Consider the following 55,811-nt stretch of genomic DNA (forward strand, 5'->3'; position numbering starts at 1 on the left):
CGTCGACCAGCTCGATCGCGCCGCCGTGCGAGCGCACGTAGTCCCCGACGTCGCCCGCGAGGAGCCGGTGCACGGCCTCGATCAGGTCCCGGTCGTCCGGGGCGTCGCCGGCCTCGGTGCGCCAGCGACCCGGATCGGCGAGGGCGGCGGCGACGGCCTGTCGCACCCGCGGGCCGCACCGCCGCCACTCGCCGGCCGACGCGGCGCGGGTGGCGATGCAGCCCGGAAGGACCTGCACCTCCACCAGGGTCCCGTCGGCGATCAGCGACCCGAGCTCGGCCGGCACCTCGGCGGCGCGGCCGGGCGCCGGCAGGGGAGCGTCGGGGACCACCCAGCGCACCTCGTCGGGGGTCGCGCCCGGCTCGGGGTGCAGGGCGATCAGGTCGACCGTGGGGGCGGCGAGGCTCATGCGAAGGCCCCCACCACGGTGCGGGCCAGCAGCGCCATCGTCCAGGCGAGCGCGAAGTACGCCCCGAACACCGTCAGCGGCCACTGCCAACCGCCGGTCTCCCGGCGCAGGGTGGCGATCGTCGCCATGCACTGCAGGGCGTAGACGAAGAACACCAGCAGCGCGGCCAGGGTCGCGGAGGTGAAGACGGGCTGCCCGGCCTTCGGACCGCTGTCGAAGGTGGTGTCGCGCAGCGCCTGCGCCGGCTGGTCCGGGTCGCCGGCCGCGGTGATCTGGCCCATCGTCGCGACGAACGTCTCCCGCGCCGCGAGCGAGGAGATCACCGCGACGTTCGTGCGCCAGTCCAAGCCGAGCGGGTCGAAGACCGGGGCCGCCGCACGCCCGATCCCGGCCGCCACGCTGTGCTCCATCGTGTACGCCGCGACCGCCGTACCGTCGGCCGGGTCGACGCCGTCCGCGCGCAGCTCGGCGGCCGAGTGCACCGGCAGGTTCAGCAGCGCCCAGAGCACGATCGTCGAGACCACGATGACCGTGCCCATCTTGCGCAGGAAGCCCTTGACCGGCAGCCAGACCGCGACGACCACCGAGCGCAGGGCGGGCAGCCGGTACGGCGGCATCTCCATCGTGAACGGCATCACCGGGTGCCGGCCGCCGCCGACGAGGGTCGCGACCCGGGCGGCGAGCATCATCGAGACCGCGCCCAGCAGGTAGAGGCCGAACATCGTGGTGCCGCGGGCGCTCACGCCCCACCAGCTCGCCTGCGCCGGGATCAGCATCGAGATCAGCAGCGTGTAGACCGGCAGCCGCGCCGAGCAGGTCACCAGCGGCACCGAGAGCATCGTCGCCAACCGCTCGCGCGCCGAGGGCATCGTGCGGGTGGCCATGATGCCGGGGATCGCGCACGCGAACGACGACAGCAGCGCGACGAACGCCCGGCCCTCCAGGCCGGCCAGGGCCATCACCCGGTCCATCAGGAACGCCGCCCGGGAGAGGTAGCCGACCTGCTCGAGCGCGGCGATCAGCACGAACAGCAGCGCGATCTGCGGCACGAAGACCAGCACGCCGCCCACGCCGCCGAGCAGACCGTCGGTCACCAGCCGGACGGGCGCGGAGTCGCCGAAGGTGTCGCGCACCGTCGCCGCGAGCGCCGCGATGCCGGTGCCGATCGCGTCCTGGGCGGGCGCGGCCAGCGCGAAGATCGTCTGGAAGAACCCGAACATCACCGCGAAGAACACCGCGACGCCCGCCACCGGGTGCAGCAGCACCCGGTCGATCCGGGCGGTCAGCGCGCTCTCCTGGGCCGAGCGGTACGCCGCGGTCGTCAGCACCGAGCTGATCCATGCGGTGCACTCGTCGGTGTCGGTCGGGGGCGGTACGACGGGCGCCGGCCACGCCGGCCGGTCGCGCAGCAGGTCGACCAGCTCCGCGGCCCCGGCACGCCGACGGCCGTCCGCGACGACCACGGGCACGCCGAGCGCCCGGGTCAGCCGGTCCAGGTCGACCCGCCCACCGCGGGCGACCAGCTCGTCGTGCATGGTCAGCACCAGCGCGGTCGGGCGGCCGAGCGCGAGCACCCCGGCCAGCAGCCGCAGCGAGCTGCGCAGGGTCGTCGCGTCGGCGACCACCAGCACCGCGTCCGGCTCGCCGACGCCGTCGAGCCGACCGTGCAGCAGGTCGACCACGATCCGCTCGTCGATGCTGATCGGCTCCAGGCTGTAGGTGCCGGGCAGGTCCTCCACCTCGACCGCCGTGCCGTCGGTCAGCGCGCAGGTGCCCTGGGAGCGCCCCACGGTGACGCCGGGATAGTTGCCGGTCTTGACCCGCAGCCCGGTCAGCGCGTTGAAGATCGTCGACTTGCCGGCGTTCGGCGCGCCGACCAGCGCGACCATGGCGCGGCCGGTGTCGGTGCTGGTGGCCGGCCCGGGCGCGCAGTGCGCGCTCATGCGGGGGCGACGGTCACGAGCCGGGCCTGCGCGGCGCGCAGGCACATCGAGGTGTCCGCGAACCGGTAGAGCGTGGGGTCGCGCAGCGGCGCCCGGCGTACGACGGTCACCTCGGTGCCCGGCACCAGCCCGAGGTCCACCAGCCGGCGCGCGACGTGCGGCTCGGCATCGGCGGCGACGCCGACGATCGTCCCGCTCGCTCCCGCGGGCAGCTCGACCAGCGACCGCGTCCCACCAGACAACCCAGCCCCCCATCGACGAAGGTAAGGCTCAACTTACTCAAGCGTCGCCGGGGTCGCGTAGGGACCTAGGTCCCTCGGTTCTGGGGCTGTGCCGGCGGGGTCGGTTTCCCCGGTGAACCGGGGAAACCGGAACTGTTGGGCCGAAACTTCGGGCCAGAGGTTCCAACTTCCCCGGTGAACCGGGGAATCCAACCGGCGGCAGAGCGCTCAGCCGGCCGCGGGCGGGACGTCGAGGACGACCTCGAACTCCAGGAGGTCGGCGCCGGTGGAGACCGGGTCGCGGCGCTCGCCGGCCTGGGAGGCATGGGCGGCGCGGGCGTCGCCGTCGCGCCAGGCCGCGAACGACTCCTCGTCGGCCCACTGCGTGACGACGAAGTACCGGTCCTCTCCGCGTACCGGGCGCAGCAGCTGGAAGCCGAGGAAGCCGGGCGTCGCGTCGACGGTGTGGGCGCGGCCGGCGAACCGCTTCTCGAGTTCCTCGTGCGCCTGCGGCGGGACGGAGATGGCGTTGATCTTCACGACGGGCATGGGTCGAGGGTAGGCGGGCCCCGGACCCGCGCGGGCCACTAGCCTGGCGCCATGCCCGCGCTCGAGGACGTCGTCGACCTGCTGCACGGGTGGTACCCACCCCACACCGCCGACTCGTGGGACGCCGTCGGGCTCGTGTACGGCGACCCCGCGGCGCCGGTGCGCAAGATCCTGTTCGCGGTCGACCCGGTGCTGCCGGTGGCCCAGGAGGCAGCCGAGTGGGGCGCCGACCTGCTGGTCACCCACCACCCGCTGTTCCTCAAGGCCGTGCACGGATTCCCCGCCACGACCCCCAAGGGCCGCACCCTGGCCGCCCTCGCCGGCGCCGGCTGCGCCCTGCTCGCGGCCCACACCAACGCCGACCAAGCCGTCGGCGGCGTCTCCGAGGCGCTGGCCAGGACCCTGGGCCTGAGCGACCCCGAGCCGATCGTGCCGGCGTCCGCCGGCCTGCTCGACAAGCTCACCGTGTACGTGCCCGCGGCCGACGCCGACCGGCTCCGCGAGGTGCTGGCGCAGGCGGGAGCGGGGCGGATCGGCGACTACGACCACGCCTCGTTCTCGAGCCCGGGCGAGGGCCGGTTCCGACCGCTGGAGGGCGCCCACCCCGCGATCGGGTCGGTCGGCGAGGTCGAGGTGGTCGACGAGGTCCGCGTCGAGGTCGTCGTCCCGCGGGACCGCCGAGCCGCGGTGGTGCGCGCGCTGCTCACGGCCCACCCCTACGAGGAGCCGGCGTACGACGTCGTCGAGCTGGCCGACCCCGGCCTCGCGACGACCGGCACCGGGCGGATCGGCACCGTGCCGGAGACGACCCTGGAGGGGTTCGCCGCCCACGTGGCCGGCGCGCTGCCGGCCACCGCCCAGGGAGTACGCGTCGCCGGCGACCCGCAGCGGCCGGTGCGCCGGGTGGCGCTGTGCGGCGGCGCAGGGGACTTCCTGCTCGACGCGGTGGCGCGCACCGACGCCGACGTGTACGTGACCAGCGACCTGCGGCACCACCCTGCCAGCGAGTTCGCCGAGCGCGGCGGGCCGGCGCTGGTCGACGTCGCCCACTGGGCGGCGGAGTGGACCTGGCTGCCGGTGGTGGCGGCGCGGGTGGCCGAGGCGCTGGTGGCCGAGGGGACGGGCGATACGGTGGAGACCCGCGTCAGCACCATCCGGACCGACCCCTGGCGGTTCCGGGTCTGACCTACCTGAACATCCGCATCCGAGGAGCCCACGCTGAAAGCCGACCCCTCCGCCCAACTGCAGCTGCTGGACGTGCAGGCGCTCGACGCCCGGGCCGACCTGCTGCGGCACCAGCGCACGAGCCTGCCGGAGCTGGCCGAGATCGCCACGCTGCGGACGAGCCGCACCGAGCTCGACAACCGGGCCCGCGACGCCCGGATCGCCGTCGACGACCTGACCGTCGAGCAGGAGAAGGTCGACGCGGACGCCGAGGCGGTCAAGGCCCGGCGCCGCCGCGACCGCGACCGGATGGACCAGGGCCTGGTCACCAACCCCAAGGACCTGGAGCGGATGCAGCACGAGCTGGAGTCCCTCGAGCGCCGGATCGCCTCCCTCGAGGACGAGGAGCTGGAGGTGATGGCCCGGCTCGAGGACGCCCAGCGCGACCTCGACGGGCTGACCGCCCAGGTCGCCGAGGCCGACCAGCGGCTGGCCGAGCTCGCCGCCGCCCGCGACGAGCGGTTGGCGGCGATCGACGCCGAGCTCGGCTCGGTGCTGGCCGAGCGCGCGCCGGCCGTCGAGGGCGTCCCCGCCGACCTGCTGGCCCTCTACGACCGGCTGCGCGAGCAGAAGGGCGGGGTCGGCGCCGCCGAGCTGCGCCAACGCCGCTGCACCGGGTGCCAGCTCGGCATCGACAACGCCGAGCTCGCGGTGATCAAGGCGGCACCGGCCGACGAGGTGATCCGCTGCGAGGAGTGCCAGCGGATTCTGGTGCGGACGCCCGAGTCCGGCCTGTGACCAGAAGCGTCGTCGTCGAGGCGGACGGCGGATCGCGCGGCAACCCCGGCCCGGCGGCGTACGGCGCCGTCCTCCGTGACGCCGAGACCGGCGCGGTGATCGCCGAGGACGCCACCGCGATCGGGATCGCCTCGAACAACGTCGCGGAGTACTCCGGGCTGATCGCCGGGCTGCGGCTCGCCGAGCGGTTCGCGCCGGACGCCGACATCGAGGTCCGGATGGACTCCAAGCTCGTGGTCGAGCAGATGTCCGGGCGCTGGAAGATCAAGCACCCCGACATGCGGCCGCTGGCGACCGAGGCGAGCCGGCTGGCCCCGTTCGGGACGACGTACACCTGGGTGCCGCGCGAGCAGAACAAGCACGCCGACCGGCTCGCCAACGAGGCGCTCGACGGCTTGCGCAGCGGTGTCTCGGTGCCCGCCGAGGCGGCCGAACCCGACTCGCTGATCGAGGAGGTCGAGTCACCGGAGGAGCGGGCGGAGGCCGGTCAGGAGCAGCCCGCGTCGATCCAGAGCCAGGCCCGAGGGTGGGGCGGCGGGGGGACGCCGACGACGGTGGTGCTGGTCCGCCACGGGGTCACCCCGCACACGACCGAGAAGCGCTTCTCGGGCGGCCTCGCCAGCGCCAACCCGGGCCTGAGCGAGGAAGGCCGGGCGCAGGTGCGCGCCGTCGCCGACTGGCTCGCCCCGCTCGCCGAGCGGGTGGACGTCGTGCTCTCCTCCCCGGTGCGGCGCACCCGGGAGTCCGCGGAGCTCGTCGCCGAGCGGCTCGGTCAGGAGGTCCGGGTCGAGCCCGGGTTCGCCGAGATGGAGTTCGGCGCCTGGGACGGGCTGACCTTCGCCGAGGTGGGGGAGCGGCACCCCGAGGATCTCACGGCGTGGCTGGGCTCCCTCGACGTCGCGCCCGGTGGCCCGCAGGGCGGTGGGGAGTCGTTCCGCGTGGTGCAGGAGCGGGTCCTCGCGGGTCTGAGCCGACTGCTCGACGAGCACGCCGGCCGCACCGTCGTGGTCGTCAGCCACGTCACGCCGATCAAGACCCTGGTCGCCCACGCCCTCGACGCCCCGCTGGAGGCGGTGTTCCGGATGGAGCTCACCCCCGCGTCGGTGACCGTCGTGTCCTACTACGACGACCGCCCGTCGCTGCGGATGTACAACGCGCTGCCGCCCGGCAACGACGTCTTCGGCGCCGCCAGCACCTGGTAGCCGCCGACGCAGTCGCCCGGACTTCTCAGGCAGAACCGGAACTGTTGGGCCGAAGTTTCGGGCCAACAGTTCCGGTTTCCCCGGTGAACCGGGGAAACCGACCCCCCGGCCCGGCAACCCCTCAGAGCTCGCCGACGACCACGTCCAGGCGCGGGCCGTCCTCCTCGACGACCCAGCCCAGGTCACGCAGGGCCTCGGCCAGGCGGGCGGGGGTGCGCGGGTCCGCCCCCGCCTCCAGCAGGGCCCGCACGATCCGGCCCTTGGTGGCCTTGTTGAAGTGGCTGACGACCTTCCGGGTGCCACCGGACTCGTGCAGCACCCGCACGGTCGCGGTGCGCACCCCGGCCGGTCGCCAGAACGCGACGTACGTGCCGCTGCGCAGGTCGACCAGCAGGCCGTTGCCGACCGCCTCGGTGACGACCGGGCCGAGCTGCTCGCGCCACACGCCGGCGACCGCGCCGAGGCCGGGGAGGGTGGTGTCGCCAGAGAGGCGGTACGCCGGGATCCGGTCCGCGGTGCGCAGCAGCCCGAACAGGCTCGAGGTCACGGCGACCCGGCTCGCCGCGCGCCGCTTGGCCGCGGCGGAGAGGGTGTTGACGTCGAGGGCGTCGTACAGGACGCCGGTGTAGACCTGGTCGGCCCGCGCCGTCGGCGCGGTCCGGAGCCGGGCGTTGAGGTCGACCAGGTCGAGCTGGGTGCCGCCGAGCCCCAGGGTCTTCGCGGCGACCGCGGGGTCGCCGGCGCACAGCTCCTCGAGGGTGGCCAGCACCCGCTCGCGCGCCGGGTTCAGCGCGGGGAACGCGAGCGTCCCGAGGTCCAGGGGCTTGCCGCGGCGCGCGGCCGCCTTGCCCTCGCTGGGCGGCAGCAGGATCAGCACGGTGGTTATGGTGCCGGTATGCCGTCCAGCCGCGTCGTCCGGGTCCGCTCCGTCCGCGACGAGGTGGCCGCGGCCGCGCTGCGCGACGGGATCGCCCGGATCCAGGCCGACCTCGAGGTCACGCCGGACTTCCCGGCGGAGGTCGAGCAGGCCGCGGCCGCGGCGGCCGGCGCGCCCCGGCTGCCGGACCTGGACCGCACCGACCTGCCGTTCGTCACCATCGACCCGCCGGGGTCCATGGACCTCGACCAGGCGCTGCACCTCGAGCGGGACGGCGAGGGGTACGTCGTCCACTACGCGATCGCCGACGTCGCCGCGTTCGTGGCGCCCGGCGACCCGATCGACGTCGAGGCGCACCGGCGCGGCGAGACGCTGTACGGCGCGGACTCGAAGATCCCCCTGCACCCGCCGGCGCTCAGCGAGGACGCCGCCTCGCTGCTGCCCGACCAGGTCCGTCCGGCGCTGCTGTGGACGATCCGGGTCGACGCCGACGGTGGTCGCACCGCCGTGCACGTCGAGCGGGCGCGGGTACGCTCGACCGCCCGGTTGTCCTACGAGGAGGCGCAGCGGGCGATCGACGCCGGCACCGGCCCGGAGTCGCTCGCGCTGCTGCGCGAGGTCGGCGAGCTGCGGCTGGCCCGGGAGGCGGCGCGCGGCGGCGTCTCGCTGCCGCTGCCCGAGCAGGACGTCGACGTCGAGGGCGACCACTGGCGGCTGGAGTTCCGCGAGCAGCTGCCCGTGGAGCAGTGGAACGCCCAGATCTCCTTGCTCACCGGATTCGCGGCCGCCGCGCTGATGGTCTACGCCCGGGTCGGGCTCCTGCGCACCCTCCCGCCGCCGGATCCGCGCGACGTGCAGCGGCTGCACCGCACGGCCCGGGCGCTGGGCATCGAGTGGCCGGCCGAGCAGCTCTACCCGGACTTCATCCGCTCCCTGGACCCCTCCCGCCCCAGCCACGCCGCGATGGTCAACGCCTCCGCCCGGCTGCTGCGGGGGAGCGGGTACGTCGCCTTCGACGGCGAGACGCCCGCCGACCCCCAGCATGCCGCGCTGGCCTCGGAGTACGCCCATGTCACCGCGCCGCTGCGGCGCCTCGGCGACCGGTACGCCGGGGAGGTCTGCCTCGCGCTGTGCGCCGGCACCGACGTCCCCGACTGGGTGCTGGCCGCGTTGCCCGGCCTGCCGAAGACCCTCCAGTCCTCGGGCGCCCGGGCCCGCTCGTACGAGCGGCAGATCGTCGACCTGGTGGAGGCCGGGGTGCTGCGCGACCGGGTCGGCGAGGTCTTCGACGGGGTGGTCGTCGACGTGGACGAGAAGGACCCGGGCCGTGGTGTCGTCGTGATCCAGGACCCCGCCGTCGAGTCCCGGCTGGTCGGCCCCGCGCCGCTGCCGCTCGGCACCGACGTCCGCGCCCGGCTGACCACCGCCGACCTCACGACCCGGACCGTCGAGCTCACCGTGGAGTGAGTCGCCCCGGATCGGTTGCTGGCACACCGCCGGCCGACCGACCCCACGGATGGGGACATTAGGCCCCGGGCCGCCGGGCCATGGGGCTCTGTCTCGTACGTCACTCCCCGGGTGAACGTGGAGGGGACAGAACGGAGGTGTCCACGAGATGTTCCTCGACCGGATCGACGGTGGCCGGCGGCTCGCTGCCCTGCTCTCGCACTTCACGGGCACCAACGTCGTGGTCGTCGGCCTGCCCCGCGGCGGGGTGCCGGTGGCCGCGGAGGTCGCCTACCAGCTGCGCGCGCCGCTGGACGTGATCGTGGTCCGCAAGCCCGGCCTGCCGGGGGAGCCGGAGCTCACCGACCCCGAGCGCGCCGCCCTGCGCGAGCGCGCCACCCAGCTGCGCAGCGGCCGGTCCGGCCTGGATCTCTCCGGCCGGGTGGCGCTGATCGTCGACGACGGCATCGCCACCGGTGCCACCGCCGCGGCCGCCTGCCGGGTGGCGCGCGAGGTGGGCGCGTCGTACGTCGTGGTCGCCGCGCCGGTCGTCGCGCCCGGCATCGACGCCCGCGACCTGGACGCCGACGAGATCGTGTACGTCGAGATGCCCGCCCGGTTCACCAGCGTGGCGGCCCACTACCAGGACTTCCGGCCGACCACCGACGAGCAGGTCGTCCGGCTCCTCGACGGCGGCCGCGGGGACGGCGTCGACCCGAGCGGCCAGACGGTGCGGATCCCCGCCGGCGGCGCGATCCTCGCGGGCACCCTGCGGATCCCGGACCACCCGCGAGGGGTCGTGCTGTTCGCCCACGGCAGCGGCTCCAGCCGGCACAGCCTGCGCAACGTCAAGGTCGCGCGGCGGCTGACGAACGCCGGCTTCGCCACCCTGCTGCTGGACCTGCTGAGCCCGGCCGAGGAGTCGTCGTGCGACCGCGTCTTCGACGTGGACGGCCTGGCGCACCGGCTGATCACGGCCACCAACTGGCTGGCCGGCGTCCCGGCGCTCGAGGGCCTGCCGATCGGCTACTTCGGCGCGAGCACGGGCGCCGCGGCGGCGCTGCGCGCGGCCGCCGCCCTGGACGGCCGGATCACCGCCGTCGTCGCCCGCGGTGGCCGCCCCGACCTGGCCGGCGACGCGCTGGGCCGGGTCGCTGCACCGACCCTGCTGGTGGTCGGCGGCGCCGACCCCACGGTGCTCGAGCTCAACCGCTGGGCGGCGGCCCGGATGCACTGCCCGAGCCAGGTCACCATCGTCCCCGGCGCCACCCACCTGTTCTCCGAGCCGCACTCGCTGGAGCGGGTGGCCGAGCTCGCGACCGAGTGGTTCAGCCGGCACCTCACCACCCAGGCGGCGGCCGGCACCGTCAGCCTCGGCGTCTCCTGCTGAGCCGCGGCCGCACCGCCCGCTCCAGCCGGGTGTAGGCGCAGCAGCACGCCACGCCCACCGCCAGCGAGGCGCCGATCGCGAGCGCGGGCCGCCCGGCCGCCTCGAGCCCGGGGTAGACCTGCCACTGCGTCAGGTAGATCCACAGCGACGCGCCCGCGACCACGCGCAGCGGCGCGGCCAGGACCGTGGGGACCGGCACGGGTCGGGCCCACAGCAGCAGGAGCACGCCGATGCCGACGATCGCCGTACGACTCGGCTCGCCGGGGAAGAACCCCACCAGCCCGAGCGCCGCGACCGCCGCGACCACCAGCCGCTGGGTCCGGGTGCGCGCCTCCGCGACCGCCCACCCGAGCGCGATCAGCCACAGGCTGCCGGCCACGGTGTACTTCTCGGTCAGGTCCGCGCTCACCCCGACGGTGGCGTAGCGCAGCCCCAGGGCGGCCACGAGCGCCACCAGCGCGACGGCGTACGGCGAGCGCCGCTGGCGGCGGTCCACCCACGGCACCGCGAGCGCCAGGGCGACCGCGAGCGTGCCCCAGACCAGCACGTCGAGGAACCAGAACTGCCAGTCGTCGCTCCACCGGCTCTCGCCGACCACGCCGTTGAGGTACAGCGCCGTGGCCGGGCGGTACTCCCCGGTGAGGAGGGCGGCGCCGCCGATCCACAGCGAGGCAGGAACGGCGACCCCGGCCAGGCCGACGAGCAGCCGCCGGGTCCGGGTCCGCCGCCCGTCGACGGCCAGGCCGAACCGGGCCAGGTGGTAGCCGACCAGCGCGAGCAGCACGTGCGCCCCGCCGAGCAGGTGCACGACGTCGACGTGCGTGACGACGATCAGGATGATCGCCACGGCCCGCAGCACGACGCCGAGCTCGACCGGCGTCGTGAACCGGCGGGCCGGCCGGGACTCCAGGGCCAGTGACTCGATCGACCGGTGCGGCCAGTCCGCGGGCAGGTGTCCGATCCGGGCCGCGAGCCGGGTCGAGAGCTCGACGAAGGACAGCGAGTCGCCGCCGAGCCCGACGAAGGTGTCCTGCGCGGTGGCGTCCGGGCGGCCGAGGAGGACGGCGTACAGGTCGCGCAGGCCGGTGACGTCGCCGTACGCCGGCGCCGCCTCGGATCCGGCGTCCGGCTCGGCCAGCGCGAGCGCGGCCTCGGCCTGGCGGCGCAGCGCGGCGTAGTCGCACTTGCCGGACGCGGTCGTCGGCACGGTCTCGACCACGTGGGCGGTCACGGTGCCGGCCGGGATGCCGGCGATCCGCGCCAGGTGGGTGGGCAGCACGCGCCGGTCGCGGGGCCGGGTCGTGAACAGGTGCAGGCCCTCGCCGACGACCACTGCCCGCGCCGGGGCACCCGCGGTGGCCAGCCGGCGCTCGATCCGGTCGAGGTCGAGCCGCAGGCCGAACACCTTGGCGGTGCGGTTCAGCCGGCCGACGACCTCCCACAGCCCGTCCGGACCGCGCCGGGCCAGGTCGCCGGTGCGCAGCTCGGTCAGCTCGGCGCCCCGGGCCAGGTCCGCGGGCCCGTGGGCGTAGCCCATCATCACGTTCGGGCCGCCGTAGACGAGCTCGCCGACGTCCGCGGGCAGGCCCTCGCGGCCGGGCCCGTCCAGGTCCACCCGCAGCGTCCCCCCCGGTACGGCGACCCCGATCGCCTCCGGCCGGGTCGGCGCCAGCGTGGGCGGCAGGTACGCCATCCGGGCGGTGGCCTCGGTCTGGCCGTACATCACGAACAGGTCCCAGCCGCGGCGCTGCCCGAGCTCGGCGTACCGCACCACCGTCTCGGGCGCGAGCCGGCCGCCGGCCTGGGTGACGTAGCGCAGGTGCGGCAGGTCGCGGTCGGCGAAGCCGGTCGCGTCCAGCAGGTCGAACGTGTAGGGGACGCCGGCGAACGTCGTCGCCCGGTGGGTGCGGGCCAGGTCCCAGAAGCACTCGTCGGCCACCGACAGGTCGGTCAGCACCACCGCGGCCCCGGCGACCAGGTGGCTGTTGAGCACCGAGAGGCCGTAGCAGTAGTGCAGGGGGAGCGAGGTGAGCGCCCGGTCGGAGCGGCGGATGCCGAGGTAGTCGGCGATGCTCCGCGCGTTGGCGACCACGTTGGCGCGGGAGAGCCGGACCAGCTTGGGTGAGCCAGTGGAGCCCGAGGTCGACAGCAGCACGGCCAGGTCGGGGTGCAGCGGCGGCGGGGCGTCGGCGTCCAGCGCCGGCCGGTAGGTCCGGGCGATGTCGTCGTGCGCGCCGGGGGTGGCGATCACCACGGGGCGGTGGAGCGCGAGGGCGGCCAGGTAGGTCACGACGCTGGGCAGGTCGTTGGCCATCTCGAGCAGCAGCAGCCGGCCCGGGTCGTCGAGCTCGAGCGCGCGGCGCTGCACGAGCGCGGCCAGCTCGGCGTAGGTCACCGTGCGGTCGCCGGTGACGAGCGCGGGGTCGTCGGGGTGGCCGCCGAGGAGGGTCAGGTCCAGCTCGCGAGCGGGTACGGCGACCCGGGCGAACTGGTCCGTGGTCACGCGCCCGCCCCTGGGGCGAAGCAGCGCACCTCGCCGGTGACGACGAGGCGCACGTGGTCGCCGGGCCGGGGCAGCGTGTCGGCCGGGGTGCGGGCGATGACCAGGTCGGGGTGGCCGTCCAGCCGGGCCCGGACGGTGGCGTCGTGGCCGAAGAAGCTCACGTCGATCACCTCGGCGGCGACGCCCTCACCGCTCTCGGCGGGCCGCACCTGCACCTGCTCGGGCCGCAGCGCCAGGGTGACCGGTCCCGGCGCCGGGTGGCCGGTGACCCGCACGGACCCGAGGACGCAGGTCGCCCGGGACGGCTCGCCGGGCGCGACCTCGCCGCGGATCAGCGCGGCGTGCCCGAGGAAGGAGGCGACGGCCTCGTTGGCGGGGGAGAGGTAGATGGTGCGCGGCGCCGCGGCCTGGAGGAAGTGCCCGCCGGACATGATCGCGACCTGGTCGGCCAGCGACAGCGCCTCGCCCTGGTCGTGGGTGACCAGCAGCGCCGCGGACCCGGTGGCGCGCAGCGCGTCGACGACCGCCCGCCCGGTCTCCTCGCGCAGCCCGGCGTCCAGGGACGAGAACGGCTCGTCGAGCAGGACCAGGGACGGCCGGGCCGCGAGCGCGCGGGCCAGTGCGACCCGCTGCTGCTGGCCCCCGGAGAGGTGGTGCGGGTAGCGGGTGGCGAGCCCGGCCGGCAGGTCGACCAGCTCGAGCATCTCCGCGACCCGCTCCCGGGGGCGCCGGCGCTGCCCGCGCGGCAGCCCGAAGGCGATGTTGTGCGCCACGTCCAGGTGCGGGAACAATGCCCCCTCCTGGGGCACGTAGCCGATGTTGCGACCGCGGGGCGCCACGGACCGGGTCGGCGAGGACACCTCCGTGCCGGCCAGCCGGATGGTGCCCGCGCGGGGGCGGAGGAAGCCGGCGACGGTGCGCAGCAGGGTCGACTTGCCGCAGCCGGAGACCCCGAGCACCGCCGTGATGCCGTCCTCGACGACGAGGTCGACCGCGTGCAGGACCGTGTGGTCCCCGTAGCCGACGGTGAGGCCGCTGACCTCCAGCGCCTTGGTCATCGCGCACCCACCGTGACTCGGCTGAGCAGCCAGGTCGCCGGGACCGAGAGCACCACGAGCGCCAGGGCGTACGGCGCGGCCGCGCCGTACGCGACGGAGGAGGCCTTGGACCAGAACTCCGTGGAGAGCGTGTCGGTGCCGATCGGGGCGAGCAGCAGAGTGGCGGTCAGCTCGGTCGACACGGCCAGGGACACGAGCGCGAAGCCGGCCGCGAGGCCGGGCGCGATGAGTGGCGCGGTCACCCGGAGGCCGACGCCGGTGCGGCCGCAGCCCAGCGAGCGCGCCACGTCCTCGAGCACCGGCGGCGCGAGCTCCATGGTCGGCCGGAGGCTCACGACCGCGCGCGGCAGGAACAGGATGACGTAGCCGATCACCAGCAGCGGCACGGTCTGGTAGAGCGCGGGGACGGCACGGATCGACACCGTGACCAGGGCGAGCGCGACCACGATGCCGGGCATCGCGCTGGCGGTGTAGGTGGCCCGCTCCAGCGTCGTGGTCAGCCCGCCGCGGTGCCGCACCGAGAGCCACGCGACCGGTGTCGCCGCGGCCGTGGCGACCAGACCGGCGAGCACGGCGAGGCCGACGGAGGTCGCGATGGCCGAGGTCAGGTCGGGCAGGTCCCACCGGGTCGAGGAGCCGCGCACCAGCCACCGGGCCAGGTTGAGCAGCGGCACGCCGAGGGCGAGTACGACGAGCGCGGCGAGCCCACCCGCCGCCGGGAGCCGCCCGCGGCCGAGGCGGTGCGGGTCGGCGGCGCGGGCGGCGCCCGAGCCGACCCGGGCCCGGCGGCCGCGGCCACGCAGCAGCAGCTCGACGGCCAGCAGCGCCAGGCAGAACACGACGAGGACGAGCGCGAGCAGGCTGGCGGCCGGGCCGTTGAAGGAGGTGCCGTACTGCTGCAGGATCGCCGTGGTCAGGGTGGGGTAGTTGAGCAGCTGCAGGGCGCCGTACTCCGCCAGCAGGTGCAGGCCGACCAGCAGCGCGCCGCCGAGCACGGCGGGGCTGATCGCGGGCAGCACCACCCGCAGGAACGTCGCGAGCGGCCGCTGTCCCAGGGAGGCGCTGACCTCCTCCAGGCTCGGGTCGAGGCGGCGCAGGGCCGCGACGGTGGGCAGGTAGACGAACGGGAAGTACGACAGGCTGACGACGAGCGCGGCGCCGCCGTAGCTCTGCACCGCGTGCGTCATCGAGACCCAGCCGTAGCCGTTGACGAAGGCGGGTACGGCGAGCGGCGCGCACATCAAGCCGTGCCACCAGCCCCGGCCGGGGACGTCGGTGCGCTCGACCAGCCAGGCACCCCCGACGCCGAGCACGACGCTGAGGGCCACGCCGCCGACCAGCAGCCGGGAGGTGTTCCACAGCAGCTCGCCGATCCGGGGCCGGAACAGGTAGTCGCGGGCCTCGGCCAGGCCGACGTCGGCGACCGACCACACGACGTACCCGAGCGGGATCAGGCAGGCGACGGTGACCAGCGCGCCCAGCGCCAGGAGGAATGGCGGAGCGGGCTCGGGACGCTGCGGGTGCGTGCGGGCTGCCGGCTCCGTCCCGGGCAGCGGCAGCTGCACCAGGTCGCTCAGAGGAACCCGACCTCGGTCATCAGGTCCACCACGGCCTTGCCGTCGAGGTCCGAGACGTTGACCTGGGGCGGATCGAGCTCGGCGAACGGCTTGACCGGTGGGTCGAGCTGGACGTCGGGGTTGAGCGGGTACTCCAGCGCGTAGCTGTCGGCGAGCACCTGCTGGCCGGCGGTGCTGGTCAGGTAGGACACGAACTTCTCCGCGTCCGCCTGGTGGTCGCTGGAGGCGAGGATGCCGGCGCCGGAGACGCTCACGAACGCGCCGGGGTCCTGGTGGCCGAAGAAGTACAGGGCGCTGTGGTCGGAGACGTCGCCCGACTCGGCCTGGTCGCGGTACCAGTAGTAGTGGTAGATGATCCCGACCTCGGACTCGCCGGAGTTGACCGACTCGAGGACGACGTTGTTGCCGTCGTACACGGTGCCGTTGGCCTTGATGCCCTCCAGCCAGGCGCGGGTCTTCTGCTCGCCCTCGAGGTCGAGGACCGCGGCGACGATCGCCTGGAAGTCCGCGCCGGTGGGGGAGAAGGAGATCCGGCCCTTCCACTCGGGGTCGGCGAGGTCGAGGATCGAGTCGGGCAGCTCGTCCGCGGAGACCTGGTCGGTGTTGTAGACGAGCACGGTCGAGCGGGCCACGAAGCCGGTCCACAGCCCGCTGCGTGGCCGGTACATCGCCGGGATCGGGGCGACCGCGTCCTGCGGGAGCTCGGTGAACAGGCCGGCGTTCTCGACCTGCGCCATGGCGGGGGAGTTCTCGGTCAGGAACACGTCGGCGGGCGAGGCCTTGCCCTCGGCGACCAGCTGGGCGGACATCTCCAGGTCCTTGCCGTTGCGCAGCTCGACGTCGATGCCGGTCTCGTCGGTGAAGGCCTTGGCGACGTCGGTCATCAGCTCCTCGTGCTGGGCGTTGTAGATGACCAGGGCGTCGCTGTCGCTGCCGCAGCCGGTGGCGAGCAGCGTGGCTGCGAGGGACAGGGCGAGGAGGGCCGGTACGCGCTTCATGGTTCCTTCAGAAGATTAGGGTTGGCTAACCATACTCAATGGCGTACGGCGGGCCCAACCGCGGTCCGCCCAGAGGACCGGCGCGAACCGGCCAGGGTGGTGCGGCCCACGCGCCGGAGCGGCGATGATCTACATTCGGCGAACGTGAGTGCCCAAGCCCCGTCCGCCGTCATCCTGGTCCGCGCCGAGCGGTTCGTCCCCAACCCCGCGACGGCGGCCGACAACGCCTTCCAGCGCGACATCCCGGCCGGCCAGTCCGAGGATGCGACGTCGAGCAAGGCACTGGCCGAGATGGACGCGCTGGCCCAGGCGCTGCGCGACGTCGGCGTACGCGTGCACGTCTTCCGCGACGAGGACCACACCCGCCCGGACAGCGTGTTCCCGAACAACTGGCTCTCCACCCATGCGGGCGGCTACGTCGCCGTCTACCCGATGTACGCCTCGAACCGGCGCCACGAGCGCCGCGCGGACGTGCTGGAGATGCTGAAGTCGGACTACCGGACCCAGACGATCGTCGACTACTCCGGGCTCGAGCCGGACGGCATCTTCCTCGAGGGCACCGGCGCGATGGTGCTCGACCACGTGTCCCGGGTCGCGTACATGGCGGTCAGCCACCGCGCCGACACCCACGTCCTGGAGCGGTTCTGCAGCGACTTCAACTACGAGCCGATGGCCTTCGAGGCGGTCGACTCCGAGGGCGTGCCGGTCTACCACACCAACGTGCTCGCCTGCGTCGGCACCGACATCGCGATGATCGCGCTGGGGATGATCCCGGACGAGCAGCGCCGCGAGCAGGTCCGCGAGCGGCTCACCGTCAACGGCCGCACGGTGATCGAGCTGACCGAGCAGCAGATCCGCGACTTCGCCGGCAACGCCGTCGAGCTCTGCGGCCGGACGGAGACCGGCAAGCGCCGTTACGTCATGGCGATGTCCGGCCGCGCCCGCCGCAGCCTCCGCCCCGACCAGATCGCGGCGATCGAGGAGTCCTGCGAGATCGTCTCCGTCGACATCCCCACCATCGAGCTCGCCGGCGGCTCGGTGCGCTGCATGATCGCCGGCGTCCACCTCGACCGCCGCCCCAAGCCCGCCGACCCCGAGCTCACCGAGGCCGTCGAGGCGATCAACGAGGAGCACCCCACCACGCCCGACGGGCAGGACGTGGCCGCGGCGGACGTCGAGGGCTGATGCTCGGGGCTTGGTTGCGCGGCGACGCCGGGCCCCGGCACTTCAATCGTTGAGGTCGACCTGTCGTAGAGCGGTCCGAGAAACGGCGAAGAGCGCCGCGCCGGCTCCGGCAGCCTGATCCCAGATCGCCGACCGGTGGCCGATGAAGAGCTCGGCCATCTCGCGGCCCGTCAGGTTGCCCGAGGTCAGGCAGAAAGCCCGCACGCCGTGCTCCAGGAGCGCAGCGCGCTCCGCGGAGCGGTATCGGATCCGCTCATCCTTCATGAGCACAGGCCAAGCGTGCTGACCAGCGAGCCGGAGCCATTCGACGTCGGTGACGTCTTCGTCGGCGGGGATGCCGTAGTGCTCCGCGAGCGTGGCAAGGTCCCAGCCATCGGCCCGGAGCAGATCCGGCACCTGACGTCGGCCCAGGCTTCGGTCGACGAAGAAGTGCAGACCGGTCATCGTGGCCGCTGAGTCAGGCGGTCCTGATCAGGACGGCCAGCACGTCTTCGAGCTCGTCGCGCGGGATGCCGTACTCCTCGGAGACGACGTTGATGTCTCGCTCCGCCTTGAACAGGGAGACCGCGTCCTCGAGGCGGACACCGCCGCGTCGGAACACAGGCTGGCCGAAAGCTCGCCGAACGTCGGCGACGAGCTCTGCCTTCCTGAATCCGGGCAGTGGAACTGCCGTTGCGAACCCGTCGGCGCCGAACTCGATGCGATGCAGGTAGTCCTCGACGACCTCGGCGAACACCCGCTGGTTGTTCCTGACGACCACCAGTTCGCGGACGGCGTCACGCTCGTCTCCGCCGGTCCTCTCGGCGTAGTCGAAAAGCACTTCGGCGCCGTCCGTGTAGAGCTTCTTCGACGCCAGGGCGTGCGTGAGCCCGAACTCCGTGTTCAGCTGCTCGAGAGCTGGCCGGATCCGCTGCAGCGGGACGCCGGACTTGCGGATCGCCGTCAGGGCATAGCCCTCGGCGAGGCCGACGAACGGGATGCTCGCCCCCCGGTGTCCGTTGTTCAGGGCCGTGAGGATGGGAGCGCCCATCACCTCACGACCCCGGACGATGCTGTGGTAGCCGCGTGCCCAGTTGCGGAAGGTCGACTCAGGGAGGCCGAGGAAGCGGGATGCTTCGGCCTGGGTGTAGAGCGGTGCGTTGAACTTGTCGACCGCCGCCTCGGCATCGAGAACCGTCATCGTCGACCCTCCTTTCTGACCTCGCGAACTGACCCCATCATGGCGCACGACGCCGACAACCGCGCCAAGCCGCGACGGTCGTCGACGGCACCACAACGGAGCCTGGCGCCGTCTTCGAGCGTGCTGTCGGTGGAGTGGGGCAAGATTCGGCCCGTGCCCATCGACACCGACGCCTGGAACGAGCTCGTCTACTTCTCGCCGGGGAAGTGTCGAGCAGGTTGCGCAGCAACCGTGTCGAGACCCCGGAACCGTAGGCACGGCCTGATACTGATACGCCCCTGACCTGGGCAAACACTGTGTCGGACCCGCTGTCGGTGGGCTCTGCTTGACTGGTCCTCATGAGCACAGCACGCGAGTTGGCCGACCTGTCGGAGGAGCGGATCCTCGACCTGGCCGGCGCGTGCTCGGAGACCATCCGCGACGCCGAGACCGAGCTGCTCCGGCTGGCGTATCAGTGGGCGATCGTGCACCCGGCGAACCGGCTCGACCCGGTCGAGGCCGACCAGCCTGGTCGCGAACGCGCTCGCCAGCTCGGCGGTGAGGGCACCCCGCGGGTCGCCGAGTTCGCGGCGGCGGAGTTCGGGGCCCGGATCGGCCGCTCGCCGTATGCGGCGGCGTCTCTGATCGGGGACGCGCTGGACTTGGAGCACCGGTTCCCGCGCCTGTGGGCGCGGGTCGAGGCCGGTGAGGTGCGCGCCTCCTATGCCCGCTACGTCACCACCAAGACCCGGACCCTCACCGCCGAGCAGGCGGCCTACGTCGATGCTCGCGTCTTCGAGTCCGCGGACGGGCGGCTGCCCTGGTCCCGGTTCGAGGAGCTGGTGGCCGGCACGGTCGCCCAGGCCGCCCCCGAGGCGGCCCGGGAGAAGGAGGAGCGCGCCGCCAAGGCGAGGTTCGCCAAGAAGGTCCGCCGCACCGTCGCCGACGAGACCCACGGGATGGCCTCGTTCCTGGTGCACGCCGACCTGCCCACCATCGAGGCCATCGACGACTACGTCACCCAACGAGCCAAGCAGCTCGCCGACACCCTGCCCGACGCCCCCCACCTGGCCACCGAGGATGACCGGCGGGTGCACGCGTTCCTGCTGCTGGTCTCCGGCGCGCCGGCCGACACCGACCTGGCGGATCTGTTGCCGCAGGTGTGCCTGTACGTGCACACCTACGCCGACCCCGGCGCCGACCGCACCCAGAGTTCCGAGGGGATCGTCCGGGTCGAGGGCCATGGTCCGGTCACCCAGGAGTGGGTCCGCCGGTTCCTCGGCCCGCACGCCCGGTTCACGATCCGTCCGGTCCTCGACCTCGCCGGCCAAGCCCCGGTGGATTCCTGGGAGATCCCCGACCGACATAGGCGGGCCGTGCATCTGATGACGCCGGCCGACACCTTCCCCTTCGCCTCCTGCACCTCACCGGGCATGCAGGTCGACCACACCATCCCCTATCACCAGGGTGGTGTCAGCGGGGTGGGCAACTACGGGCCGATGACCACCCTGCACCACCGGATCAAGACGCATGGCGCGGGTTGGCAGGTCAAGCAGCCGTTCCCCGGCATCTATATGTGGCGTGACCCCCACGGCGGCTTCTACCTCGTCGACCACACCGGCACCCGCCGACTCCCCGGAACCCGACGCCCCCTGGTCGTCGAGCTCTGGCACCCACCCGCCGGCATCGAGATCGCTCTTGCCGACGACTACACGCCCGCCGCCTAACGGCGGCGCCCTCAGATACTGACCGGTGCCCGGGTGAGAGAGGATCCCGCCCCTGTGAGTCGTTGGCCAGCCTCCGCTGGGGTCGGCCTTGCGGTGGACAGTGTCGACGCACTCGACACGCCGACGTACGTCGTCGAGGTCGACCTGGACGGACCTATCCACTGGTCGGCCGGGGGGAGCGGGGACTCCTCGAGCCTGGTCCCGAGCGATGAGCTGGACCTGTTGGCGACCGACCTGATCAGCACACCCTCCAACGAATGCTCCGACGGGAAGCACAACTTGAGCAGCGGCGTGCCCCGCTGGACAGCGACCCCGACGTGGTACATCGATCTGGGGCGCTTCACATGCGTGGGATGGAGGTTCATTACTGATGTGGGGTAACCGAGTCATCCGATCGACGGCACCGCTGCTGTGCGCCACGACTCTTGCGGGCGCTGCTGTGGTCGGTCACCTCGATCGCTCGTCGGACGCGACCACCGTGACCCGCGGTGAAGCGCCGGCTTTCGAAGGTCACCCGTTCCGCGCCGACGCCGGATGCGTCGACGGGGAGCTGGTGACGGTGCGGATCCGGCCGGTGACCGTACGCGGTGACGACCTGATGCGGGTGTCGTTCGGGATAGGCTCGGCGACTCCCGGGTCGCACTGGACCTTCGGCCTGGAGGCGGAGGGCGGCGGATCGGGTGAGGCCGCCGACGGTGAGTTCACCGTTCGTGCGTACGGCACCGCAACCATCACCCGAGCCGCGCGGGCTGCCCACGTGCGCCAGACCTTCCGTCTGCTCGCGCAGGAGGACGCTGCCGTACCGTCGGCGGGATCGAAATGCGAGCTCCGGACTCGCGTGAGGTACTAGCCGCTCGAACCGGATTGGGCTTGCCAGCAGCGCCGGCCCGACCCACCGTCGCGGCATCAGCGGGTGGCCCCTGCGAAACCATTGGTGAACCGACTTGCTCCGCTGATGTACTGATCTGCCACCGTAGTCAGCCGGGTGACGGAGGTAGTTGTTGTGAGCGGTTACGACGCGCTTGCCGAGGTGTACGAGTGGCTCATCTCGGATGCAAGGCTGGCTCCGGCCGACTTCGCTGCGTCGTTCGATGACGTCCTCCGGCTCCTGCCGTCGAACGCTCACGTCCTCGACTGCTCGTGCGGAACGGGACAGTTGGCGGTTGGCCTCGCCGGTCGTGGCATGCGGGTTGTCGCAACTGAAGCGCCTCAGGTTCTGTGCCGCTCCTATGCGGGTTGCGGCTCTCGGTTGAGAGTCGCGTAGTGGGCCTGCTCGAACTCCACTGGGGTCATCATCCCAAGCGAGCCGTGCAGGCGCCTGTTGTTGTACCAGTCGACCCAGCCGGCGGTGGCGTACTCGACGTCGCCGATGGTCCGGTAGGGGCCGGCGTGGAAGACCGTGGTGCGGATGCACTCGGTCTTGTAGAGCCCGATCACGCACTCCATCAGGGCGTTGTCATAGGCATCGGCAACCGTCCCGATCGAGGGCCGGATGCCTTCCTCGGCGAGGTGTTCGGTGAAGGTGATCGAGGTGTATTGGGCGAGTTCAACTGGTCGATGCAACACCGGGTTGTTGAAGGGAGCGTAGTTGCTCCTCGAAGACCTCAGCGGGTGTCTTCCACCCGAGGACCTTGCGGGGCCGGTTGTTGAGCGCATAGGCGACGGCCTCCAGGTCCTCGGCGGACCAGCGCGACAGGTCGGTGCCCTTGGGGAAGTATTGGCGCAACAGGCCGTTGGTGTTCTCGTTGCTCGGTCGCTGCCACGGCGAGTGCGGGTCGGCGAAGAACACCTTCGTGCCGGTCGCCACCGCGAACAACGCGTGGCCCGAGAGTTCCTTGCCACGGTCCCACGTCAGGGTCTTGCGCAGCTGCTCGGGCAGCTTGGTCATCGACGCGGTCAGCGCGGTGTTCATCGCGACGGCCCCGTAGCCACCGAGTGATGGCCCGTTCTTGACGTACGGCTTCTCACCCCAGCCCTCCAGTCGCGGCAGATGGACCAGGAGCGTTGAGCGACTGCTGCGCTCGACGAGGGTGCCGATCGCAGACCGACCCGTGCCGATGATCAGATCGCCCTCCCAGTGGCCAGGGACGGCCCGGTCGTCTGCCTCAGCGGGGCGCTCGCTGAGAACGACATCGGCGGTCACGTGCCCCTGTGCCTTGTTCCGTGACCGGGCCCGCGGCTCCCGCAGCGCACGCCCGGTGCGCAGACAGGTGACCAGTTCGCGCTTGAGCGCACCGCGGCCCTCGATGAACAGCGACTGGTAGATCGCCTCGTGGCTGATGCGCATGGACTCATCATCGGGGAACTCGACCTTCAGGCGCTGGGCGATCTGCTCCGGGCTCCAAGCCGTCGACCACCGCCTGTCCCGGCGATGCGGCTTGTTCAGGCCCTTCCACGGCGGCGGTGTCGGACCCGGCACGATCGTGCCGTCGGGACGGCGGACGTTGCCGGCGAGCCGATCCTGCACGTACTCACGCAACCGCTCGTTGGTCACGAGCTTCGCGGTCTTGGGACGCTTCGCCGCCTGCTGTGCCTTCCACTGCGCTACGCCAGCGCGGTACTCCTGCTTGCCGCCACGAGTCGCTGCATTGCGACGAAGTTCGCGTGAGACGGTCCCCGGGTCACGCCCGATCGCACGGGCTATCTCGCGCACGCCCTTGTCCTTGGCGCGCAGGATCGCGATCTCCTCGCGTTCCTCGAAGGTCAGGTGGCGGCCGGTGGGCTCGGCCAGCGAGATCGGCGGCATGCCGCCAGCGTGGCGAAACCAGCGAGCACCGACCGGCCACGACACGCCCACGGCCATCGACGCCTCCACCGTCGTGACGCCCGTGGCGATCTGCCGCCAGAACTGTCGCTGCACCACCCGCGACGGGTCCGGTCGCCCGGGCGAGCGCATCGCCGGCCTCAGCGCCCGATCAGCACGCCACTGCCGACGAAGCCCCTCCGGCGCATCGCTGGTCTTCTTGCTCCAGTCCTTCGTCGCCATCCTCGAACACCTCCGAAATCAAGGTGTTGCGACGACCGGTTGATTTCGCCTTGCGATCCGGCGTCGGCGTGGCCGATCAGTTCGCCGGGCACGATCGGGTGGCCCTCGCGGTCGCGTTGCCACAACGCCATTCGCAGCGGGACGTCGACCAACTCGACGGCCTTGGTGGGCGCGACGTTCCAGGCGACGATCTTCTGGGCGAACACGTCGAGGATGAACGCGACGTAGACGAACCCGGCCCAGGTTCTCACGTAGGTGAAGTCCATGACCCAGGTCCTGTTCGGCGCTTCGGCGGTGAAGTCGCGATCCAGCAGGTCACCGGCTCGCTTGCCGTCCTTGGCCGGGATCGTGGTCCGGATCCCCTTCGAACGCCGAACCCCTTGCAGGGACAGGGTTCTCATCGCCCGGTCCACGCTGCCGGGCGATGCCTCGGGCGACGTGCGCTGCACCAGCGCGGTCATCTTCCGACGCCCGTAGAGCCCCTCGGGTGTCATCCGGCGCACCCCTTCGTGGTCGACGGTCCAGGCCAGGTCACGGACCTGGTTGGTGACCTGAGCGTCGGTGATCGTCCGGGCTGCGACAAGGCAGTTGGCTTGTGCCCAGTCGCGGTAGGTCCGCGCGGCGATCTGGCAGCCCTGCTCGCGCAGGACCCGGCAGATCGACTCGACCGCGTGGCCCTCGGCCCGCAGCTCGTCGATGAACGCGACGATCAGCGATTGCGGGGGTCGAGTTCCCCCGCGAAGAAAATTGAGGCCCGGCGGAGGATCTCGTTGTCTTCCTCGAGCCGACGGACCTTGGCTTTGAGCTCCTTGATCTCAGCGAGCTCCTCGCTGGTTGCGCCCTGGCGCTGGCCGCCGTCGATCTGGGCCTGGACGACCCACCGGCGCACGGTCTCCTTCCCGAGGCCTTCGCGGCGTGCGACGGACTCGGCGGCCGCGGTCAGCGACGGGTACTCCGGCAGGTGCTCCAGCACCTGCCGCACGCACCGCTCCTTGACTGCGGGATCGATCTTCTTCGGCATGGTTCGCATCCTTCCAACTCAAAAGGATGCGGCATCAAACCTGGGGCGCTTCACAACTGACGCCAGCGAAGCGATGGTTCGTCGGGCTGCAAAGTTGGCTGAGGAGTTCAGAGCGTCTGTCCAGACAGTGCGGGCGGACTGGCAAGAGCTGCCCGACCATTTCGAGGACGCCACCTTCGACACGGTGTTCTGTGTTGGCAACTCGCTGCACCATGCCGTGGGCGCGAGGGGCAGGGTTGCTGCCCTGGAGTCGATGTCACGGCTTCTGCGCCGTGGCGGGCGCTTGGTACTCACCACCCGCACGTGGGAACTCGTGAGGGCCAGAGGTTCCCGGCTGGACATCACTGATCGACTCGTCCGCCGGAACGGTCGCGATGCCGTCGTGGTCTACCGCTGGGAGATTGCGCCGCATTGGGAGGAGGAGCACCACATCGAGATCGCGGTCGCGCAGGTTGATGGGGCTGGGCCGGTTCTTGTCCGCTCGGAACTGCTGTCGTGCTGGCCCTACCGATACGACGAACTCGAAGTCGAGTTGAGCCGGGTCGGACTCCGGACGGAAATGAGCACGTTCAACCCTGAGGCCGAGAACTACATGGTGGTGGCGAGCAAGGTATAGACAACGGGCTCACAGTGCCTGGCGGGCAGTCTCAGGCCGGCGTGGCGGCCTCGCGCACGGCATCGGCCACCGCGGTTGCGACACGGGGGTCGAAGACCGAGGGCACGATGTAGCTGGCGTTCAGCTCCGACGGCGAGACGGCGTCCGCGATCGCGGAGGCGGCCGCGAGCATGACCTCCTGGGTGATGTCGTGGGTGCCGGCATCGAGCATCCCGCGGAAGAACCCCGGGAAGGCCAACACGTTGTTGATCTGGTTGGGGTAGTCGGAGCGACCGGTCGCGACCACCGCTGCGTGCTGTCCCGCGGCGACCGGGTCGACCTCCGGGTCGGGGTTCGCGAGCGCGAAGACGATCGCATCGTCGGCCATCGTCGCGACGTCGTCGCCGGTGAGCAGGTTCGGCGCCGATACGCCGATGAAGACGTCCGCCCCGACCATCGCCTGCCTGAGCGAGCCGGCGAAGCGGTCGCGGTTGGTGTGGTCGGCGATCCACTGTCGCGCCGAGTCGAGGTTCTCCTGTCCGCCGTGCACCGAGCCGCTCCGGCCACAGGCCACGATGTCGGTCGCGCCCTGGGCGTGCAGCAGCTCGATGATCGCGTGACCGGCCGCTCCCACCCCGCTGACGACGATGCGCACCTCGCTCAGCTGCTTGCCCACGACCCGCAGGGCGTTGGTGAGAGCGGCGAGCACCACGATCGCCGTACCGTGCTGGTCGTCGTGGAACACGGGGATGTCGAGCTCCGCGCGCAGCCGGGCCTCGATCTCGAAGCACCGTGGCGCGGCGATGTCCTCGAGGTTGATGCCGCCGTACACCGGCGCGATCGCCTTCACGATCGCGATGATCTCCTCGGTGTCCTGGGTGTCGAGGCAGACCGGCCACGCGTCGACCCCGGCGAACTGCTTGAAGAGTGCCGCCTTGCCCTCCATCACCGGCAGGGCCGCCGCAGGGCCCAGGTTGCCCAGTCCCAGGACCGCCGAGCCGTCGGTCACCACGGCCACCGTGTTGCGCTTGATGGTGAGTCGGCGAGCGTCCTCCGGGTTCTTCGCGATGGCCAGGCACACCCTCGCCACTCCCGGGGTGTAGGCGCGTGAGAGGTCGTCACGGTGCTTGAGCGGCACCTTCGGCACGACCTCGAGCTTGCCCCCGAGGTGCAGCAGGAAGGTGCGATCGCTGACCTTGCGGACCGTCGCACCGTCCACGCGGTTGAGCGCCTCCGTGATCAGGTCGGCGTGCTCCAGGTCGGAGGCGTCGCAGCTGACGTCGACGACGAGCCGGTCCGCGAGGGACTCGGCCACATCGAGAGCGGTGACCGAGCCCCCGGCCCCGGTCACTGCGGCGACCACGTCTCCGGTGGCCCGTGCGGACGAAGGGACCTCCATCCGGACCGTGATCGAGTAGCCGGGACTGGGAGTTGCCATGGACGCCCCTTTTGTCGGGTAGCTGGAGGTAGGGCCTCAGGACCGACGTGCCGGTCTGGGCTCATACGGGTGCCGGCCGAGCGTAGCGCCGCCCGCTGCGGGCGGATGGGCTGGCCTGTAGGCCGGGTTCTGTCCCCGGCGAGCCGGGGGGCGACCATCCATCTACGGGTGCCGTTGCCGACACCCTCCAGCGGTCTACCCGCGCACTCGGGCGGGCCGCCCTCGAACGTGCGCGCGTCCCGTGCAAGCACGGGACTTCTTGACCTTGCTCCAAGTGGGGTTTGCCGAGCCGGCCGGGTCGCCCCGGTCGCTGGTGGTCTCTTACACCGCCGTTTCACCCTTACCCCTCCTCGCCGGAGCGGGGCGGGGCGGTCTGTTCTCTGTGGCACTGTCCCGCGGGTTGCCCCGGGTGGGTGTTACCCACCACTCTGCCCTGTGGAGCCCGGACCTTCCTCGGGGAGTCTCCTCCACGCGGTCGCCCGGCCAGCCCATCCGCGGCTCAAGGATAGCGGCGGACGCGCTCGTTCGCCTCGGCGTACGACGTCGCCGTCGGCGGCTGCTCCCCGTCGCGGACCGCGGTCGCGGCCCGGACGGCCGCGTCGACGGCGGCGCGATAGGGGAGCGAGCCGGTGCTGACCCGGCGCACGCCCAGCTCGGCGAGGTCGCGCAGGGCCAGGCCGGGGGTGACGAGCAGGTTCAGCGGCGCCGGTACGGCGGCTGCGATCTCGCGGATCGCCGCGGGGTCGGTCAGGCCCGGGACGAAGACGCCGTCGGCCCCGGCCGCGACGTACGCCAGCGCGCGCTCGACCGTGGCGGGGACGGTCGCGTCCTGGTCGAACCAGTAGGTGTCGACCCGGGCGTTGACGAACACGTCCGGGCTGCGCTCCTTGACCGCGGCCAGCTTGGCGGCCTGCCGGGTCGGGTCGACGAGCCGGGCCGCGAGGCTGTCCTCGATGTTCACGCCGGCCACGCCGTACGACCCGAGTTCGGCGACGTACGCCGCCACCTCCTCGGGGTCCTCGGAGTAGCCGTCCTCGATGTCGATCGAGACGTACGCCGGCAGCCGCGCCAGCCGCTCCGCGAGCACCCGGTTGGCGTCGCGGGTGGCGCCGTCGCCGTCCGGATGGCCGGCCGAGGTCGCGACCCCGAAGCTGGTCGTCCCCACCGCGGGGAAGCCGGCCTCGACGAACGCGATCGCGGACGGCACGTCCCACGCGTTCGGCAGCAGCAGGGGCAGCTCGGCGTGGTGCAGGGCCCGGAACGACATGGGCCGAGTCAACCACTGTCAGGGGTGCCGCTGTCAGGGATGCAGGGCGCGGTGCCGCCCGACCACGTGCCGGCGGGCGCCGCCCGGGCTGTGCATCCGGCCCGCGACGTACCGCATCGCGAGCACCACCACGACCGTCGTGAGGACGCTCGCCAGCAGCACCTCGTCGGTCGACAGCCCGTTGACGTTCGGCTGCAGGTCCTCCTCGGTCGCCCAGCCGACCACGCCCTCGCTGGTGAGCAGGCCGGCGGTGAAGCACACGACGGCGTTGATGCCGACCGCCCACAGCCGGCGCGGCCGGCCGTCGCCGACGAGCAGCGCTGCGGCGACGCCGAAGCCGAACGCGATGGCCGCGAGCAGCGCCACCGCCTGAAGTCCCAGATCCCACTGCATGGCAGTGCCTCCCTTCCGGGTCTCTCCTCCCAATCTGGCCGCACGCGCACGGCCGCGGTAGAGGAATAGGGCCCCGCCCGCCGCCGGCCCGGAAGCGGGAATCCGCCGGGTCCGGGGTACGTTGGATCGTCGTGAACGACAGCGACCGTGAGACCGATCCCGAGACCCAGGAGCTGCAGGCGCCGCCCGTCGTCTTCCCGGGCCAGGCCGGCCCGGAGTCGGCGTACCGCACCGCCTTCGACCTGCTCGCCCGGCGGGCGCCGCGGGAGGCGCTCGAGGTCATCGAGCCGGCGCTGGCCGAGGAGCCCGACAACACCGGGCTGCGCACGCTGCGCGCCTGGGCCTTCCTGATGCGCGCCCAGCTGCAGCGTGCCGAGGACGAGCTGAACCGCCTGGTCGAGGAGAACCCCGCCGACGACTGGACGCGGCACGCCCTCGGGCGGTGCCTGGAGCGGCAGAGCCGGTACGCCGAGGCGCTCCCGCACCTGCGCCTGGCCGCGACCATGAGCGGCGACCCCGAGCACGACCTCGCCGTGCTGCGGGTGGAGCGGCGGCTCGCCGAGACCGGCGAGACGTCGTACGACAAGCTGGTCTGACCGCCGCAGCCGGCCGACGGCTCGACTGTTCGGCCAATACTGGAACTTCTGGCCCGAAGTTTCGGCCCAACAGTTCCGGTTTCCCCGGTTCACCGGGGAAACCGCCCCGGCCGTCCCTCAGGGCAGCGTCAGCACCTCGGCGCCGGTGGGGGTGACCAGCAGGGTGTGCTCGAACTGGGCGCTGCGGCGCCGGTCGCGGGTGAGCACCGTCCAGCCGTCCTCGGCGAGGTCCCACTCGTGGGTGCCCAGGTTGAGCATCGGCTCGATGGTGAACGTCATGCCCACCTCGATCACGGTGTCGTACGCCGGGTCGTCGTAGTGCGGCACCACGAGCCCGCTGTGGAACGAGCTGCCGATGCCGTGGCCGGTGAACTCGCGGACCACGCCGTACCCGAAGCGTGCCGCGTAGGACTCGATCACCCGGCCGATCACGTTGATCCGCCGGCCCGGCCGGACCGCCTTGATGCCGCGGTCCAACGCCTCGCGGGTGCGCTCGACCAGCAGCCGCGACTCCTCGTCGACGTCCCCGGCGAGGAACGTGGCGTTGGTGTCGCCGTGCACGCCGTCGAGGTAGGCGGTGACGTCGATGTTGACGATGTCGCCGTCCTCGACCATCCGGTCGTCGGGGATGCCGTGGCAGACGACCTCGTTGACGCTGGCGCACAGCGACTTGGGGAACCCGCGGTAGCCCAGCGTCGAGGGGTAGGCGCCGTGGTCGCACAGGAACTCGTGGCCGACCCGGTCCAGCTCGTCGGTGGTCACCCCAGGCGCGACGTGCGACCCGACCAGGTCGCGGGCCCGGGCGGCCAGCCGGCCGGCGGCCCGCATCCGCTCCACGGTCTCCGCGTCCTTGACCTCGGCGCCGCTGAACGGCGTGGGCGCGTCCTTGCCGACGTACTCCGGTCGGGGGATCGAGGCGGGCACCGAGCGCAGCGGGGGAGTCACCCGACGAGTGTAGTTTTCTACGGCATGAGCGAGTTCTGGTACTGCGTGCGGCACCACCGCGTCGAGGACGAGTCGGACCTGTGCCCGCCGATCGACCGCCTCGGCCCCTACCCCACCCGCGCCGAGGCCGAGCGTGCGCTCGAGACCGCCGAGGAGCGCAACGAGGAGTGGGACAACGACCCCGCCTGGAACGACGACGTTGACGAGTAGGCCCCGCGGTCGCGCCGACGTCTCCCCGTGGCCGTTCGTCGGCATGGCGGGGATGGCCTGCGCGTTCTTCCTGTACGCCGCGAGCGGGCTGCTCGCCCCCTGGTGGGCGGTGGTCGGGCTGCTGGTGGTCTGGGTGCTGCTGCTCGTCGTCGCGCTGGCCTGGTGGTCGCTGCACCCGCGCTGGGTGCCCGGGCTGGCGGTGGCCGCGGTGGTGTTCTGGTTCGCGGTGGTCACCGCGGGCGGGACGTTCCTGGACTGGAACGCCTGACGATCAGCTCAGCCGGACGTGCACGCTGACGATCGGGTGGTCCGAGGTCGCCTGCACCAGCGCGGACCGGTTGATCCGCGGCCGCTCGAGGGCGGCGTACTTGTTGGCGAAGATCCAGTCCACGCCCGAGGCGGGCGGGTTGCAGGACCCGTCCTTCGGGTTGGCGCCGCCGAGGAACGAGCGCATCACCTGGTTGCGGGTGAACGGGCAGAAGAACGCCGCCCGGTCGTTCATGTCGCCGGTCATGAACACCGGCACGTTCAGGTTGCGGGTGAGCTTGCGCGTGGTGTTGCGCTCGATCCGGGTCGCCTCCCTGCGCCACTGGGTCGCGTTGCCGCGGGTGTCGGCAGCGTGGTGGGTGTTCATCACGTAGACCATCCGGTCGCTGGCCAGCGAGCGCAGCCCGACCACCGGCATGTACCGGGTGTTGCCGTGGAAGTAGGGCACCGCCACGGACCAGCCCTCGACGAACGCGAACCGGTCGGTGCGCCAGGCGATCGAGTTGTCCGTGTCCCACTCCGCGCCGGCGTAGACGGCCCACTTGTCGCCCACGCGGGCCAGGAACCGGTCGTGCTGGGAACGCTGGAACTCCTGGAAGCCGACGATCGCGGCGTGGGTACGGCGGAGCACCTTGATCGCCCGGTCGAGCCGGACGTCGGAGCGGTCGAAGCCCGGTCGGCCGCGGCGGCCGTCGGTGTGGTCGGCGCCCAGCACGTTGAACGAGGCGATCACGAAGTCGTCCTGCGGGACGGCCGCGGCCGCCGGCCCGACCGGCCCGACGAGGACGGCGCCGGTGGCCGCGAGGGGCAGGGCGAGGGCCAGGGACAGCGAGCAGAGGGCAGAGCGAAGCACCGAGATCACGAGAGGTCACATCGGCCGGGCTGCCGGCCGACTTGAGAGTTCCTCAGGACTCGCGCGGGCGCACCCGCAGCCGGGTGATCCGGTGCTTGTCGACGGTCGCGACCTCGATCTCGTGCTCGCCCACGGCCACCACGTCCCCGGCCACGGCGAGCCGGCCGAGCCGGTGCACGACGTACCCGGCGGCGGTCTCGTAGGGGCCGTCCTCGAGCTCGACGCCGGTGCGCTCGCCGAACTCCTCGATGGTCAGCCCCGCGTCCACCTCGCCGGCCGCCACGCTCGCCCGCTCGTCGTACTCGTCGTGGATGTCGCCGACCAGCTCCTCGACCAGGTCCTCGAGGGTGACGATGCCGTCGGTGCCGCCGTACTCGTCGACGACGACGGCGATGTGGCTGCCCTCGGCCCGCATCCGGGAGAGCGAGGGGAGCACCCGGTTGGTGGCGGGCAGGTGCAGGATCTTGCGGGTGATCGAGCGCACCCGCTTGCGGGGGTCGGCGCCCAGCAGGTCGCGCACGTGCAGGAAGCCGCGGATGTCGTCGTGGCCGGTGCCGGTGACGGGGTAGCGGGAGTACGGGCTGGTCAGCGCGATGGCGATCGCGTCGGCGACCGTGGCGTCGCCGGCCAGGAACGTCACGTCGCCGCGGGGCCGCATCACCTCGCTCAGGGACCGGTCGCCGGCGTCGAAGACGTCGGCGAGGATCCGCCGCTCGTCCTCGGCGAGGCCCTCGTGCTGGTCGACCAGGTAGCGCAGCTCCTCGTCGCTGAGATCCTCGGCGGCCGCGCCGGGGTCGCCGCCGAAGAGGCGGACCACCGCGTTGGTGGAGACCGAGAGCAGCCACACCACCGGGCGCATGAGGGTCGCGAACCGGTCCAGCGGCGCGCCGACGAGGTAGGACACGCCGGCCGCGCGCTGGAGGGCGAGCCGCTTGGGGACCAGCTCGCTGAACACCAGGGAGAGGTAGGCGATGAACAGTGTCAGCAGCACCAGCGCGGCGGTGTCGGCCGCGTCCGCGCCGAGCCCGGCGTGCTCGAGCACCGGCGCGAAGTCGGGCGCGAGGGTGGAGGCGCCGTACGCCGCGGAGAAGAAGCCGGCCAGCGTGACGCCGATCTGGACCGCGGCGAGGAACCGGTTCGGGTCGCGGGCCACGGAGGCCACCCTGGCGCCGCGCGCGCCGCGCGAGGCGAGCGTGTTGATCTGGCCCTCGCGCAGCGAGACCAGCGCGATCTCGGTGCCGGCGAACACCCCGCCGACCAGGATGAACAACAGGACCAGGGCGAGGTTGATCAGGGTCTGGGTGTCCACCGGGGTGTCGTCACCGCTCTCTCATCGTGTGGGTCTGACAACGAGGATCGCGTCGTTCCCGTTCCCGTTGTCGGTGGTGACGTAGGCGACCGAGCCGGGGCCGTCGACCACCGTGCGGATCCGGCCGTGCTGACGCAGCGCCGCCGGCACCCGCACCCTCTGCAGCCTGCCGGATGCGGAGAGCTGGAGGAACAGCACCCTCTCCGCCTTGAGCGCGGCGACCGCGAAGCTGCCGTCCAGGGCGCCCCATCGCTTGCCGTAGACGAAGCCGCCGCCGGAGGTGGCCAGCGTCGGGTCGCCCGAGCGCCATACGGCGGCGCGCTGGCGGCCCGGCAGCGACTGGTCGGTCATCGGCACCGACTCGTCGTAGCCCGGGACCGGGTTCCAGCCGTAGTCGCCGCCCTTGCGCAGCCGGTTGACCTCGTCGTCGCGGTAGCTGCCCTGCTCGACCGACCACAGGGTGCCGTCGCGGCGCCGGTCGAGGCCCTGGACGTTGCGGTGGCCGTAGGTGTGCACGTAGCGCTTGTTGTGGTTCTTCGACCCGGCGAACGGGTTGCTCCCGCAGGGCTTGCCGGTCGCGGCGAGCAGGCACAGCGTCTTGCCGCCCAGCGACTTCTTGTTCTCCGGCGTGCTGCCGGTCGCGGCGTCCCCGGTGCCGGCGTACAGCCGCTTGCCGACCGCCAGCAGCCGGCAACCCCCGTGCCGTCCGCTGGTGGCGGGCAGTCCGCCGAGCAGCCGCTTGCTCCCCGAGATCGAGACCAGGTCGTCGCGCAGCGTCCAGCGGATGATGCGCACGTCGTGCCCGCCACCGGCGGTGAAGCCGCCCTGGCAGGTGTAGAACGTGCGGTTGCTCGCGAACGACGGGTCGACCTCGAGCCCCATCAGCCCGGTCTCGCCGGAGACCCACACCGAGTCGCTCGGGAAGCCCTGCACCAGCCGGGTCCGGCTGCCGTCCCAGATCGAGACGGTGGCCCGGTCGCGCTGGGTGAAGATCAGCCGGCCGTCGCCGATCGGCCGGACGTCCCAGGGGTGGTCGAGGCCGGTGACCAGCCGGGTGACCCTCAGTGCCGGAACCTGCGTCGTCGCGGCGGCGGTGTCGGTGGCGGGGGCATGGGCGTCGGCCGGCGTGGCGGTCGTGAGCGTCAGGCCGAGCATCGCGGTCAGTCCGAGAACGAGCATGCGCATGCGCCCACCCTTCCCGGTCGGCGCCCCGATCACCACCTGTCGACGGGTCCGGGCGGGGTCAGAAGGTGTGCTCGGGGCCGGGGAAGGTGCCGGCCTTGACGTCGGCGGCGTAGTCGCGGGCGGCCTGGAGGAGTACGCCGTGCAGGTCGGCGTACTGCTTGACGAAGCGCGGCATCCGGCCGGTGCGCAGGCCGAAGGCGTCCTGCCAGACCAGCACCTGCCCGTCGCAGTCGAGCCCGGCGCCGATCCCGATCGTGGGGATCGACACCGACTTGGTCACCTCCGCGGCGACGTCGCCGGGGACCATCTCCATCACGACGGCGAAGGCACCGGCCTGCTCCATCGCCACCGCCTCCGCGACGACCCGGGCCGCCGCCTCGCCGCGGCCCTGGACCCGGTAGCCACCCAGGTTGTGCTCGGACTGGGGGGTGAAGCCGATGTGGGCCATCACCGGGATGCCGCCCTCGGTGAGCTTGCGGACCTGGGGGGCCATCTCGATCCCGCCCTCGAGCTTGACCGCGTGCGCGTTCGCCTCCTTCATGAACCGCACGGCGGTCAGGTAGGCCTGCTCCGGGGAGGCCTGGTAGGAGCCGAACGGCAGGTCGGCGACCACCAGTGCCCGGCGTACCGACCGGCTGACGGCCCGCGCCAGCGGGATCAGCTCGTCGACGGTCACCGGCAGCGACGTCTCGTTCGCGAACACGTTGTTCGACGCGCTGTCGCCGACCAGCAGCACCTCGATGCCGGCCTCGTCGAAGGTCTGCGCGGCGTACTGCTCGTAGGCGGTGAGCATCGCGAACTTCTCGCCGCGCTGCTTCATCTCGCGCAGGTGGTGGGTGCGGATCCGCTTGATCGGTGCGGGTGCGTCCGGCGCGCTCTCCGCACGGGCCGGACCGGTGCCGTACGGCGCCGTCTCCTCGGGGCTCATGGCTCTCCCTGACGTCATCTCGCAGCTCCCTGGTGGAGTCCACGGACCGTTCGTCAGGCTAGCCCGGTACCGGCGGGTTCACGCCTGTGTCGATGGTCACCCAGGATCACTCAGGGGGTCGCGCCGCGGGTCCCGACCCCCTGTCCGCCACGAACTCATCGGCCTACAGTCAGCCATGGCCTTCGACGTCGCGGCGGACGCATACGGGCGCTTCATGGGGCGGTACTCCGAGCCGCTCGCCGACCAGCTCGTCGAGCTCGCGGGAGTACGACGAGGGCAGCGGGCCGTGGACGTCGGCTGCGGGCCGGGTGTGCTGACCAGCCGCCTCGTCGAGCGGTTGGGCGCGGAGCAGGTCCGGGCCGTCGACCCGTCGCCGCCGTTCGTGGCCGCGGCCCGCGCGCGCTGCCCCGGGGTCGACGTCCGGCCGGGCACCGCCGAGCAGCTCCCGTTCGCCGACGACTCCGCCGACGTGGTGCTCGCCAACCTGGTTGTGCACTTCATGTCCGACCCGGTCGGTGGGCTCCGCGAGATGGGCCGCGTCGGTGGCCTGGTCGGCGCCACCGTCTGGAACCACGCCACGACCGCCGGACCCCTGTCGACGTTCTGGCAGGCAGTGAAGGACCTGGACCCGGACGCCGCCGACGAGGCCTCGCTGCCCGGCACCGGCGAGGGTGCGCTCGGGGAGCTGGCCCGCGGCGCCGGCCTGCGCGACCTGGTCGAGACCACCATCACCGTCACCGTGCCGTTCTCCTCCTTCGCGGAGTGGTGGGAGCCCTACACGCTGGGCGTCGGACCGGCCGGCGACCACGTGCGCCGGCTCGACGACGAGGCCCGGGACGCGCTTCGCGACCACTGCGCCGAGCTGCTCCCCGACGGCGCCTTCACGGTCGACGCGACGGCTTGGACGGTCCTCGGGCGCGCCTGACCCACGAATGCGGGGGCGCCGCGTGGGAAACTCCGGAGCGTGGACTTCTACTCCGCCTACGCCCATGGCTTCGCCCGGGTCGCCGCCTGCACGGTGCCGATCCGGGTGGCCGACCCCGCGACCAACGCCCGGGCCGTGCTGGAGCAGGCCCAGGCGTGCTCCGACGAGGGGGTCGCGGTCGCGATCTTCCCCGAGCTCTGCCTGAGCGGGTACGCCCTCGACGACCTGTTCCTGCAGGACGTGCTGCTCGACGCGGTCGCCGACGAGATCGCCGGCCTGGTCGCCGCGTCGGAGGGCCTGCTGCCGGTGCTCGTCGTGGGCGCACCCGTCGCGCACGGCAGCCGGGTGCTGAACGCCGCGGTCGTCATCCACCGCGGCCGGATCCTCGGCGTTGCGCCGAAGTCCTACCTGCCGACGTACCGCGAGTTCTACGAGCGCCGCTGGTTCGCGCCCGGCGACGACGTGCGCGGCTCGATGGTGCTGGCCGGCCAGGAGGTGCCGGTCGGGCCGGACCTGCTCTTCGAGGCCGAGGACGTACGCGGGCTGGTGCTGCACGTCGAGGTCTGCGAGGACATGTGGGTGCCGGTGCCGCCGAGCGCCGAGGCGGCGCTCGCCGGCGCCACCGTGCTCGCCAACATCTCCGGCAGCCCGATCACCGTCGGCCGGGCCAGCGACCGGCACCTGCTGGCGCGCAGCGCGTCCAGCCGCTGCCTCGCGGCGTACCTCTATGCCGCCGGCGGCCAGGGCGAGTCCACGACCGACTTGTCGTGGGACGGGCAGACGATGGTCTACGAGCACGGCGAGCTGCTCGCCGAGACCGAGCGGTTCCCCGACGGACCGCGCGCAGCGATCGTCGACCTCGACCTCGACCGCACCCGCCTCGAGCGGCTCCGGACCGGGACGTTCGACGACAACCGCCGCACGATCGGACCGGAGTTCCGCACCGTCGACTTCGAGCTCGGCCCGCCGACCAAGGACATCGGGCTGCGCCGCAAGGTGGACCGCTTCCCGTTCGTGCCCGACGACGCCGAGCGGCTGGCCCAGGACTGCTACGAGGCCTACAACATCCAGGTCTCGGGCCTCGAGCAGCGGCTCTCGGCCATCGGGGAGGGGCACGTCGGCCAGCCGAAGGTCGTGATCGGCATCAGCGGCGGCCTGGACTCCACCCACGCGCTGATCGTCGCGGCGAAGGCGATGGACCGGCTCGGCCGCGACCGCAGCGAGATCCTCGGCTTCACGCTGCCCGGATTCGCGACCGGCGAGGCCACCAAGGGCTATGCGTGGGCGCTCGCCGACTCGCTCGGCATCACCATGCAGGAGATCGACATCACCGACGCCGCGCGGGCGATGCTCACCGACCTCGACCACCCCTACGCCAAGGGGGAGGAGGTCTACGACATCACCTTCGAGAACGTCCAGGCCGGGCTGCGCACCGACTACCTGTTCCGGCTGGCCAACCACCGCGGCGGCATCGTGCTCGGCACCGGTGACCTCTCCGAGCTGGCGCTGGGCTGGTGCACGTACGGCGTGGGCGACCAGATGTCCCACTACAACGTCAACGCCGGCGTACCGAAGACGCTGATCCAGCACCTGATCCGTTGGGTGATCAGCACCGGCCAGTTCGACGAGAGCACCAACGCGGTGCTCCTCGACGTGGTCGGCCAGGAGATCACTCCGGAGCTGATCCCCACCCGGGAGGACCACCTGCCGCAGTCCACCGAGGAGTCGGTCGGTCCGTACTCCCTGCAGGACTTCACGCTGTTCCACGTGCTGCGCTACGGCTACGCACCCAGCAAGATCGCGTTCCTCGCCTGGCACGCCTGGCACGACGCCGACGCGGGGGAGTGGCCGCCGAACTACCCCGACGACCGGCGCATCGAGTTCGACCTCGCCACCATCCGGCGTTGGCTCGAGGTGTTCGTGCGGCGGTTCTTCGCCAGCCAGTTCAAGCGTTCCGCGCTGCCGAACGGGCCCAAGGTCAGCCACGGCGGCACGATGTCCCCGCGCGGTGACTGGCGGATGCCCTCGGACGCCTCGCCGGCCGCGTGGCTGGCCGAGCTGGAGGCCAACGTCCCGACGAGCTGAGAAATGCTGCTCCGGCAGGCAACCGAACCGGCGGCGCAGGCGTCACCACCGTGACACGATCTAGATCCTGCCCCGAGGATCCAGCCAGAGGAGCAACGCCATGAGCAGCATCAGCCCCCTGCGCCGGTTCGCGGCCGGGGCCGCGGTCCTGGCCGCCGGCACGGCCGGTGCCCTGAGCGTCGCGCCCACCGCCGACGCCACCCCCACCTCAGCCGCCCGCGAGGCGCGCCAGACCACCATCACCTTCCAGGTGCCCGACTGCGACGACTGTGTCGTCGGCCTGGTCCAGGGCCGCTGGGACCCGGACGCCAAGTGGGGCATCAAGGTGTGGGACGGCGGCCAGCACCGAGGTCCGCGACGGTGCGGTCACCGTCACCGTGCCGAGCCGGCGCACCAAGGGCATGTCGATGACGGTCGAGGCGCCCTGGGAGGGGCACACCGGCTACGTCACCCAAGCCGTCTTCCGCTACGGCGGCATGAAGGTGGGCGACGAGGTCGGCTTCAAGGAGGCCCGCTCCAAGACCAGGGGATCGGGCTGCTGGGCCGGCACCCGCGACGCCGCGGTGACGATCCCGCTGACCGTCCGCAAGGTCTGGGTCCAGGGCGTGCGGCACCGGGTCCGCGGCAGCATCGCCTACACCAGCGTCACCCAGGACTGGATGGTCCCGATGCGCCAGGTGTGGGACGGGGTCATGGGCACGCAGGACGTGCCGATCTGTGGGGAGCAGCCCCGATAGTCTGTGCCGCATGGGTAAGCAGGAGGACTTCGTTCTTCGCGCTCTCGAGGAGCGCGACGTCCGGTTCGTGCGGCTGTGGTTCACCGACGTGCTCGGGTTCTTGAAGTCGGTGGCGGTCGCGCCGGCCGAGCTGGACGGCGCCTTCTCCGAGGGGATCGGCTTCGACGGCTCGGCGATCGAGGGCTTCGCGCGGGTCTACGAGGCGGACATGCTCGCGATGCCGGACCCGTCGACGTTCCAGATCCTGCCCTGGCGGGGCGAGGGCCCGTCCACGGCGCGGATGTTCTGCGACATCATGATGCCGGACGGCTCCTCGTCGTACGCCGACCCGCGCCACGTCCTCAAGCGCACGCTCGGCAAGGCCGCCGACCAGGGGTTCACCTTCTACACCCACCCCGAGATCGAGTTCTACCTGTTCAAGGACACCCCGGAGGCCGGGGCCGATCCCGAGCCGGTGGACCGCAGCGGCTACTTCGACCACACCGCGACCTCCTCGGGCGCGGACTTCCGGCGCGAGGCGATCACGATGCTCGAGTCGATGGGCATCTCGGTCGAGTTCAGCCACCACGAGGGCGGGCCCGGCCAGCAGGAGATCGACCTGCGGTACGCCGACGCGCTGACCACCGCCGACAACGTGATGACGTTCCGCACCGTGATCCGCGAGGTCGCCCTCGGTCAGGGCGTCTGGGCGACGTTCATGCCGAAGCCGTTCACCACCCACCCCGGCTCCGGCATGCACACCCACGTGTCGCTGTTCGAGGGCGACCGCAACGCGTTCTTCGAGGCCGGCGCGGAGTACCAGCTCTCGAAGACCGGCCGGCAGTTCATCGCCGGCGTGCTGCGGCACGCCAACGAGATCAGCGTGGTCACCAACCAATGGGTCAACAGCTACAAACGGCTGATGTTCGGTGGTGAGGCGCCGTCCTACATCTGCTGGGGCCACAACAACCGCTCGGCGATGATCCGGGTCCCGATGTACAAGCCCAACAAGGGCCAGTCCACCCGGATCGAGCTGCGCACCATCGACGCGGCCTGCAACCCCTACCTCGCCTTCGCGGTGGTGCTGGCCGCGGGCATGAAGGGCATCGCCGAGGGCTACGACCTGCCCCGGGAGGCCGAGGACGACGTGTGGGCCCTGACCGAGCGGGAGCGCCAGAGCCTCGGCATCGAGCCGCTGCCGAAGAGCCTCTCCGAGGCGATCGCCGTGGCCGAGCACTCCGAGCTGCTCGCCGAGACCCTCGGCGAGCACGTCTTCGACTACTTCCTGCGCAACAAGCGCGCGGAGTGGGAGGAGTACCGCGGCCAGGTCTCCGCCTTCGAGCGCGACCGCATGCTCCCGGTGCTGTGAGTCGCCCGGCGGTGCTCGTGGTGGAGCACGACCTCGAGTGCCCGCCGGCGTGGGTCGGCACCTGGCTCGTCGAGGCCGGCTGCGACCTGGACGTGCGCCGCCCCTATGCGGGCGACGAGCTGCCGGGACTCGCGGCGTACGACGGGCTGCTGGTGCTCGGCGGGCCGATGGGAGCCAACGACGACGACCGGCACGCCTGGCTCGCACCCGTCAAGGAGCTGCTCCGCGAGGCGCGCGACCGCGCGCTGCCGACGCTGGGCATCTGCCTGGGGCACCAGCTGATCGCCGTCGCGTACGGCGGCACCGTCGAGCGCAACCCCCGCGGCCAGCAGGTCGGGCTGCTCGGCGTGGGCTGGACCGACGCGGCCGCCGACGACCGGCTGTTCGGCCCGCTCGCGACCCCGCGCCGCGGGGTGCAGTGGAACGACGACGTGGTGACCGCGCTGCCGCCCGGTGCCGTCCTCCTGGCCGCGACCGGCAACGGCGAGGTGCAGGCCGTCCGGTACGCACCCACGGTGTGGGGCGTGCAGCTGCACCCGGAGGTCGACGTACCCGTGCTGCGGCCGTGGGCGGAGTCCGACCGCGGCTCGCACGAGACCCGGGGCATCGACACCGATGCGGTGCTCCGCGACATCGACGCGGCTCGCGCCGAGCTGGACGATGCGTGGCGGCCGCTGGCGGCGGGGTTCGCGGCGCTGACGCAGCGCCCAGCCCGATGATCCGGCCGGCGACCAGCAAGGGGAGCCTGCTGCGCCTGGGCTTCCAGGACCCCGACGCCGTCCTCGAGGAGCTCGCCGCCCTCGGCTCGGCCGCGGACCCGCTGCTCGCCCTCATCGCCCGGACGGCCGACCCGGACGAGGCCGTCGCCGCGCTGACCCGGCTGGTCCAGGCGCTCGACGACCCCGACGAGCTGCTCGACGAGCTGGTCGAGGACGAGGGCACCGCGATGCGGCTGCTCAGCGTGCTCGGCGCCAGCGAGGCGCTGGTCGACCACCTGGTCCGACACCCCGGGCACTGGCGCGAGCTGGCCGACCCGGCGCTCGGCTCGAGCCGGCCCGCTGCCTGGGCGGTCCGCGCCGGGCTGCTCGCGGCCGTCGGCGCCGACCCCGGCGACCCGGAGCCGGTCGCGACCGTGCCGGACGCCGCGGCCGTCGACGCGCTACGCGTGGAGTACCGCCGGGTGCTGCTGCGCCTGGCCGCGCGCGACCTGTCCCACCACCTCGCCGTCGACGACGCCGCCGCCGAGCTCTCCGACCTCGCGGCCGGCACCCTCGACGCCGCCCTCGCCGTGGCCCGCCAGCGGGTGGGCGAGGACGCCGCGCTGGCGCGGCTCGCCGTGATCGCGATGGGCAAGTGCGGCGGCCACGAGCTCAACTACGTCTCCGACGTCGACGTGATCTTCGCCTGGGCGCCGGCCGACGGCGTGCCCGACAGCGCCGTCGACAACGGTGCGCTCCGGGCCGCCACCCAGCTGGCCAGCCACCTGATCCGGATCTGCTCCGACCACACCACCGAGGGCACCATCTGGCCGGTCGACGCGGCGCTGCGGCCCGAGGGCAAGGCCGGGCCGCTGGTGCGCACCATCGCCAGCCACCAGGGCTACTACGAGCGGTGGGCCAGCACCTGGGAGTTCCAGGCCCTGCTCAAGGCGAGGGCCGTCGCCGGCGACCTGGCGCTGGGCCGCGAGTTCGTCGAGATGACCCGGCCGCTGGTGTGGAGCGCCGCCGAGCGCGACGGCTTCGTGGAGGACACCCAGGCGATGCGCCGCCGGGTCGTGGACCACATCCCGGCCAAGGAGGCCGAGCGCCAGCTCAAGCTGGGCTCCGGCGGGCTGCGCGACGTCGAGTTCGCGGTCCAGCTGCTGCAGCTCGTGCACGGCCGGGCCGACGAGCGGATCCGGCCGTCCACCACGCTCAGCGCGCTCGCCGAGCTCACTCGCGGCGGGTACGTCGGCCGCCCGGACGGTGAGGCCCTGCACGAGGCGTACGCGTTCCTCCGGACCCTCGAGCACCGCATCCAGCTGCACCGGCTGCGCCGTACCCATGTGGTGCCGGAGGACGAGCCCTCGCTGCGGCGGCTCGGGCGCAGCATGGGCTACCTGAAGGACCCGGTCCGGGTCCTCGACAAGACCTGGCAGCACCACCGCCGCGAGGTGCGGCGGCTGCACGAGAAGCTCTTCTACCGTCCGCTGCTCACCGCCGTCGCGAAGATCCCCGGCGACGAGGCGCGGCTCTCGCCGGAGGCGGCGACCAAGCGGCTGGGCGCGCTCGGCTTCCTCGACCCGCAGGCCGCGCTGCGCCACCTCGAGGCGCTGACGTCGGGGGTCAGCCGGGCCGCGCAGATCCAGCGGACGCTGCTGCCGGTGCTGCTCGGCTGGTTCGCCGACGCCCCCGACCCGGACGCGGGCCTGTTCGGGTTCCGCCGGATCAGCGAGTCGCTCGGCAGCACGCCGTGGTACCTCTCCACCCTGCGCGACGAGGGCGAGGTGGCCGAACGGCTGGCCCGGGTCCTCGCGACCTCCCGCTACGCCACCGACCTGCTCGAGCGCGAGCCGCAGGGCGTGCGGATGCTGGGCGGCGACCTGCGGCCGCTGTCGGCGGAGGCGCTGACCGAGGAGATGCTCGCGTCCTCGGGGCGGCACGACGAGGCGGAGTCGGCGGTGCTCGCGATCCGTGGGGTGCGTCGGCGCGAGCTGCTGCGGATCGCGGCCGGCGACCTGCTCGGGCTCACCGACGTCGCCGAGGTCGGCGCCGGCCTGTCGCGGCTGACCGACGCGACCCTCGAGGGGACGCTCGAGGTCGCGGGCCGCGCCGTACGCCGGCAGCGGGACCTGGCCGCGGCCCCGACCCGGATGGCGATCGTCGCCATGGGTCGCTACGGCGGCTTCGAGCTGTCCTACGGCAGCGACGCCGACGTGCTGTTCGTGCACGACCCGGACCCCGGGGCCGACCCGCAGCAGGCGTCGTCGTACGCCCACGCGGTCGCCAACGAGCTGCGCCGCCTGCTCGCGCTGCCCGGCCCGGACCCGGCCCTGGAGGTCGACGCCGACCTGCGCCCGGAGGGCAAGCAGGGTCCGCTGGTGCGCACCCTCGACTCCTACGCGGCCTACTACGCGCGCTGGTCGAAGGTCTGGGAGGCGCAGGCGCTGCTGCGCGCCGACGCCGTGGTCGGCGACCTCGACGTGCGCCGACGGTTCGAGGAGCTGATCGATCCGCTGCGCTACCCGGCCGGCGGGCTCAGCGAGGACGACGTGGTCGAGGTGCGCCGGATCAAGGCGCGCGTCGACGAGGAGCGGCTGCCGCGCGGCGCCGACCCGCACACCCACCTCAAGCTCGGCCGCGGCGGGCTCGCGGACATCGAGTGGACCGTGCAGCTGCTGCAGATGCGGTACGCCGACTCGGTGCCCGGCCTACGCACCTCCCGGACCCTCGACGCGCTGGCGGCGGCCCGCGAGGCCGGCCTGGTCACCGACGACGACGCCGCCGTGCTCCAGCAGACCTGGCGCCGGGTCAGCCGGGTCCGCAACGCCGTGACGCTGGTGCGCGGCCGGGCCGCCGACGAGCTGCCCCGCGACATCCGCGAGCGAGCGGCGGTGGCCTCGATCCTCGGCTACCCGGCCGGGTCCTCGGACGCGATGGTCAACGACCAGCTGCGCTACACGCGCCTGGCCCGCGGCGTCGTGGAGCGGGTGTTCTGGGAGTGAGACCGTCGACGGTGCGCGCGCTGAACTGAGCTGAGCCGGGACCGACCCGGCCCGGCCCGGCCCGGCTTGAGGTTCCTTGCCGGTTCCTTGCGCAAACCCCGCGACTGGGTGGGCGGTGGCTTGAGCCTGCCCGGGCAGGATCGGCGAGTCGGTGCAGAAGGGGGAGCGGTCGTCATGAGCGAGGTCGTCGAGGCGTCCGGGGTCTTCGACCCGGCCGCGCTGGCGGGCCTGACCGGCCACGCGCGCGACGAGGAGTTCGCCCGGGTCCTGGTCGACCACTACCTCCGCCTGCTGCCCGAGCGGCTGGGCCGGGTCGGCGCCGCCCTGGCGGACGAGGACCCCGATGCGGCGCTGGCCGCGGCCATGGACGCGGTGCTCAGCCTCAAGGTCGCCTCGCGGACCCTCGGCGCCCACGAGCTGGGCACCCTCGCGGCCGAGGTCGAGCGACACCTGCGGCTGCGGGACCTGCCGGGGGCGGACGCCGCGGCCGCGGCCCTGGCGCCGGCCGCGAGCCGGCTCGAGCGGGTGCTCGCCGACCACCTGGCCGGCTAGGCAGGCAGCTCCATCCGGTAGCCCACGCCGCGCACGGTGCGGATGAACCGGGTCGAGCCGTCGGTGCCCGCCGCGAGCTTGCGCCGCAGGTTGCCGACGTGGACCTCCACGAGGTGCGTGTCCGAGGCCCAGTCGGTGCCCCACACGCTGCGCAGCAGGGCCTCGCGCGACCACACCCGGGAGGGCGCCCGCATCAGCTCGGTCAGCAGGTCGAACTCGGTGCGGGTCAGCACCAGCTCCTGGCCGTCGCGGAACGCGCGCCGGCCCTCCACGTCCACGCGCAGCGGACCGTGCACGAGGAGCTCGTGCGGGTCCTCGGCGGGCGCGTCCGGGCGCTGGGCGCCACCTCCGGTGCGCGGCCGGCGGAACATCGCGTTCACCCGGGCCTTGAGCTCGCGGGCGCTGAACGGCTTGGCGATGAAGTCGTCGGCACCGGTCTCGAGGCCGAGCAGCCGGTCGATCTCGTCGTCACGGGCGGTGATCATCACGACGTATGCGTCGCTGATCTCGCGGATCCGCCGGCAGGCCTCGATCCCGTCGATCCCCGGCAGCCCCAGGTCCAGGGTGATCAGGTCGGGCTGCCGGTCGCGGACCGCCGCCACCCCTTCGAGGCCGGAGCCGACGGCGAACACCTCGAAGCCCTGGGTCTCGAGGGTGTACACGATGAGCGCGCGGATGTCCTCGTCGTCCTCCACCACGAGCGCGACCCGCCCGAGCGAACCGGGCACGCCCGCTGAGACAGGCCCCACGTCGGTCTCCATGCGCCGATGATGCCACTTCTTGCGGAATTCTTGAGATACGCCGGTCCGCGGCTCAGGCGTCGTCGTGGCGGTGGTAGAGCCCGGTCATCGTCCCCGCCGGGTCGAGCCGCGGCAGCAACGCATCCGCGATCTCGGTCAGCTGCGCGACCTGCGCGGGGGTGAGCGCGTCGATGACGCGGTCGCGGACGTGGGCGACATGGCCGGGCGCGGTCTCCTGGACGGTGCGCCAGCCGGCGTCGGTGAGGTGGGCGTCCGTGGCCCGCCGGTCGTCGGTGGCGGGGACTCGGCGTACCAGCGCGCGCTTCTCCAGCCGCCGGACCACGTGCGAGAGCCGGGGCAGGGTGGCGTTGGTCTGGGCCGCGAGCGCCGTCATCCGCAGCACCCGGCCGGGCGCCTCGGAGAGCGTCGCGAGCACGTAGTACTCGAACATCGTCAGCCCCGCGTCCCGGCGGAGCTGGGTGTCGAGCACCCCCGGTAGCAGTTCGACCACCGCGACCAGTCGCACCCAGGCGGCCAGCTCGGCCTTGCTCAACCATGCGGTCTCCACGGCTCGAGTGTGCCCCAGAAAAGTTGTGGGAACAATTAACGTGATGGCATGGTTCATTGAAGCGACAACCAAATTGGTTGTCGTGCGACGTCTACGAAGGGACCACTCTCATGACCACCGTCACCATCCTCGGAACCGGCAACATGGGCCCGGCCATCGCCAGCGTCGTCGAGCGCGGCGGGCACAGCGCCCAGCTGCTCGGCGAAGCCGACAGCGCCACCCCCGTCAGCGGCGACATCGTCGTCCTCGCCGTGCCCTACCCGGCCCTGCCCCAGGTGCTCGCCGAGCGCGGCGCCCAGCTCGCCGGCAAGATCGTCGTCGACATCACCAACCCGGTGGACTTCGAGACCTTCGACTCCCTCACCGTGCCCGCCGACTCCTCGGCCGCCGCCGAGCTTGCGGCCGCGCTGCCGGACTCCCGGGTCCTCAAGGCCTTCAACACGACCTTCGCGGCCACCCTGGCCTCCGGGACGATCGGCGACCGGGTCACCACCGTCCTGATCGCCGGCGACGACGCCGACGCCAAGGCCCGCCTGGGCGAGCTCGTGACCGCCGGCGGCCTGCGCGCCATCGACGCCGGCTCGCTGCGCCGGGCCCGCGAGATGGAGGCGCTCGGCTTCCTGCAGATCAGCCTCGCCGCCGGCGAGAAGATCGCCTGGACCGGCGGCTTCGCCGTCCAGGGCTGAGACCGCGGCCCGTCCCGACCGTCCCGACCAACCCGACCACCTGACAGGAGTCAGACATGTCGACCGCACCGACCACACCGACCACACCGTCGTTCTCCCCGGTCCGGCTCAACCACGCCGTGCTGTTCGTCGCCGACCTGGAGCGCGCCGAGCGCTTCTACACCCAGGTGTTCGGGATGGTCGTGGCCGCCCGTGAGCCCCGCGCCAACGCGGCCTTCCTGCGGCTGCCGCGCTCGGGCAACCACCACGACCTCGGCCTGTTCGGGGTCGGTCCGGCCGCGCCGCCGAAGCGGCGTGGCGGGATCGGGCTCTACCACCTCGCCTGGCAGCTGGACACCATCGAGGAGCTGGCGGCCGCCCACCAGGCGCTCGTCGACGCCGGCGCCTACACCGGCGCGTCGAGCCACGGCGCCACGAAGAGCGTGTACGGCGCCGACCCCGACGGCAACGAGTTCGAGCTGATGTGGATGCTGCCGCGCGAGGCGTGGGGCGAGTACGAGAACTCCGCCCCGATCGAGCACCTCGACCTGGACGCCGAGCTGGCCCGCTGGGGCGGCGTCTCGTCGGCCGGCCGGATCGTCACCGAGGCGGTGGCCTCGTGAGCTCGTTCGCCGAGCCGGTCGTCGCCTGGCACCGGCCCGACGACCCGCAGCGGCCCCTGGTCGTGCTGCTGCACGGCCGGGGCGCCGACGAGCAGGGCATCATCGGCCTGGCCGACCACCTGCCGGACGGCCCGTCCTACGCCGCGGTCCGCGCGCCGATCGCCGAGGGCGGCGGCTACGCCTGGTTCGCCAACCGCGGCATCGGACGCCCGGTCGCGGAGTCCCTGGCGCAGACCATGGCCTGGTTCCGCCGCTGGCTCGACGAGGTCGCCCCCGCCGGCCGCCCGGTCGTGCTGGCGGGGTTCAGCGGCGGCGCCGCCTTCGCCGGCGGGCTGCTGCTCAGCGAGCCGGAGCGGTACGCCGGCGCGGCGATCCTCTACGGCACCCTGCCGTTCGACGCGGGCGTCCCCGTGACTCCCGCGCGGCTGGCCGGCGTGCCGGTGTTCGTCGCCCAGGGGGACGCCGACACGGTGATCCCGCGCGAGCTGCTGGACCGCACCTGGTCCTACCTGACCGGCGAGTCCGGCGCCCCGCCGTACGCCCGGCGCGACCCCGGCGGCCACGGGCTCACCGCGGCCACCGTCGTCGAGCTCAGCGGCTGGATCGGCGAGCGCCTCGACCTGCTCGTCCGGCGCGGGCCGCTGGCCGACGGCCCGGCGACCTGGGCGACCCTGCCGGACGGGCGGCTGCCCGTCCGCATGGGCTCGCGGCCGCGGGTCTCGTGGAGCATCCCGCAGCAGCAGGAGTCCGAGAACAGCCCGGCCGAGCTCCAGGAGCAGCTGTTCGCCCGGGTCAGCGCGCTGCCGGGCGTCTCGAGCCGGCAGTCGGCGATCTCGGTCCCCGGCGCTCGCGGCTTCATGGTGCCGCCCGCGCCGGACGCGCCAGTGGACGCCTACCTCGTGCCGCACGTCGGGGAGTTCGCGCACCTGCATCCCGAGTACGACGGGTCGCTGCACCTGGCGCTGCCGCCGGCCCTCGCCCGCGACGCGGTGGCCCAGGGCTGGGCGGTCGCGCACCCGCTGGCCGGCATCCGCCTGGCCCGCGGCATGGTGATGGTCTACGGCCCCCGCGACGCCGCGGAGCTCGAGGTCGTCGCCGGCATCGTGGCTGCCAGCCACGCCTACGCGACGATGGCCGGGTGAATCCCCGCCACGCCGCCGACCTGCTCCGCGCCGCGCGGGTCGAGCACCGCACGCTCTCGCCCTTCACCGACGAGCACCCCGAGCTCGACGAGGACTGGGGGTACGCCGTGCAGGCGCTCGCCCTCGACGACCGGGTCGCTGCGGGCGACCCGGTCGTGGGCGCGAAGCTGGGGCTGACCAGCCGCGCCAAGCAGGAGCGGATGGGGGTGGACCGCCCGATCGTCGGCTTCCTCACCCGCTCGATGCTGCTCGAGCCCGACGGGGTCGGGGACTCCCTGGAGCACTGGGCCCAGCCGCGGATCGAGCCGGAGATCGCGTTCGTCACCGGACGGGCCATCGACCGGGCGCTCGACGCCGACGAGGTGAGGGCCGGCGTCGCCAGCGTCGGCGTCGCGGCCGAGATCCTCGACTCCCGGTGGACCGGCTACCGGTTCCGGCTGCCCGACGTCGTCGCCGACGAGACCAGCGCCGCCGGGGTTCTCCTCGGTGCCTCGCCGGTCCCGTGGCCGGCCGACCTGGACCTGGCGTCGGCCCGCTGCGAGGTCGAGGTCGACGGCGAGGTCGTCCACCGCTCGACCGGCGCCGCGATCCTGGGTGACCCGTGGCGCGCGCTCAGCCTGCTCTCCGAGCACCTCGAGCGGCACGGGCGATCGCTCCCGGCCGGGTCGCTCGTGCTGGCCGGCGCGCTGACGGACGCCGTACCCCTGCAGGCCGGGAGCCGCTATCGGCTCAGCGTCGAGGGCCTGGGCACGATCACGGTCGGGCCCACGGCGTAGCGGTCAGTCGATCTCCTCCCCGGCCAGGGCCTTCGAGGCCAGCCGCTCCTCCTCGCTGACCTCCCAGACCTCCCAGGCGGCGTGCGCGGCCAGCAGGATGATGAACGTGCCGAGGACCAGGTCCGGCCAGCCCGAGCCCGTCCAGGCGGTGACCAGGCCCATCGCGATGATCGCGACGTTCACCAGCACGTCGTTGCGGGCCGAGAGGAACGCGGCGCGGCTCAGCGAGCCTCCCGAGTGCCGGACGTTGACCAGCACCCAGGCGCTGGTCCCGTTGACCACGATGGCGCCGAGCGAGGCGAGCACCAGCGGCACCACCTCCGGGGCGACCGGGTCGCTGTACCGCTGGATCGCCGTCCACGCCGCGACCGAAGCCGGCCCGAGGATGATCAGCGCCATCGCCTTGCCGGCCAGGGCGCGCCGGGCCAGCGGCCAGCCGAGCGCGATGAAGATCAACAGGTTGATCGAGGTGTCCTCGAGGAAGTCGACGCTGTCGGCCAGCAGCGACACCGACCCCGCTGAGAGCGCGACCGTGAACTCGACGAAGAAGTAGGAGAAGTTCAGGCCGGCGACCACCAGCACGGCGCGCCGCAGCTGCCGCGCATCGAGGCGGGTCGGCTCGACCGGTTCGGGTGAGGTCACCCGGCAAACCTACCGACGGGGACGCGGCGTGCCGGCGCGGGTTCGCGCGAGATCCCGTGCTCGGCCAGCGGCCCCACGTCCGCCTCGGCGAGGGCGCCGGACAGCAGCAGGTCGGTGGCGGCCAGGGTCGGCCCCCAGTCGCCGCGGGCGTGCCGGTCGGTGTCGTGCAGGAGGACGGTCCCGCCGGGCCGCAGGGTCGCGAGCACCGTCGCGACGATCCGCTCCGGTGTGGTCCTCCGGATCCAGTCCCGGCCCCAGGCGCTCCACAGCACCGGGGTCAGGCCGAGCGTCCGGCAGGCGCGGATCGCGTCGCCCGTGAGGACGCCGTACGGCGGCCGGTACCACGTCGGCGAGACGCCGGTCGTGTCCTCGACCACGGTCCGAGCGGCCGCGAGCTGGTGCACCAGCCGGGTCGGCGGCACCAGCGCGACGCACCGGTGGGTCCAGCCGTGCACCGCGACCTCGTGGCCCTCGGCGACCATCCGCCGCAGGATCGCGGCGCTCGCCCGGACCTGCTCGCCGACCACGAAGAACGTGGCGCGCCGCCCGTGCCGGGCCAGTACGTCGAGGACGTGCGGCGTGCTCTCGGGGTCCGGACCGTCGTCGTAGGTGAGCGCGACGTGCAGGGACGGCCCGATGCCGCTCAGGAGGGGGAGCACCGGGCGGCGCAGCGGCCCGATGGCGGTGGCCGCCGGACCGGCCCACGCGCCCGCCGCTGACAGCGTCGCGAGCGTCGCGATCCGGGCGCCCCTCATGCGACGGCGACCGGCGTCGCGTCGGCGGCACCGGCCAGCACCGCGACGACCTCCGGGGCCTCGGCGGGGAGCCGGTCGGTGCGGACGGCGACGGCCGCCGCGCCCAGCAGGAGGGCCAGGTCGCCGGGGGTGCGCGCCCACGGCACCAGGCCGGCACGCGCCAGGTTGACGGAGCTCGCCGAGCCGTGCCCGGGCAGCGGCCGGTAGGTGATCACCGGCGTCCCGGACGCGAGGGCCTCGAGCGAGGTGAACCCGCCGGCGTTCTGGATGACGCAGGCGCTGGTGGCCATCAGGGCCGGGACGTCCTCACGCCAGCCGAGCGCGACGACGCCCGGGATCCGGTCGAGGCGGCGGCGCAGCCGGGTGTCGGTCCCGCACAGGACCACGGGAGTCGCGACGCCGGTGGCCAGGACATCACGGGCCGTGCGCTCAAGGTCGCCCATCCCGAGGGAGCCGCCGGTGACGAGTGCCCGGGGGCCGATGATCTCGAGCGCGGCGAGCGGGTCGCGGTGGTCGCGCCCCGCCTGGTAGCGCGCATCCCGCGGGACCAGGGGCCGGACGACGACGGTGGAGCCGCCCCAGCCGCGCGCCTCCTGGGCGGCGGCCTCGTGGATCGCGAGGTTGAGGTCGACGCCGGCATGGATCCACAGGGAATGGACCGACGCGTCGGTCAGGTAGGTCACGGCCGGGACCGAGAGCCGACCCGTGGCGCGTGCGCAGCCGAGCGCCTGCGCGCCGAACGGATGCGTGGTCAGCACCAGGTCACAGCCGCTGGTGGCGGCCGCGACCGGCTCGGCGGCGAGCTCGAGCAGTGCCGTGACGCGACGGTGCAGCCAGCGGTCCGGTGCCAACAGGCGAAGCGTCGTGCCCCACGACGCGGGATGGTGCCGGACCTGCGCGTAGTAGGCGGCTCGCAGCAGCGGGCCGAGCCGCCAGGGGAGCAGCTCTATGACGTCGTGGACCTCGACCTGGCACCCGGCGCCGGTCAGGTCGCGGGCGAGCTCGCGCGCCGCGGCGTCGTGACCGGCGCCGTAGCTGCCGGTGACGACGGCCACCCGTGGGCGCCTCCCGGGCGTCAGGTCGAGGACGGGCCCGATCGCTGCAGCTTCGCTGGTCATGGCGCGATCGTGGGCGCTGCCTCGTGAAGGGATCGTGAAGCGGGCGCCTTCATCCGGGGTTCATTCTCGGCTGCCTACCGTCCGGGGCGAGGCGGGGTCGTCCGCCCGCGAGGAGGGGCCGTGGGATCCGTGGTGTGGGCACAGCTGCAGGTGGACTGGTTCACCGACGTCAACCGGCTGTCGGCCGAGACCCCCTGGCTGCACGCGCCGATGCGGCTCTTCGCCGAGTACGGCGTCGTGCTGTTCGCTGCACTGCTCCTGCTGTCCTGGTGGCTGGCGCGGGGCGAGCGGGACCTGCCCCGGGTCGCCACCAGCCTCTGGGCGCCGGTCGGTGTGCTGGTGGCCGTCGGCGTCAACCAGCCGGTCTCGGGCGACATCGCGGAGCCGCGGCCCTCCACGGTCCTGCCGCACGCGCTGCTCCTGGTGTCCCGCAGCCAGGACTACTCCTTCCCCAGTGACCACGCCGTGATGGCCGGTGCGGTCGCGGTCGGCGTGCTGCTGGCCCACCGCAGGCTCGGGCTGCTCGCGATCGGGTTGGCCCTGCTGATGGCGTTCAGCCGGGTCTACGTCGGCGCGCACTTCCCGCTCGACGTGGTCGCCGGCCTGGCGCTCGGCGCCGTGGTCGCGGGGGCGTCGTACCTGCTCGCCCGCCCGGTCGTCCGACCCCTCGTCGCCTGGCTCGCGGACACTCCACTGCGTCCGCTCGTCAGCCTGCCGCCGGTGGCGACCCGATGACCGGCATCGTCGAGCACCTGCTCGCGCTGCCGGTCTGGCTCGGACTGCTGGTGGTCTTCGCGCTGCCGGCCCTGGAGTCCTCCGCGTTCGTCGGGTTCGTCTTCCCCGGCGAGATCGCGGTGCTGCTCGGCGGCGTGGCCGCCGGCCAGGGGCACCTGCCGCTCGCGGCGGTGCTCGGCGCGGCGATCGGCGGGGCGGCCGTGGGCGATGCCGTCGGCTACCTGGTCGGGCAGCGGTGGGGACGCCGGATCCTCGACTCGACGGTGGGTCGCCTGGTCCGGGCCGAGCACCTCGACCGCGCTGCGGATCTGCTCGCGCGCCGCGGCGGGCCGGCGGTCTTCATCGGCCGGTTCACGGTCGCCCTGCGGGTCCTGGTCCCGGGCCTGGCCGGGATGGCCCGGATGCCCTATCGGACGTTCGCCCTGTTCAACATCGCGGGCGCCGCGGCCTGGGCGAGCGCCGTCGCCCTCGCCGGGTACCTGGCGGGCAACAACTGGCACGTCGTCGAGCACGTCATCTCGGGCGTCGGGATCGGCCTGGCGGTCCTCATCGTCGCGGGCCTGCTCGGCGTGCACCTCGCGCGCCGGCGCGGGCTCGGCCGCCACCGGGTCCGCCTTCATCGGCCCTTCATCCGCCGCGGCCTACGGTCGCCGCGTGTCCAGCCCCGGGTCCGTCACCGCACCCCCGGTCGCCGAGCGAGGTCCTCGACCGGGTGAGCCCCGCACCGTCCTCGGGTGGAGCCGAGCCGGCGCCGCCGTCCTGCTCCTCGCCGCCGCTGCTGCGTTCGCTGCCTGGCTGCCGTTCCTGCACGTCCCGCTGACCGCCGACGAGAGCGGGTTCCTCCTTCTCGGCCAGCACTGGCACCCGGGCTCCTCCCTGTACGGCGACTACTGGGTGGACCGGCCCCCGCTGCTGCTGTGGCTGTTCTCCCTCGCCGGCCACGTCACCCCGGGCGGCGGGGTCGTCGTCGCGCCCGCGGTCAAGCTGATGGGCGCGACCGCCAGTGCGGTGTCGGTGCTGCTGGCCGGCGTCCTGGGCGGCCTGCTCGGCAACGGGCGGCTCTGGCCGCGGGTGGCCGCGCCCGCCGTGGCCCTGGCGCTGCTGTCCAGCCCGTTCTTCGGCATGCCCGAGACCGACGGCGAGGTGCTCGCCGTCCCGTTCGTGCTGCTGGGCGTGGTGCTGCTCCTGGCCGCCGTACGGGAGCCGCAGGGCGCGCACCGACGGCGCGGCCTCGCGCTGGCGGCGGGCGCCGGCGCCGCGGCCATGGCGGCGGCGCTGGTCAAGCAGAACGCCGTCGACGTCTTCGTGCTCGCGGCGGTCCTGCTGCTGACCCGGCACGGCCGGGCCCGGGCGCTGGCCGCGCGGGCGGCGGCGTTCGCCGGCGGCACCCTGGCCGTGCTGGCGGTGGCTCTCGCGGGCGCCGCCGTGCGCGGGACGACGCCGCGCGGGATCTGGGACGCGGTCTTCGTCTTCCGGCTGGAGGCGTCCGCGGTGATCGGGACGTCGTCCTCGCCGGCGACGCCCGAGCGGCTCCTGCACCTGGCCACGGTGTTCCTCGTCAGCGGCGGCGCGCCCCTGCTGGTGCTGCTCGTGCTCCTGGTCCTCACCGGCCGGGTCGGCCGGTCCTCGGGCCTGACCTGGCCGGCGCTGGCCCTGGTCGGCTGGGAGCTGGTGGGCGTCGCCCTGGGCGGCAGCTACTGGTGGCACTACCTCACCGGCCTGGTGCCCGGGCTGGTGCTGCTGGTCGTCCTCGCCGCGCCCGTGCGTGGTCGATCCCTGGTGACCGCCGTGCTGGCCTACGTCCTGATCGTCAACCCGTTGGCCTGGCTGCGCTGGAGCCAGCTGCCGAACGACGTGTCGTCGGACGAGCAGGTGGCGGCGTACCTGCGCATGCACGCGGAGCCCTCCGACGGCGTGGTCGTCGCGTTCGGCCACCCCGACATCGTGGCGGCCAGCGGCCTGAGCAGCCCCTACCCCTACCTGTGGAGCCTGCCCGTGCGGGTCCGCGACCCGCGGCTGCGCGGCCTCGAGGACATGCTGGCCGGGCCGGACGCGCCGCGCTGGGTCGTCGTCGACGGTGACAGCCTCGCGTCGTGGGGGCTGGACGCGCGGGCCGCGGAGGGGTACTTGGTACACCACTACGGTGAACAGCGGACGTACGGCGACTGGCACGTCTGGGAGCGAGAGGAAGGAGTGGGCCCGTGAGGATCCTGGTGGCCGAGGACGACGTCCGCCTCGCCGACGTCCTCGAGGAGTCCCTGGCCGAGGCCGGGTGGCAGGTCGAGGTGGCGCACGACGGCCGCTCGGCGTACGAGCGGCTGCTCTCCGACTCCAGCCTGGACGTGGCGCTGCTCGACTGGATGCTGCCGGGCCTGGACGGGGTGACCGTGGCCCGGCGGCTGCGCGACCTGGGCGTCGCGCTGCCGATCCTGATGCTCACGGCCCGTGGTGACGTCCGCGACCGGGTCAGCGGCCTGGACGCCGGCGCCGACGACTACCTGCCCAAGCCGTTCGACCTCGACGAGCTGCTGGCCCGGCTGCGCGCGCTCTACCGCCGCGGCAGCCTGGTGGGCGAGGCGCCCGTGCAGCTCGGCGACCTGGTCGTGGACCCGGTCGCCCGCCGGGTCACCCGCGGCGGCGTCGAGATCGTGCTGTCCGCGCGCGAGTTCGACATCTTGCACCTCCTGGTCTCGCACGCGGGGCGCGTGGTGAGCCGGCTGATGATCCTCGACGAGGTGTGGGACGGCGAGACCGACCTGCGCAGCAACGTGATCGACGTGCACCTCGCCGCGATCCGGGCCAAGATCGACAAGCCGTTCGGTACCGAGACCATCACGACGCTGCGCGGCGTCGGCTACCGCGTCGACCCGACCCCGGCGGTGCGATGACGTCGCTGCGGGGCCGGGTGTCCCGGCTGCCGCTGCGGATCCGCCTGGTCGCGGGCTTCTCCGCGGCCATGTTCGTCGTGCTCCTCGCCGCCGGCACCTTCGTCTACTGGCGGGTGGGCTACGCCCTGGACCGCGGCCTGGACACCGAGCTCGCGCAGGCCACCCGCTCCCTGACCCCGCTGGTCGGGGCCGACGGCCGGGTGACCGACCGGTCCGCCGCGGACGCCACCGGCGTCGCCTGGCAGGTGCTGGAGTCCAAGGGCACCATCTTGGACCGTGGGGGCGTCCGGGCGCCCACGGGCATGGTCGGAGCCCACCAACTCGAGCGGATCGCCGGGAGTCACCGGACCTTCAACGTCGGCGACTTCCTGCCGGTCTCCGACGACCCCTACCGGCTCCGCGTCACCCGGCTCGACGACGGCAGCGGCCACTACCTGCTGGTCGCCGTCCGCCGTGACCACCGCGACGAGGCGCTGCGCGAGCTTCTGGCCCAGCTGGTCCTCGCGGGCCTCGGTGCGCTCGTGGTGACCGCGTTCGTGGGGGAGCGGCTCGCGCGCGCCGCCCTGCGCCCCGTGGAGCGCTACCGCCGCCGGGCCGCCGCGATCGCCGCGGGCGCCCTCGACCTGCGCCTCGACGTGTCGGTCTCCCGTGACGACGAGGTCACCCGGCTGGGGCACACCCTCAACGACATGCTGACCTCCCTGGAGCGGGCGCTGGACCGGGAGCGCCAGTTCGTCAACGAGGCCAGCCACGAGCTGCGCACCCCGATCACGCTGCTCACCAGCCGGGTCCAGCTCGCCCGCCGCCGACCGCGCACCCAGCAGGAGCACGAACGGGTCCTCGAGGAGCTCCAGGTCGACCTGGACCGGCTGGCCCGGCTCGCGGAGCAGCTGCTCGAGCTCGGGGGTGCCACCGGCCGGAGCGGTCACGAGACGTGCGACCTGGCGGCGGTCACCGCCCGCGTGGTCAACCAGCGCCGGCTCGCCGCGCCGGGCGAGGCGGCCCACACCTCGACCGAGATCCCCGGTGAGCCGGTGCCGGTCGCGGTGGCCGACTTCGAGGTCGAGCGGATGCTGACCAACCTCCTCGACAACGCGGCCCTCCACGGGGCCGCGCCGTACGTCGTCACCGTCGACCGGCCGGACCCGCGCTGGGGGCGGCTGCTGGTCGCCGACGCCGGTCCGGGACTCGCGCCCGAGATCCTCGACACGGCGACCCGGCGGTTCGTCCGGTCCGAGGAGGCGCGCAGCCGTCCCGGCTCGGGTCTCGGCCTGGCGCTGGTCCAGGCGATGGTCGCCCAGGCGGGCGGCGAGCTGCGGCTGTGCCATGGCGGCCACCACGCCTCGCACGGTGGCGGCCGCGCACCGGTCGCCTGCACCCACGGCCCCGAGATGACCGTCAGCATCCTGCTCCCGACCGAGGCCGCCGCGAACACCGAGTGAGCTGCGGCTTCACCTCCACTTCATGTTCCGGGGCCTAGGTTCCCGCCGTGCCCGAGGAGACGACCAGCGTGCAGGAGCCGGCCGCACCGCCGACCGGGCCGACCGCCGGCGGGCTCGACGCCACCTGGGTCACGGCCGGACGGCTGTGGCTCGTGGTGGTCTGCTTCG

General features: G+C 73.2%; 54 protein-coding genes, 1 other RNA gene, 2 pseudogenes and 1 other annotated feature (2 of these 58 cut by a window edge). Of the genes and pseudogenes, 29 read left to right on the forward strand and 28 right to left on the reverse strand.

Going from position 1 to position 55,811, the window contains the following annotated elements; genetic code table 11:
* From NOCA_RS11620 to NOCA_RS11635, 4 genes are all read right to left on the reverse strand, one after another.
* On the reverse strand, positions 1-409 hold the 5' portion of the coding sequence (locus NOCA_RS11620) for a NifU family protein (RefSeq protein WP_011755467.1). Its footprint begins 137 nt before the window's first position; 409 of the gene's 546 nt are visible here — the first part of the coding sequence; it begins with the start codon at positions 407-409; its stop codon lies off the left edge, out of view.
* A complete protein-coding gene (gene feoB / locus NOCA_RS11625; RefSeq protein WP_197687798.1) occupies positions 406-2,298 on the reverse strand; it encodes a ferrous iron transporter B in 1,893 nt (630 codons plus the stop codon). The genes NOCA_RS11620 and feoB overlap by 4 nt, the downstream gene beginning before the upstream one ends.
* 50 nt (positions 2,299-2,348) lie before the next feature.
* On the reverse strand, positions 2,349-2,594 hold the full coding sequence (locus tag NOCA_RS11630; protein ID WP_011755469.1) for a FeoA family protein: 246 nt from the start codon (positions 2,592-2,594) through the stop codon (positions 2,349-2,351).
* A gap of 207 nt (positions 2,595-2,801) precedes the next feature.
* Positions 2,802-3,122, reverse strand: a complete 321-nt coding sequence (locus tag NOCA_RS11635) for an antibiotic biosynthesis monooxygenase family protein (RefSeq protein WP_041546486.1) — start codon at positions 3,120-3,122, stop codon at positions 2,802-2,804.
* Between the two features lie 51 nt (positions 3,123-3,173).
* On the opposite strand from NOCA_RS11635, the gene NOCA_RS11640 reads away from it, so the two are divergent.
* The 3 genes from NOCA_RS11640 to NOCA_RS11650 all read left to right on the forward strand — a co-directional run bounded on the left by NOCA_RS11640 (position 3,174) and on the right by NOCA_RS11650 (position 6,286).
* Entirely contained in the window at positions 3,174-4,307 is a 1,134-nt protein-coding gene (locus tag NOCA_RS11640) for a Nif3-like dinuclear metal center hexameric protein (protein ID WP_011755470.1), read from the forward strand.
* A 72-nt stretch (positions 4,308-4,379) separates the two neighbouring features.
* Positions 4,380-5,084, forward strand: coding sequence for a zinc ribbon domain-containing protein (locus tag NOCA_RS11645; RefSeq protein WP_011755471.1), 705 nt, complete (start codon positions 4,380-4,382; stop codon positions 5,082-5,084).
* A complete protein-coding gene (locus NOCA_RS11650) occupies positions 5,081-6,286 on the forward strand; it encodes a bifunctional RNase H/acid phosphatase (protein WP_011755472.1) in 1,206 nt (401 codons plus the stop codon). Before NOCA_RS11645 ends, NOCA_RS11650 begins: the two co-directional genes overlap by 4 nt.
* 121 nt (positions 6,287-6,407) lie before the next feature.
* Here the strand turns inward: NOCA_RS11650 and yaaA are convergent, their stop codons facing one another.
* Positions 6,408-7,163, reverse strand: a complete 756-nt coding sequence (gene yaaA, locus NOCA_RS11655) for a peroxide stress protein YaaA (RefSeq protein WP_011755473.1) — start codon at positions 7,161-7,163, stop codon at positions 6,408-6,410.
* A gap of 18 nt (positions 7,164-7,181) precedes the next feature.
* Here yaaA and NOCA_RS11660 point away from each other — a divergent pair, with 18 nt between their 5' ends.
* The gene (locus NOCA_RS11660) at positions 7,182-8,630 is read left to right on the forward strand and encodes an RNB domain-containing ribonuclease (protein WP_041546488.1); all 1,449 of its coding nucleotides are present in this window, start codon (positions 7,182-7,184) and stop codon (positions 8,628-8,630) included.
* A 148-nt stretch (positions 8,631-8,778) separates the two neighbouring features.
* Entirely contained in the window at positions 8,779-9,999 is a 1,221-nt protein-coding gene (locus NOCA_RS11665) for a phosphoribosyltransferase family protein (protein ID WP_011755475.1), read from the forward strand.
* Here the strand turns inward: NOCA_RS11665 and NOCA_RS11670 are convergent.
* The 4 genes from NOCA_RS11670 to NOCA_RS11685 are packed head-to-tail and all read right to left on the reverse strand — an operon-like array spanning position 9,977 to position 16,135.
* Positions 9,977-12,502, reverse strand: a complete 2,526-nt coding sequence (locus NOCA_RS11670) for an AMP-binding protein (RefSeq protein WP_011755476.1) — start codon at positions 12,500-12,502, stop codon at positions 9,977-9,979. The two genes, NOCA_RS11665 and NOCA_RS11670, sit on opposite strands and share 23 nt — an antisense overlap.
* The gene (locus tag NOCA_RS11675) at positions 12,499-13,560 is read right to left on the reverse strand and encodes an ABC transporter ATP-binding protein (RefSeq protein WP_011755477.1); all 1,062 of its coding nucleotides are present in this window, start codon (positions 13,558-13,560) and stop codon (positions 12,499-12,501) included. The genes NOCA_RS11670 and NOCA_RS11675 overlap by 4 nt, the downstream gene beginning before the upstream one ends.
* Positions 13,557-15,125 carry an ABC transporter permease gene (locus NOCA_RS11680; protein ID WP_011755478.1) on the reverse strand — a complete coding sequence of 523 codons (1,569 nt, stop codon included), beginning with the start codon at positions 15,123-15,125 and terminating at the stop codon, positions 13,557-13,559. Before NOCA_RS11680 ends, NOCA_RS11675 begins: the two co-directional genes overlap by 4 nt.
* 8 nt (positions 15,126-15,133) lie before the next feature.
* A complete protein-coding gene (locus NOCA_RS11685; RefSeq protein ID WP_011755479.1) occupies positions 15,134-16,135 on the reverse strand; it encodes an iron ABC transporter substrate-binding protein in 1,002 nt (333 codons plus the stop codon).
* A gap of 144 nt (positions 16,136-16,279) precedes the next feature.
* Between NOCA_RS11685 and ctlX the strand changes: the two genes are divergently transcribed.
* Positions 16,280-17,320 (forward strand): citrulline utilization hydrolase CtlX, encoded by a 1,041-nt coding sequence (gene ctlX, locus NOCA_RS11690; protein WP_041546489.1) that lies wholly within the window; start codon positions 16,280-16,282, stop codon positions 17,318-17,320.
* Positions 17,321-17,362: 42 nt separating this feature from the next.
* Here the strand turns inward: ctlX and NOCA_RS27550 are convergent, their stop codons facing one another.
* A complete protein-coding gene (locus tag NOCA_RS27550; RefSeq protein ID WP_011755481.1) occupies positions 17,363-17,764 on the reverse strand; it encodes a hypothetical protein in 402 nt (133 codons plus the stop codon).
* A gap of 13 nt (positions 17,765-17,777) precedes the next feature.
* Complete coding sequence (locus NOCA_RS11700) at positions 17,778-18,500, reverse strand: hypothetical protein (RefSeq protein ID WP_011755482.1); 723 nt, start codon at positions 18,498-18,500, stop codon at positions 17,778-17,780.
* A gap of 338 nt (positions 18,501-18,838) precedes the next feature.
* Here NOCA_RS11700 and NOCA_RS11705 point away from each other — a divergent pair, with 338 nt between their 5' ends.
* Both NOCA_RS11705 and NOCA_RS11715 read left to right on the forward strand, forming a co-directional pair.
* Positions 18,839-20,206 (forward strand): DUF222 domain-containing protein, encoded by a 1,368-nt coding sequence (locus NOCA_RS11705; RefSeq protein WP_011755483.1) that lies wholly within the window; start codon positions 18,839-18,841, stop codon positions 20,204-20,206.
* 478 nt (positions 20,207-20,684) lie between these two features.
* Positions 20,685-21,056: a hypothetical protein gene (locus NOCA_RS11715; RefSeq protein WP_140404227.1), complete on the forward strand. Its 372-nt coding sequence runs from the start codon at positions 20,685-20,687 to the stop codon at positions 21,054-21,056.
* Between the two features lie 377 nt (positions 21,057-21,433).
* Here NOCA_RS11715 and NOCA_RS11720 read toward each other — a convergent pair.
* From NOCA_RS11720 to NOCA_RS28265, 3 genes and pseudogenes are all read right to left on the reverse strand, one after another.
* A pseudogene (locus tag NOCA_RS11720) lies at positions 21,434-21,748 on the reverse strand (transposase); the annotation flags it as partial.
* Between the two features lie 4 nt (positions 21,749-21,752).
* A complete protein-coding gene (locus tag NOCA_RS11725) occupies positions 21,753-23,192 on the reverse strand; it encodes an IS30 family transposase (RefSeq protein WP_011753564.1) in 1,440 nt (479 codons plus the stop codon).
* Between the two features lie 47 nt (positions 23,193-23,239).
* A pseudogene (locus NOCA_RS28265) lies at positions 23,240-24,213 on the reverse strand (IS3 family transposase); the annotation flags it as partial.
* Positions 23,810-23,944, reverse strand: a sequence feature (AL1L pseudoknot). (Overlaps the previous pseudogene by 135 nt.)
* Here NOCA_RS28265 and NOCA_RS11740 point away from each other — a divergent pair.
* The gene (locus tag NOCA_RS11740; RefSeq protein WP_083768137.1) at positions 24,212-24,829 is read left to right on the forward strand and encodes a class I SAM-dependent methyltransferase; all 618 of its coding nucleotides are present in this window, start codon (positions 24,212-24,214) and stop codon (positions 24,827-24,829) included. The pseudogene NOCA_RS28265 and the gene NOCA_RS11740 overlap by 2 nt on opposite strands.
* 31 nt (positions 24,830-24,860) lie before the next feature.
* Here NOCA_RS11740 and NOCA_RS11745 read toward each other — a convergent pair whose 3' ends face one another.
* The 4 genes from NOCA_RS11745 to NOCA_RS11755 all read right to left on the reverse strand — a co-directional run bounded on the left by NOCA_RS11745 (position 24,861) and on the right by NOCA_RS11755 (position 27,906).
* Positions 24,861-26,246, reverse strand: coding sequence for an NAD-dependent malic enzyme (locus NOCA_RS11745; protein WP_011755489.1), 1,386 nt, complete (start codon positions 26,244-26,246; stop codon positions 24,861-24,863).
* A 102-nt stretch (positions 26,247-26,348) separates the two neighbouring features.
* An RNA gene (rnpB, locus tag NOCA_RS26215) (RNase P RNA component class A) lies at positions 26,349-26,737 on the reverse strand.
* Positions 26,738-26,745: 8 nt separating this feature from the next.
* A complete protein-coding gene (locus NOCA_RS11750) occupies positions 26,746-27,513 on the reverse strand; it encodes an isocitrate lyase/PEP mutase family protein (protein WP_011755490.1) in 768 nt (255 codons plus the stop codon).
* Between the two features lie 33 nt (positions 27,514-27,546).
* Positions 27,547-27,906, reverse strand: a complete 360-nt coding sequence (locus NOCA_RS11755; protein WP_011755491.1) for a hypothetical protein — start codon at positions 27,904-27,906, stop codon at positions 27,547-27,549.
* Between the two features lie 131 nt (positions 27,907-28,037).
* Here NOCA_RS11755 and NOCA_RS11760 point away from each other — a divergent pair, with 131 nt between their 5' ends.
* Positions 28,038-28,502, forward strand: coding sequence for a tetratricopeptide repeat protein (locus NOCA_RS11760; protein ID WP_011755492.1), 465 nt, complete (start codon positions 28,038-28,040; stop codon positions 28,500-28,502).
* A 117-nt stretch (positions 28,503-28,619) separates the two neighbouring features.
* Here NOCA_RS11760 and map read toward each other — a convergent pair whose 3' ends face one another.
* Positions 28,620-29,447 (reverse strand): type I methionyl aminopeptidase, encoded by an 828-nt coding sequence (map, locus tag NOCA_RS11765; RefSeq protein ID WP_011755493.1) that lies wholly within the window; start codon positions 29,445-29,447, stop codon positions 28,620-28,622.
* Positions 29,448-29,471: 24 nt separating this feature from the next.
* Here map and NOCA_RS11770 point away from each other — a divergent pair, with 24 nt between their 5' ends.
* Both NOCA_RS11770 and NOCA_RS11775 read left to right on the forward strand, forming a co-directional pair.
* A complete protein-coding gene (locus NOCA_RS11770; RefSeq protein ID WP_041546493.1) occupies positions 29,472-29,657 on the forward strand; it encodes a hypothetical protein in 186 nt (61 codons plus the stop codon).
* Entirely contained in the window at positions 29,647-29,925 is a 279-nt protein-coding gene (locus NOCA_RS11775; RefSeq protein ID WP_140404052.1) for a hypothetical protein, read from the forward strand. Before NOCA_RS11770 ends, NOCA_RS11775 begins: the two co-directional genes overlap by 11 nt.
* A 3-nt stretch (positions 29,926-29,928) precedes the next feature.
* Here the strand turns inward: NOCA_RS11775 and NOCA_RS11780 are convergent, their stop codons facing one another.
* Genes NOCA_RS11780 through panB form a run of 4 tightly spaced genes read right to left on the reverse strand, consistent with a single transcriptional unit; the run spans position 29,929 to position 34,217 of the window.
* Positions 29,929-30,777: an endonuclease/exonuclease/phosphatase family protein gene (locus NOCA_RS11780; protein WP_158305663.1), complete on the reverse strand. Its 849-nt coding sequence runs from the start codon at positions 30,775-30,777 to the stop codon at positions 29,929-29,931.
* 52 nt (positions 30,778-30,829) lie between these two features.
* Positions 30,830-32,086: a hemolysin family protein gene (locus NOCA_RS11785; protein ID WP_011755495.1), complete on the reverse strand. Its 1,257-nt coding sequence runs from the start codon at positions 32,084-32,086 to the stop codon at positions 30,830-30,832.
* 21 nt (positions 32,087-32,107) lie between these two features.
* Complete coding sequence (locus NOCA_RS11790) at positions 32,108-33,271, reverse strand: PQQ-dependent sugar dehydrogenase (protein WP_011755496.1); 1,164 nt, start codon at positions 33,269-33,271, stop codon at positions 32,108-32,110.
* Positions 33,272-33,329: 58 nt separating this feature from the next.
* Positions 33,330-34,217, reverse strand: coding sequence for a 3-methyl-2-oxobutanoate hydroxymethyltransferase (panB, locus tag NOCA_RS11795; protein WP_011755497.1), 888 nt, complete (start codon positions 34,215-34,217; stop codon positions 33,330-33,332).
* A gap of 157 nt (positions 34,218-34,374) precedes the next feature.
* Between panB and NOCA_RS11800 the strand changes: the two genes are divergently transcribed.
* The 7 genes from NOCA_RS11800 (at position 34,375) to NOCA_RS11835 (ending at position 43,549) form a co-directional block, all read left to right on the forward strand.
* Positions 34,375-35,124 (forward strand): class I SAM-dependent methyltransferase, encoded by a 750-nt coding sequence (locus tag NOCA_RS11800; RefSeq protein WP_011755498.1) that lies wholly within the window; start codon positions 34,375-34,377, stop codon positions 35,122-35,124.
* A 39-nt stretch (positions 35,125-35,163) separates the two neighbouring features.
* Entirely contained in the window at positions 35,164-37,209 is a 2,046-nt protein-coding gene (locus NOCA_RS11805) for an NAD(+) synthase (RefSeq protein WP_011755499.1), read from the forward strand.
* 377 nt (positions 37,210-37,586) lie between these two features.
* Positions 37,587-37,946 (forward strand): hypothetical protein, encoded by a 360-nt coding sequence (locus NOCA_RS11815; protein ID WP_041546495.1) that lies wholly within the window; start codon positions 37,587-37,589, stop codon positions 37,944-37,946.
* Between the two features lie 10 nt (positions 37,947-37,956).
* Positions 37,957-39,294, forward strand: a complete 1,338-nt coding sequence (locus NOCA_RS11820; protein ID WP_041546496.1) for a glutamine synthetase family protein — start codon at positions 37,957-37,959, stop codon at positions 39,292-39,294.
* Entirely contained in the window at positions 39,291-40,013 is a 723-nt protein-coding gene (locus NOCA_RS11825) for a type 1 glutamine amidotransferase (RefSeq protein ID WP_011755502.1), read from the forward strand. Before NOCA_RS11820 ends, NOCA_RS11825 begins: the two co-directional genes overlap by 4 nt.
* Entirely contained in the window at positions 40,010-42,997 is a 2,988-nt protein-coding gene (locus NOCA_RS11830) for a bifunctional [glutamine synthetase] adenylyltransferase/[glutamine synthetase]-adenylyl-L-tyrosine phosphorylase (RefSeq protein ID WP_011755503.1), read from the forward strand. Before NOCA_RS11825 ends, NOCA_RS11830 begins: the two co-directional genes overlap by 4 nt.
* A gap of 174 nt (positions 42,998-43,171) precedes the next feature.
* Positions 43,172-43,549, forward strand: coding sequence for an Hpt domain-containing protein (locus tag NOCA_RS11835; RefSeq protein WP_011755504.1), 378 nt, complete (start codon positions 43,172-43,174; stop codon positions 43,547-43,549).
* Here NOCA_RS11835 and NOCA_RS11840 read toward each other — a convergent pair.
* Both NOCA_RS11840 and NOCA_RS11845 read right to left on the reverse strand, forming a co-directional pair.
* Positions 43,546-44,310 carry a response regulator transcription factor gene (locus tag NOCA_RS11840; RefSeq protein ID WP_049774323.1) on the reverse strand — a complete coding sequence of 255 codons (765 nt, stop codon included), beginning with the start codon at positions 44,308-44,310 and terminating at the stop codon, positions 43,546-43,548. The genes NOCA_RS11835 and NOCA_RS11840 overlap by 4 nt on opposite strands.
* Positions 44,311-44,362: 52 nt before the next feature.
* Positions 44,363-44,857 carry a MarR family winged helix-turn-helix transcriptional regulator gene (locus tag NOCA_RS11845; RefSeq protein WP_011755506.1) on the reverse strand — a complete coding sequence of 165 codons (495 nt, stop codon included), beginning with the start codon at positions 44,855-44,857 and terminating at the stop codon, positions 44,363-44,365.
* A 110-nt stretch (positions 44,858-44,967) separates the two neighbouring features.
* Here NOCA_RS11845 and NOCA_RS11850 point away from each other — a divergent pair, with 110 nt between their 5' ends.
* From NOCA_RS11850 to NOCA_RS11865, 4 genes are read left to right on the forward strand one after another with little or no spacing between them, the layout of a single operon-like run.
* Positions 44,968-45,543 (forward strand): NADPH-dependent F420 reductase, encoded by a 576-nt coding sequence (locus tag NOCA_RS11850; RefSeq protein ID WP_011755507.1) that lies wholly within the window; start codon positions 44,968-44,970, stop codon positions 45,541-45,543.
* 56 nt (positions 45,544-45,599) lie between these two features.
* Positions 45,600-46,145, forward strand: a complete 546-nt coding sequence (locus tag NOCA_RS11855; protein ID WP_011755508.1) for a VOC family protein — start codon at positions 45,600-45,602, stop codon at positions 46,143-46,145.
* Positions 46,142-47,287, forward strand: coding sequence for a luciferase domain-containing protein (locus tag NOCA_RS11860; protein WP_011755509.1), 1,146 nt, complete (start codon positions 46,142-46,144; stop codon positions 47,285-47,287). The genes NOCA_RS11855 and NOCA_RS11860 overlap by 4 nt, the downstream gene beginning before the upstream one ends.
* Positions 47,284-48,063 (forward strand): 2-keto-4-pentenoate hydratase, encoded by a 780-nt coding sequence (locus NOCA_RS11865; protein ID WP_011755510.1) that lies wholly within the window; start codon positions 47,284-47,286, stop codon positions 48,061-48,063. The genes NOCA_RS11860 and NOCA_RS11865 overlap by 4 nt, the downstream gene beginning before the upstream one ends.
* Positions 48,064-48,066: 3 nt before the next feature.
* Here NOCA_RS11865 and NOCA_RS11870 read toward each other — a convergent pair whose 3' ends face one another.
* From NOCA_RS11870 to NOCA_RS11880, 3 genes are read right to left on the reverse strand one after another with little or no spacing between them, the layout of a single operon-like run.
* Complete coding sequence (locus NOCA_RS11870; RefSeq protein ID WP_011755511.1) at positions 48,067-48,705, reverse strand: cation transporter; 639 nt, start codon at positions 48,703-48,705, stop codon at positions 48,067-48,069.
* Entirely contained in the window at positions 48,702-49,460 is a 759-nt protein-coding gene (locus NOCA_RS11875; protein WP_011755512.1) for a polysaccharide deacetylase family protein, read from the reverse strand. The genes NOCA_RS11870 and NOCA_RS11875 overlap by 4 nt, the downstream gene beginning before the upstream one ends.
* Positions 49,457-50,578 (reverse strand): MGDG synthase family glycosyltransferase, encoded by a 1,122-nt coding sequence (locus NOCA_RS11880; protein ID WP_011755513.1) that lies wholly within the window; start codon positions 50,576-50,578, stop codon positions 49,457-49,459. The genes NOCA_RS11875 and NOCA_RS11880 overlap by 4 nt, the downstream gene beginning before the upstream one ends.
* Before the next feature lie 120 nt (positions 50,579-50,698).
* Here NOCA_RS11880 and NOCA_RS11885 point away from each other — a divergent pair, with 120 nt between their 5' ends.
* The 6 genes in view from NOCA_RS11885 to NOCA_RS11910 are tightly spaced (at most 47 nt apart) and all read left to right on the forward strand, a layout consistent with a single transcriptional unit that may run on beyond the window.
* Positions 50,699-51,313, forward strand: a complete 615-nt coding sequence (locus NOCA_RS11885; RefSeq protein ID WP_011755514.1) for a phosphatase PAP2 family protein — start codon at positions 50,699-50,701, stop codon at positions 51,311-51,313.
* Entirely contained in the window at positions 51,310-52,029 is a 720-nt protein-coding gene (locus tag NOCA_RS11890; RefSeq protein ID WP_011755515.1) for a DedA family protein, read from the forward strand. Before NOCA_RS11885 ends, NOCA_RS11890 begins: the two co-directional genes overlap by 4 nt.
* Entirely contained in the window at positions 51,968-53,518 is a 1,551-nt protein-coding gene (locus NOCA_RS11895) for a hypothetical protein (RefSeq protein ID WP_041546498.1), read from the forward strand. Before NOCA_RS11890 ends, NOCA_RS11895 begins: the two co-directional genes overlap by 62 nt.
* On the forward strand, positions 53,515-54,201 hold the full coding sequence (locus NOCA_RS11900) for a response regulator transcription factor (RefSeq protein WP_011755517.1): 687 nt from the start codon (positions 53,515-53,517) through the stop codon (positions 54,199-54,201). The genes NOCA_RS11895 and NOCA_RS11900 overlap by 4 nt, the downstream gene beginning before the upstream one ends.
* On the forward strand, positions 54,198-55,643 hold the full coding sequence (locus NOCA_RS11905; protein ID WP_011755518.1) for a sensor histidine kinase: 1,446 nt from the start codon (positions 54,198-54,200) through the stop codon (positions 55,641-55,643). The genes NOCA_RS11900 and NOCA_RS11905 overlap by 4 nt, the downstream gene beginning before the upstream one ends.
* A 47-nt stretch (positions 55,644-55,690) precedes the next feature.
* Positions 55,691-55,811 carry the 5' portion of a phosphatase PAP2 family protein gene (locus NOCA_RS11910; protein WP_041546499.1) on the forward strand. The gene runs 920 nt beyond the window's last position, so only the first 121 of its 1,041 coding nucleotides appear in the window; the start codon lies at positions 55,691-55,693; its stop codon lies off the right edge, out of view.

The sequence above is a fragment of the Nocardioides sp. JS614 genome, from assembly GCF_000015265.1.
Taxonomy (GTDB): domain Bacteria; phylum Actinomycetota; class Actinomycetes; order Propionibacteriales; family Nocardioidaceae; genus Nocardioides.

What these genes read in the sequence shown, in the direction of transcription:
- NOCA_RS11665 (WP_011755475.1), top strand. Translation starts at nt 8,779, where the DNA reads ATGTTCCTCGACCGGATCGACGGTGGCCGGCGGCTCGCTGCCCTGCTC.
- NOCA_RS11905 (WP_011755518.1), top strand. Translation starts at nt 54,198, where the DNA reads ATGACGTCGCTGCGGGGCCGGGTGTCCCGGCTGCCGCTGCGGATCCGC.
- NOCA_RS27550 (WP_011755481.1), bottom strand. Translation starts at nt 17,764, where the DNA reads ATGACCGGTCTGCACTTCTTCGTCGACCGAAGCCTGGGCCGACGTCAG.
- NOCA_RS11840 (WP_049774323.1), bottom strand. Translation starts at nt 44,310, where the DNA reads ATGGAGACCGACGTGGGGCCTGTCTCAGCGGGCGTGCCCGGTTCGCTC.
- NOCA_RS11835 (WP_011755504.1), top strand. Translation starts at nt 43,172, where the DNA reads ATGAGCGAGGTCGTCGAGGCGTCCGGGGTCTTCGACCCGGCCGCGCTG.
- NOCA_RS11685 (WP_011755479.1), bottom strand. Translation starts at nt 16,135, where the DNA reads ATGAAGCGCGTACCGGCCCTCCTCGCCCTGTCCCTCGCAGCCACGCTG.
- NOCA_RS11830 (WP_011755503.1), top strand. Translation starts at nt 40,010, where the DNA reads ATGATCCGGCCGGCGACCAGCAAGGGGAGCCTGCTGCGCCTGGGCTTC.
- NOCA_RS11750 (WP_011755490.1), bottom strand. Translation starts at nt 27,513, where the DNA reads ATGTCGTTCCGGGCCCTGCACCACGCCGAGCTGCCCCTGCTGCTGCCG.
- NOCA_RS11635 (WP_041546486.1), bottom strand. Translation starts at nt 3,122, where the DNA reads ATGCCCGTCGTGAAGATCAACGCCATCTCCGTCCCGCCGCAGGCGCAC.
- feoB (WP_197687798.1), bottom strand. Translation starts at nt 2,298, where the DNA reads ATGGTCGCGCTGGTCGGCGCGCCGAACGCCGGCAAGTCGACGATCTTC.
- NOCA_RS11820 (WP_041546496.1), top strand. Translation starts at nt 37,957, where the DNA reads ATGGGTAAGCAGGAGGACTTCGTTCTTCGCGCTCTCGAGGAGCGCGAC.
- NOCA_RS11755 (WP_011755491.1), bottom strand. Translation starts at nt 27,906, where the DNA reads ATGCAGTGGGATCTGGGACTTCAGGCGGTGGCGCTGCTCGCGGCCATC.
- NOCA_RS11800 (WP_011755498.1), top strand. Translation starts at nt 34,375, where the DNA reads ATGGCCTTCGACGTCGCGGCGGACGCATACGGGCGCTTCATGGGGCGG.
- NOCA_RS11740 (WP_083768137.1), top strand. Translation starts at nt 24,212, where the DNA reads ATGGTTCGCATCCTTCCAACTCAAAAGGATGCGGCATCAAACCTGGGG.
- NOCA_RS11700 (WP_011755482.1), bottom strand. Translation starts at nt 18,500, where the DNA reads ATGACGGTTCTCGATGCCGAGGCGGCGGTCGACAAGTTCAACGCACCG.
- NOCA_RS11705 (WP_011755483.1), top strand. Translation starts at nt 18,839, where the DNA reads ATGAGCACAGCACGCGAGTTGGCCGACCTGTCGGAGGAGCGGATCCTC.
- NOCA_RS11880 (WP_011755513.1), bottom strand. Translation starts at nt 50,578, where the DNA reads ATGACCAGCGAAGCTGCAGCGATCGGGCCCGTCCTCGACCTGACGCCC.
- NOCA_RS11770 (WP_041546493.1), top strand. Translation starts at nt 29,472, where the DNA reads ATGAGCGAGTTCTGGTACTGCGTGCGGCACCACCGCGTCGAGGACGAG.
- panB (WP_011755497.1), bottom strand. Translation starts at nt 34,217, where the DNA reads ATGACGTCAGGGAGAGCCATGAGCCCCGAGGAGACGGCGCCGTACGGC.
- NOCA_RS11675 (WP_011755477.1), bottom strand. Translation starts at nt 13,560, where the DNA reads ATGACCAAGGCGCTGGAGGTCAGCGGCCTCACCGTCGGCTACGGGGAC.
- NOCA_RS11855 (WP_011755508.1), top strand. Translation starts at nt 45,600, where the DNA reads ATGTCGACCGCACCGACCACACCGACCACACCGTCGTTCTCCCCGGTC.
- NOCA_RS11745 (WP_011755489.1), bottom strand. Translation starts at nt 26,246, where the DNA reads ATGGCAACTCCCAGTCCCGGCTACTCGATCACGGTCCGGATGGAGGTC.
- NOCA_RS11890 (WP_011755515.1), top strand. Translation starts at nt 51,310, where the DNA reads ATGACCGGCATCGTCGAGCACCTGCTCGCGCTGCCGGTCTGGCTCGGA.
- NOCA_RS11640 (WP_011755470.1), top strand. Translation starts at nt 3,174, where the DNA reads ATGCCCGCGCTCGAGGACGTCGTCGACCTGCTGCACGGGTGGTACCCA.
- NOCA_RS11875 (WP_011755512.1), bottom strand. Translation starts at nt 49,460, where the DNA reads ATGAGGGGCGCCCGGATCGCGACGCTCGCGACGCTGTCAGCGGCGGGC.
- NOCA_RS11660 (WP_041546488.1), top strand. Translation starts at nt 7,182, where the DNA reads ATGCCGTCCAGCCGCGTCGTCCGGGTCCGCTCCGTCCGCGACGAGGTG.
- NOCA_RS11725 (WP_011753564.1), bottom strand. Translation starts at nt 23,192, where the DNA reads ATGGCGACGAAGGACTGGAGCAAGAAGACCAGCGATGCGCCGGAGGGG.
- NOCA_RS11850 (WP_011755507.1), top strand. Translation starts at nt 44,968, where the DNA reads ATGACCACCGTCACCATCCTCGGAACCGGCAACATGGGCCCGGCCATC.
- NOCA_RS11790 (WP_011755496.1), bottom strand. Translation starts at nt 33,271, where the DNA reads ATGCGCATGCTCGTTCTCGGACTGACCGCGATGCTCGGCCTGACGCTC.